The organism is Arthrobacter sp. P1_D4 (assembly GCF_056406115.1).
Map to the genome: position 1 here is coordinate 56,475 of NZ_JBFUAU010000005.1, position 57,671 is coordinate 114,145.

Consider the following 57,671-nt stretch of genomic DNA (forward strand, 5'->3'; position numbering starts at 1 on the left):
GCAGGCTGTCCTGGACGATCCCGACTTCGTCGCCGGGGATGTGGCCACCTCGTTCATTGACGAACGGCCCCAGCTGCTGAAGGCACGGGTCTCGGCCGACCGCGGCACTAAGTTGCTGACCTGGCTTGCCGACGTCACGGTCAACAAGCCCAACGGCGAACTCAAGGTCCACACGGACCCGGCGGACAAGCTTCCGGCCCTGGATGACGCCGCGGCCCGGCCAGGGTCCCGCCAGCGTCTCCAGGAACTCGGCCCGGAAGGGTTTGCCCGTGCCCTGCGGGCGCAGGACGCCGTGGCCGTCACAGACACCACGTTCCGCGACGCGCACCAGTCCCTGCTCGCCACCCGGGTGCGCACCCGGGACCTCGTGGCGGCCGGTCCCGCAGAATCCAAGCTGCTCCCCGAGTTGCTCTCGGTCGAGGCCTGGGGCGGGGCGACCTACGACGTCGCCCTGCGCTTCCTCGGCGAAGACCCCTGGGACCGGCTTGCCGCCCTGCGCAAGGCCATGCCGAACCTGTGCCTGCAGATGCTGCTCCGCGGCCGCAACACCGTCGGCTACACGCCCTACCCGGAAGAGGTCACGGTGGCGTTCGTCAACGAGGCCGCCGCCACGGGCATCGACATTTTCCGGATCTTCGACGCCCTCAACGACGTCAACCAGATGGCTCCGGCCATCCGGGCCGTCCGCGAGACCGGTACCGCCGTCGCCGAGGTTGCCCTCTGCTACACCGCGGACATGCTGGACCCGGAGGAAACGCTCTACACCCTGGATTACTACCTGGAGCTGGCGCAGAAAATCGTCGACGCCGGGGCGCACATCCTCGCGATCAAGGACATGGCCGGACTGCTGCGTCCGGCTGCCGCGGCGCGCCTGGTCTCGGCGCTGCGGGAGCGGTTCGACCTCCCCGTCCACCTGCACACCCACGACACCGCCGGCGGCCAGCTGGCCACGCTCCTCGCGGCCGTGGATGCCGGCGTGGACGCCGTCGACGTGGCCTCGGCCTCACTGGCGGGAACCACCAGCCAGCCCTCGGCCTCGGCCCTCGTCGCCGCGCTGGCCCACACGGCGCGCGATACCGGCCTCAGCCTGGCGAACGTCTGCGCCCTCGAGCCTTACTGGGAAGCCGTCCGCCGGGTCTACGCGCCGTTCGAGTCCGGACTGCCGGGCCCCACAGGCCGGGTCTACCAGCACGAAATTCCGGGCGGCCAGCTCTCCAACCTGCGCCAGCAGGCAATGGCGCTGGGCCTGGGCGAGCGTTTCGAGGCGATCGAGGACATGTACACCGCGGCGGACCGGATCCTCGGCCGCCTGGTCAAGGTGACCCCGTCGTCCAAGGTGGTGGGCGACCTCGCCCTGCATCTGGTGGGCCTCAACGCCGATCCGGAAGACTTCAACGAGAACCCGCAAAAGTACGACGTCCCGGATTCCGTGATCGGCTTCCTCTCTGGCGAGCTTGGTGACCCGCCCGGTGGCTGGCCCGAGCCCTTCCGGACCAAGGCGCTGCAGGGGCGCACCGTCAAGGTCCGCGACGTCGAGATCAGCGCCGAGGACAGCGCCGCGCTCAACGGCGATTCCAAGACCCGGCGGGGCACGCTCAACCGCCTGCTCTTCGCCGGTCCCACCAAGGACTACCAGAAGAGCGTGGAGTCCTACGGCAACCTTTCCGTGCTGGACACGCGGGACTACCTCTTCGGGCTGCAGCGCGGCGCGGAGCACGAGATCGAGCTCGAGAAGGGCGTCCGGCTGATCGCCTCGCTCGAGGCCGTCTCCGAGCCGGACGAGAAGGGCATGCGCACGGTCATGTGCACGCTCAACGGCCAGTCCCGGCCGGTGGTGGTCCGCGACCGTTCAGTGGTGAGCAACGTCAAGGCCGCCGAACGCGCCGACACGTCCCAGCCGGGCCAGGTCGCCTCGCCGTTCGCCGGTGCCGTCACGCTCACCGTCAAGGCCGGGGACACCGTCAAGGCCGGCGACACGGTGGCCACGATCGAGGCCATGAAGATGGAAGCGTCCATCACGACGCCGGTGGCCGGCACCGTCGCGCGGCTCGCCGTCGCCGGGATCGAACAGGTCCAGGGCGGGGATCTGCTGCTCGTCGTCGAATAGCGGCAGCGCGGCAACACAGCACCCCATCAAAACAGAAGGGTCTTTCCGGCTTCCGCCGGAAGGACCCTTCTGTTTCTGCCAGACATTGCCTCCCGAACAAAAGCAACGCGGGGCCAGATACGGCCCATCAGGGGCGCCGGATGGGCCGTATCTGACCCCGCGTTGCTCTGGTGCGGGGGTTGCTCTGGTGCGGGGCGGTCGCGGTTGCAGCCTAGGCGAGGGTGGGTCGCTTGGCGCTGTACATTTCCTCGATCACGTTCTCGAAGTCCTTGAGCACCTGGGCCCGCTTGACCTTCATGGAGGGGGTCAGATGTCCGGAGGCCTCGGTGAAGTCGGCCGGCACGATCCGGAAGGACTTGATCGCCTCGGCCTGGGATACGGACTGGTTGGCGTGGTTGATGAGCTCCTGGACCGCGGCCTTGACGGCGGGGTTGACGGCAGCCTCGGCGAGAGGGGTCGAGGCCGGGAGCCCGTGGCGGCCCAGCCAGCCGGGGAGGGCTTCCTCGTCCAGGGTCACCAGGGCGCCGATGAACGGGCGGTTGTCGCCCACCACGAGCACCTGCGAGACGAGCGCGTCGGCCCGGATCTGGTCTTCCAGCAGGGCAGGGACCACGTTCTTGCCGCCGGCCGTGACGATGATTTCCTTCTTGCGCCCGGTGATGGTCAGGAATCCAGCCTCGTCCAGCTGGCCGATGTCGCCGGTGCGGAACCAGCCGTCGTCGTCGAAGGTCGCGGCGGACAGGTCATCGCGCTTGTAGTAGCCGCGCATGACGCACACGCCCTTGGCGAGGATCTCGCCGTCGTCCGCGATCCTGACGGAGTTGCCCGGAATCGGGGCGCCGACGGTGCCGATCTTGATCAGGTCGGGGGTGTTGACCGTGACCGGGGCCGTGGTTTCAGTCAGCCCGTACCCTTCCAGGATCTGCATGCCGATGCCCTGGAAGAAGTGGCCCAGCCGTTCGCCGAGCGGGCCGCCGCCGGAAACGGCATGGGAGACGTTCCCGCCCATTGCGGCCCGGAGCTTGCTGTACACGAGCTTGTCGAACACGGCGTGCTTGAGCTTCAGTACGAGCCCGACCTTGCCGGCCTGCCGGGCCCGGGAGAATTCGATGGCGGTGTCCGCGGCGCGGTGGAAGATGGCGCCCTTGCCGCCGTCCTCGGCCTTGGTCAGGGCCGAGTTGTAGACCTTCTCGAAAACGCGCGGGACGGCGAGGATAAAGGTCGGTTTGTAGCTCTGCAGATCCGGCAGCAGGTTCTTGATATCCGGGGTGTGCGCCACCGTGACGCCGGCCGCGACTGCCAGCACAGAGATGAAGCGTGCGAAGACGTGGGCCATGGGCAGGAACATGATGGTCCGTGCCTGCTCGTGGACGATCGTGCCCAGCGACGTGACCAGCGCGTTCTCGGACAGTTCCACGAAGTTGCCGTGCGTCAGCTCGCAGCCCTTGGGCCGGCCGGTGGTGCCCGAGGTGTAGATGATCGTGGCGACATCGTTCAGGGACGCCTGGCTGCGGCGTGCTTCAAGCTCGGCGTCGCTGACGCCGGCTCCGGCCGCACGGACCTCGTCCAGGCTGTCGCCCTCGAGCTGCCAGACATGCCCCAGGGCGGTGAGGCCCTCGGAGGTGGCCGCCTGCCGGATGATGTCCTCGTGGTGCGCCGATTCGCCGAACGCGGCCACGGCGCCGGAGTCGCCAAGGTTCCAGGCCACCTGGGAGGGGGAGGAGGTTTCATAGATCGGGACCGAGACGGCGCCGGCGAACCAGATGGCGAAGTCGATCAGGGCCCATTCATACCGGGTGCGGGACATGATGCCCACCCGGTCGCCGGCGGCCACACCGCTGGCCATGAGGCCCTTGGCGAGGGCCGAGACGTCGGCCAGGAATTCGGTGGCGCGGACGTCCTGCCACTGGCCGGCTGCGTCGAGCCGCGAGAACAGCGCAGGGTTGGAAGCCTTGGCCGCCTGGCGCACCACGAGATCGGTGACATTGGTGTCCGGATCGACATTCACCAGGGGCGGGACAATGATTTCTCGCACGACAGCTCCTTTGGTATCCATAGGCCCGCAAGGGGTACCGCTAAGCCTAGTATGCGGCCCCCCGAAGGTGTGTTCTGCGACACCTACTGGCCAGTAACTTTACGGTCGGGACCGCCGTTCCGCCAGTCGGGGATGCTGCGGGCACGTGCGCGGCGCTCTGCTGCCGCGTCATGCGGCCGGGCCTTCGCTGCCGTTGCGGCCCCGGCGAATAGAATGGGGCACCATGCAGACACCAACACCCGGCCGGCAGCCCGGCCTGCGCCGCCGCACCGCCGCCTGGCGAAGCAGGACCCTGGCCGGCGCCGCGGCCGCCACGGCCGGGCATGACCTCCGCTCACACCTGCGGCTGGGCCGCAAGGGCCTGGCGATCGGCGTCGACATCGGGGGAACCAAGGTTGCTGCCGGCGTGGTGGACGCCGAGGGCAGGATCCTCAGCCAGGCCAAACGCTCCACCCCGGGCAACGACCCGCGCGCCGTGGAACAGGTCATTGTCGAACTCGTCGGAGAGCTGGGCGCCGGACACCGGATCTGGTCGGTCGGAATCGGCGCCGCCGGCTGGATGGACCTCGACGGCGGCACTGTCCTCTTCAGCCCGCACCTGGCCTGGCGCAATGAACCGCTGCGCGAGAACCTGCAGCGGCTGCTGCGCCGCCCCGTCCTGCTGACCAACGACGCCGACGCCGCCGCCTGGGCGGAATGGCGCTTCGGCGCCGGACAGGGACAGGACCGTCTGGTCTGCATCACCCTGGGAACCGGAATCGGCGGGGCCATGGTCATGGACGGACGGCTCGAACGCGGCCGCTTCGGTGTGGCGGGGGAGTTCGGCCACCAAATCATCATGCCGGGCGGGCACCGCTGCGAGTGCGGCAACCGCGGCTGCTGGGAACAATACGCCTCGGGCAATGCGCTCGGCCGCGAGGCCAGGGAACTGGCCGCCGCGAATTCCCCGGTTGCCCAGGAACTGCTCAAGGCCGTGGACGGCGACGTGGAACGCATTACGGGCGTGATCGTGACGGAGCTGGCCAAGGCCGGGGACCAGACCTCCCGCGAACTCCTCGAGGACGTCGGGGAATGGCTGGGCCTTGGCCTGGCGAACCTCGCAGCGGCACTGGACCCAGGCAAGTTCGTGATCGGCGGCGGACTCTGCGACGCCGGCGAGCTGCTCGTCGCGCCCGCCCGGAAGGCCTTCGCGCGGAACCTCACCGGCCGCGGCTTCCGCCCCGCGGCGGAGATCGAACTGGCCGCCCTGGGACCCAACGCCGGACTGATCGGCGCCGCCGACCTCTCCCGGGTCAGCAGCCGCATGCACACCCAGTAGCGTGCCTTCCTGGGCCCTGAACCAACCAGCGCGGTGGCTGGCGCCCTGACCGGTGGACTAGATGCGAGCCCCGTCGTCGTGCTCGTCCTTCTCGCCCGGCAGCTTCATGATCAGGAACACCACGGAGGCCGCGAACGCGGCCACCATGCCCACGATCGCCAGCGTCGGGGCCGACCGCCAGAACATCGCCGAGAACACGAGCGCAATCGGGCCGCCCACCGCGCCAATCCAGGCAAGGACGGTCATCGGATCTGCACCGGCCAGGCTGGGCGGCTCCTCCGGGACGAACACGCCATCATCGTCGTCGGCCTCGTAGTCCCGGGGGCCGGATGCGGTGTCCGGTGCCTCATTGCTGCCCGCGGCCGGGTTGCCCGGGGCGGAGGCGAGCCGCTCCCTGGCGGAAAGTTCGATCGGCGCGACGCCGGCGAGGCCCAGCGGGTCGAAATCGCTGAACGACCTGTTCGCACCGGTGCCGGCGCCGGAGCGAGCGCCGGTGCCGGCGGCGCTGTCCGTTCCGCCGGCCGGGCCGTCAGTTCCCCCAACTGCCTCGTCCCCGCCTTGCCCGACCCCTTCCAGCCTGGCGACGAGATCCAGCCACACGGCGTCGTCATCGGCAAGCGGTGCGGCCGCGGCGGCCGGGTCCTGCGCCTCAGGGGGCGGGGTGGTGCCCGGGCGCTGGAGGCCGGATGCGTCAGCGCCAGGCGACCTGTCGTTTTCTGGGTCAGGGATCTCGGGGTCAGGGGTCTCGGGGTCAGGGACGCCGGGGTCCGGTTTAGTCATTGGCCGTGTCCTTCCGGCTGGCGCGGGCGGCGCCCGGACCGGCTGCGGCTGCAACATACCGGACAAATTCGGCCGTGCCACGGAAGATCTCGGGCGCGTCGTTGTCCATGGTAGCGACGTGGTAGCTGTTTTCCAGCCGGACCACCTCGAGCGGGGCGTTGGTCAACCCGCGGCGCAGGGCCTCCATGCTGGATTCGGACACCACATGGTCCACCGTGGAACGGTAGACCCGGACCGGAGCCGTGACGCGGGGCAGCAGCCGCACGGTGTCCTTGAACATCTTGTTGAGCTCGTGCGCGGCGGCCACCGGAGTGCGCGGGTAGGCGCACTCGTCCATGCCCGGTTTGAGGATGTCATTGGCGATCGCAGGGGTGCTCTTGAGGACAAACTTCAAGACGCCCGCCAGCGGGGCGCGGGGATCATCGATAACCAGGCCGGGGTTGACCACCACCACCCCCGCCACGGGGCGGGTGGCCGCGATCCGCAACGCGAGGGCGCCGCCCATGGACAGCCCCGCCACGACCACGATGTCGCATTCTTCCGCAAGCTCCAGGTAGGCCGCGTCCAAGGCAGCATGCCAGTCCTGCCACCGGGTCTTGGCCAGCTCCTGCCAGCTCGTTCCGTGCCCCGGCAGCAGGGGCAGCCGGACGGCGAACCCGGCACCGGCCAGGGACAACGCCCAGTCCCGCACACCGTGCGGGCTGCCGGTGAAGCCGTGCGAGACCACGACGCCGGTCCGGGGGATGGTTCCCGTGAACGGGCTGCTGAACGGCGAGTGGTCCGGGAGGATGCTCATGGGGTCTCCGAGGGGGCGCGGGGCGGCGAAATGGCGTGGGCGTGCTGCAGGAAGAAACGCACTGATTCTTCAAAGAGTAGCGGCGCATCGGCGTCCAGGGTGGCAACGTGCCCGCTGTGCGGGAGGGGAACCACCGTGAGTTCCCGGGACCCGAGCCGCCTGCGCAGCAGCGCCAGGGATGACGGCGGGACCACGGCGTCGGTGTCCGACTTGAACACCAGGGCAGGGGCGGAGACGGACGGCAGGTCCCGGAGGGTCGCGGCGAACAGCCGGCGCAACTGGTGGACGGCGGCCAGCGGGGTCACGGAGTAGTCACCGTCGTCGGTGGTGGCCGCCGTGGAATTCTCCTCCTGGATGGGCGTGGTGGTGCGCTGGAAGTACTTGAGCAGTCCCACGATCCGGACCCTGCGGTCATAGAAGCTCAGGCCGGGGTTGACGGCGGCCACGCCGGCCACGCCGTGGCGGGCCGCGGTACGCAGGGCGATCGTGCCGCCCATGGACAGTCCCGCGACGTAGCAGTCATCAGTCCGGCCGGCCAGGTCCAGGTACGCCGTTTCAAAGCTCCTGTACCAGTCCTGCCAGCCCTGCCGGGCGAGGTCCCGCCAGTGGGTGCCGTGCCCGGGCAGAAGCGGTACCGATACGGCGAAGCCCTGGGCGGCGAGGTGGCGGGCCCACGGCAGGACGCTGAGCGGGCTGCCTGTGAAGCCGTGGCAGATGGCCACACCGGTCCGGGCGTTGGGGCCGTGGCCGGGGTAGCTGAAAGCGGCGGGCGCAGGGGGAGTGCTGCTTTCAGTCATGAGCCCATCGTGTCACCCTTAGCGCCAAAACTCACTAGAGTAAGGTGTCCATTGAAGCCTGGCCGGACCCGGTTCGGGCCGCAGGCCAGACGCCTTCCGGAGAGGTTACCGAGTGTTTTATTGGTTCATGAAGACGTTTGTCCTGGGGCCGGTGCTCAGGCTGCTGTTCCGGCCCTGGGTCAAGGGCCTTGACAACGTCCCTGCTGAGGGCGCCGCGATCCTTGCCTCGAACCACCTCTCCTTCTCGGATTCCATCTTCATGCCGGTCATGGTGCCGCGGCCGGTGGCGTTCCTGGCGAAATCCGAATACTTCACCGGCACCGGGATCAAGGGCAGGCTGACCGCAGCCTTCTTCCGGCTCACCAACCAGCTCCCCATGGACCGGTCCGGGGGCGCTGCGTCCGCGCAGTCGCTGAACGCCGGCATGGACGTGCTCAAGAAGGGTTCCCTCCTGGGCATCTACCCCGAGGGGACCCGGAGCCCCGACGGGCGCCTCTACCGCGGCAAGGTGGGGGTTGCGCGCCTTGCGCTGCAGGCCCGTGTTCCGGTCGTCCCGGTGGCAATGATCGGAACGGACAAAGTCCAGCCGATCGGCAAGCGCGTGCCCAACATCCGCCGCATCGGCATGATCTTTGGCGAACCGCTCGACTTCAGCCGCTACTACGGCATGGAGGATGACCGGCTGATCCAGCGTTCAGTGACCGACGAGATCATGTACGAACTCATGCGCCTCTCCGGCCAGGAATACGTGGATGAGTACGCCGCCGTCGTAAAGCTCCGCCTGGCGGGCAAAGCGCAGGACGCGGCCCCGGACAGAACCCTTGCGGGCCCTGACGCGGTGCAGGATGCGGCCGCCGGCAATACCCCGAACGAAGCCCCAAACACGGCCCCACCGGAAACCCCGAATGAAACCGCTGCCGGGGACGCGGGGCCGGAGGTTCCCGGCCCCGCATGAGCGGGCCACGGGCGCCATATGACGGCAGCCGGGCTGTCAATGACAGGCAGGGCCCCCGAACCTTGATGGGACTACTATCCTTAGATAGTGACCGAGCTATCTGAGAAACCAGTTTCCCCGCTGACCAGCACCGCCCAGAGCGGAGCCGCCAACTATCCCGGACTGGACAACTGGCGGGAGCTCCCGGCCTCGCAGCAGCCCACCTGGTCGGACCCGGCTGTGTTCGAGGCGTCCGTCAAGGAACTTTCCGTCCTCCCGCCCCTCGTGTTCGCCGGCGAAGTGGACATCCTTCGCGAACGGCTCGCCGCCGCCGCGCAGGGCAAGGCGTTCCTGCTCCAGGGCGGCGACTGCGCCGAGACCTTCGAAGCCGCGACGGCGGACAAGATCAGCGCCCGCGTCCGGACCATCCTGCAGATGGCCGTTGTCCTGACCTACGGCGCGGCCATGCCCGTCATCAAGATGGGCCGCATGGCTGGCCAGTTCGCCAAGCCCCGCTCCTCCAACGATGAAACGCGCGAGGGCGTCACCCTCCCGGCCTACCGGGGCGACATCGTCAACGGCTACGATTTCACGCCCGAGTCCCGCGCCCACGACGCCGGCCGGATGCTCAAGGCCTACCACACCTCCGCTTCGACGCTGAACCTGATCCGCGCCTTCACCCAGGGCGGTTTCGCGGACCTGCGCCTGGTGCACCAGTGGAACAAGGGCTTCACCGAGAACCCGGCCCACGCCCGCTACGAGTCCCTGGCCCGGGACATCGACCGCGCCATCAAGTTCATGGCCTCCTGCGGTGCCGATTTCGAGGCCCTGAAGCGGGTGGAATTCTACGCGAGCCACGAGGCCCTGCTGCTGGACTACGAGCGCGCCCTGACCCGCATCGACTCGCGCACGGGGCTGCCCTACGACACCTCCGCGCACTTCCTCTGGATCGGGGAGCGGACCCGCGAGCTGGACCACGCACACGTCGACTTCCTCTCCCGGGTCCGCAACCCGATCGGCGTCAAGCTCGGCCCGTCGACCAGCGGCGACGACGCCCTGCGCCTGATCGACAAGCTGGATCCGAACCGGGAGCCCGGCCGGCTCACCTTCATCACCCGCATGGGTGCGGGCAACATCCGCGAGAAGCTGCCGGCGATCGTCGAACGCGTCACCGCCTCCGGGGCCCAGGTCCTTTGGGTCACCGACCCCATGCACGGGAACACGGTCACCTCGCCCAACGGCTACAAGACCCGCAATTTCGACGACGTCATTGATGAAGTGCGCGGATTCTTCGAAGTCCACCACGCGCTCGGCACCGTTCCCGGCGGCCTGCACGTGGAGATGACGGGTGACGACGTCGCCGAGTGCCTCGGCGGAGCAGACCCGATCGACCAGGAAGCCTTCCTGGACCGCTACGAGTCCGTCTGCGATCCGCGCCTGAACCACATGCAGTCGCTCGAGATGGCGTTCCTGGTGGCCGGAGCGCTCTCCAAGCGCTGACGCACTGATGGACAGAACGCGTCTGGCGGAACGCATTCCGACAGAACGTTTCCCACAGAACGCGTTCTGACAAAGAGCTCCGCCCGGCTACAGCAGCCGGGCGGAGCTTTCTTGTGCGACGGCAGGGGCCGGAGCGGGGTGCCGGTCAGACGACGGTGAGCGTGACGGTCGAGCCTTCCGGGGCCTTCGTGTCCACGGGATTCTGGTCCCGGACCGTGCCGAAGAAACCGCCGAGGATGTTATCGACCTGGACCTTGAAGCCGAGTTTCTCAAGGGCTTCCTGGGCCTCCGAGGCCTGCTTGCCGATGAAGCTGGGCACCTCGACGAGCTTCGGGCCCTTCGAGATGGTCAAGGTGACGGTGCCGCCCTTGGTCAGGTTGCCGGAGGCCGGGTCCTGCGCCAGCACCGCGCCCTCGGGGACATTCCTGTCATTGACTGCTTCCGGGGCCACCACGGCCTTCAGGCCTGCATCTTCAAGGGCCTTTACAGCGGTGTCCTGCGCCTGCCCGCGGACATCCGGGACCGGGATGGGCTGGGGGCCCTTCGAGACGGTCAGGCCCACGGGCGTCCCGTGCCTGACCGGGTTGCCGCTGCGCGGAGCCTGGGCAAGGACGGTTCCGGCCGGCGCCTTCTCGTCGAAGGTCTCGGTGATCGGGCCCAGAGCCATCTGGGCGCCGTTGAGCGTGGTCTTGGCCTCGCCCAGGCTCTTGCCGGCCAGTTCCGGCAGCGGGAACAGCTCCGGGCCCTTGGAGACGGCCAGCGACACCGGCTGGAACTTGCGGATGACCTCTCCGGCGGTCGGCTCCGAGCCGACCACGAGCCCGGGCGAGACGTCGTCGTCGAAGACATCCTTCACGGTGGATTGGAAGCCGGCGGTGCGGAGCAGGTCCTGGGCCTCGGCAACGGTCTTGTTCGCCACCGGGGGAATCGTTCCCGGCGACCCGGGACCCATGCCGAAGAACCAGCCGGCGACGGCGGCGAGCAGCGCCGCGACGACGAGGAGGACGATCCACAGCAAGCCGCGGCGCCGGGGGTTGCCCTCGTGCAGCGTCCTGGTGGGCGTGGCGGCGGCGCGCTGGCGTGCCTTCTCCTCGTCCCGGTCCAGCTTGCGCTGGGCGCGTTTGCTGGGGGCAACCGCGCTCTCCGGCGGGCCGTCATACCCGGCGCCGTCGTAGGCCGCCTCGTCCGGGGTGGACAACGGTCCGTAGGCCGGACGCCGCGGGGCACCGGACATCACGGTGGTCGGGTTGCCGCCGGTGCGGGAAATCATCTCGGTGGGCCGGGCTAGGCTGCCGTATACCTCAGTCTGCAACTCCGTGGGCATTCCGGTGGGCGGCAGCACGTGGGCCGTTGCCTGCGCGTCCGACGCCGGACCGGTACCGCCTGGCGGCCGGGTTGGCGGTGCTGCTACGGCCGGCAGGGTGCTGCGAGCCGCCGGCGGCTGGAGGTCGAGTTCGGCGTCGCTGAGGTTGGTCCTGATGTGCCGGAGCTCGGACAACAGGGCGCTGCCGTCGACGGGGCGCTTGTCCGGGTCCCGGTCCGTGCACCACTGGACGAGTTCGTCGATCTCCTCAGCCAGCCCGGGCACCTCCAGCGAAGGCGCTGCGACGGTGGAATTGACGTGCTGGTAGGCGACCTGGATGGGCACGTCGCCTTCGAACGGCTGCCGGCCCGTGACCATTTCGTAAAGCATGATCCCGACCGAATAGATGTCGCTGCGGGCATCTGCCTGTTTGCCCAGGACAAGTTCGGGGGAGATGTAGGCGACGGTCCCGATCAGGGCGCCCGTGCTGGTGGACGTCGAGATAGCGCGGGCCAGGCCGAAGTCGCCGAGCTTGATCCGCCCGTCGTCGGCGATCAGGACGTTTTCGGGCTTGATGTCCCGGTGGATCATTCCGGCGGCGTGCGCGGCGCCGAGGCCTTCGACGACCGGATCGATCAGCGCCAGGGCCAGCCGCGGCGACAGGGCGCCCTTGTCATTGAGGACATCCCGCAGCGTGTGGCCCTTGATGAACTCCATGACCAGATAGGCGAGCCGGCCGTCTTCGCCCTGATCCAGGACGCCCACGACGTGCGGGTGGGAGAGCCGGGCTGCAGCCTTGGCTTCGCGGCCCAGCCGATCGAGGAACTGCGGGTCGTCGGCCAGATGGGGATGGAGCACCTTCAGCGCGACATCACGCTCAAGGCGCTGGTCCGTGGCGAGGTACACGGTGGACATCCCGCCGCGAGCAAGCCTGGATCGAACCTGGTAGCGGTTGTCCACCAGGTTCCCTACGAGAGCATCCGACACGTATTCCTGCACCCTACAATCGTAGTCGCTGGACAGAAACGGGCCCGAATCAACATGCGATCCGGGCCCGTAGCGTCACGCTCCGCCGAAAGGGAGCCTGTGCTGGAGTCTGTAGTTGGCCGAACGGCCGGGTTTAGCCGAACAGCTGCCGGTTGGCCTTGATGGCGGCGACGTAGCCCTTGGTGTCCTCGAACATGCCGTTCTGGCTCACCGAGTACTGGCCCTGGTAGTAGCCGGCGATTGCGGTGTCCACATCCGGGCTCGTGCGGACCAACTGGCGGATGATCGCGATGCCTGCCGTGGCGTTGTCGTACGGATCGAGCAGGTTCAGCTTGCGGCCCACCAGATCGGAGGCCCATTCGCCGGAGGACGGGATGACCTGCATGGTGCCGATCGCGTTGGCCGGTGACACGGCACGCTGGTCGAAGCCGGATTCCTGGAAGGCAAAGGCCAGTGCAAGGCTGGCGTCCACGCCCATGCGCCGGGCCGTGTCCGCCACGATCGACTTCATCTGCTGGCGGGTGGGTACCGGGGAGGCGTTGAGCAGCGCCTTGTTCTGGTTGGCCGAGCTGACCACCGCGGCCGGGTAGCTGAACCCGAGGAACGTGCTGGGCACGAGGGGCGTGGTGGGGGCAGGCGTGCTTGATGCCGGTGCGATGGTCGACGCGCCGGGGATGACGAGCTTCTGGCCGGGGTAGATGATGCTCGACATTGTCAGCCGGTTGGCCGACAGGACGTCCGAGAGCCTGACACCGTTGCGGGCCGCGATGCCGGAGAGGGTGTCGCCGGCCCTGATGGTGTAGGAGCCGGAACTGGCGGGCGCGGGCGCCGACGGCTTGGGTGCGGAGGTGGCCACGGGTGCGGAGGTGGCCGGCGTGCTGGAACCGCCGCCGACCTTGACCGTCTGGCCGGGATAGATCACGGAGCTCATCCCGAGCCCGTTCCACTTGAAGATCTCGGAAAGACCAACGCCGTGGCGGCTGGCGATGGCGCTCAGGGTGTCGCCGGACTTGACGACGTACACGCTGCCGCCGCCCGAGGCGGGCGTTGCCGGCGTCGATTTCGCCGGTGCGGACGGTTTGGGCGCTGCCGGCGCCGGCGTCGAGCCCGTGAGCTTGATCTTCTGCCCCGGGTAGATGATCGTGTTCGGCTGCAGGTTGTTCAGCTTGAGCACGGCAAACGTGTCCAGGCCGTAGCGGCCGGCAATGGCACTGATGGTGTCGCCGCGGGCGATCGTGTAGGCGGCCGGAGCGGAGGCCTGCGCGGGCCGCAAGGCGCTCGGCAGCGTCACCGGGACGGAGGCGGCCGGGATCACTGCCGCCTTCAGGGATGTCGCCGCGTCAGCCTTCGCCTGGGCACGCATGGCGGCCGCGAGCGTTGCCGGGACCGAGCGCACCCGCGATTCGGCTGCGGCAGGCTGGGCGATCGCCAGGGAGGAAAGCACGACGGCGGGAAGCGCCGCCGTCGTCGCCGCGATGAGCGGCAGGCTGCGCCCCGGACGGAGCTGTGGCGAACGTGAGGTTGTCATTGGAAAGATCCTCTTCTCAGCGGCAACGCTGCGGTCAGGCCGGTAGAACTGGTGTTACCAGTGTGACAAAAGTTATTTCTGTTACAAATGTGATCTATGTGAATCTCTCATGAATTGGCAATTAGCACAAGAACCGTTTGACATTCCGCAAACCCGTTTCCGGTGGAGTGTCGCCCGAAAGTCGTTCCACGGGAGTCCCTGGTGAAGCCTGGCGGCATTCCGGCGCGGCGGGACCGACCATGGCCGCAGCGTGAATTCTGCGGATGCCGACTAGGCGGCGGGGCACCGCCCGTGGCAATCTTTATGCGTGAGTAATGTAGAAAGCCTCGTGGGCGAATGGCTGCCCCTGCCCGATGTCGCACAGCTTCTGAACGTATCTATCACCAAGGTCCATGCATTGCTGGACGAGCGTGCGCTGGCGGCCGTGAGAATCGGCGACCGGCGCATTCGGTCCGTGCCTGCGGCTTTCATCCAGGACGGGCATGCGGTGGAGAGCCTGAAAGGCACCATTGTTGTTCTCTCAGACGCCGGATACTCGGATGAGGAACTGATCAACTGGCTCTTTACGCCGGACGATTCCCTCCGCGGCCGGCCCATTGACGCCCTGCGGGAAGGTCGCAAGACCGAAATTCGCCGCAGGGCACAATCACTGGCCTGGTAAAAGCACACCGGCAGCAACTGCGCCGGCAGCATCCCCCGGACGTGCCATCACGGGCCGTGCACAGCGCAAGCGCAGTGCACGGCCCGCCGCGTTTCAAGGCACCTCTTAAAAGGCGTTACCGGTTAAAAGGCGTTACCGGCGTGAGGGCAGGGTTAAGCCGCGCGGCTGACCGTGGCTTCTGCCAGCCTGCGGAGCGCGGTTTTGGGCAGCTCCTGAAGCGGCAACAGGTCCAGGGCAGCGAAGGCGGCCTTGCCGAACTCCTCGATGAGCACTTCCGTGGCCTGGAGCGCGCCGCAGTCCACGATGATCCGCCGGATCTCCTCGATGTCCGCATCCCCGAGATCGGGGCTGCCCAGCTTGGCGTCGATGAACTCTGATTCGGCCGCCGAGGCCTGGTCCAGGGCGAAGGCCACCAGGACCGTGCGCTTGCCCTCACGGAGATCGTCCCCGGCAGGTTTGCCGGTGGTGACGGGGTCACCGAAGACGCCAAGGACATCGTCCCGCAGTTGGAACGCCTCGCCGAGCGGCAGGGCGAAGGCGGAATAGCCGCGCAGCAGCTCGTCGCCGGCGCCAGCCAGGGCGCCGCCGAGGGCGAGCGGGTGTTCAGTGGAGTATTTGGCCGACTTGAACCGGATGATGGACTGGGCCCGGCTGACGGCCCCCGCACGGTCCCGCCGGGGCCCGGCGACCTCTTCCAGGATGTCGAGGTACTGCCCGGCCATGACTTCTGCGCGCATGAGGTTGAAGATCAGCCGTGCCGGGCTGCCGGAGGCGGCACGGTGTCCGATCTCCGTGAACGATTCCTCGCTGAAGGACAGGCAGAGATCCCCGGTCAGGATCGCTGCCGCATGGCCGAACCGCTCGCTGTCCAGCGCCCAGCCCTGGGCCTCGTGCAATTCAATGAACCTGCGGTGGACGCTGGGTCCGCCCCGGCGGGTGTCCGAGCGGTCAATGATGTCATCGTGGATCAGGGCCGCGGCCTGGAACAGCTCCAGGGCCGAGCCGGCCGTGACCACCTCGGCCGCGCCGGCTTCTCCGCCGGCGCCGCGCCATCCCCAGTAGCACATGAGCGCCCGCAGGCGCTTTCCGCCCGTGACCAGGTTTGAGATCGAGCCCATGAGCGGATCGATGTCCTGGGAGATCGAGGCCATGATGGCCTGGCGGCTGGTCAGGAACTCGGTGAGCTTGCCGGCGACGGCGGCCACGTAATCCGCCTGCTCGAGCCGCAGCTGTTCGGCGAGACTCACTTGACGGACTCGGCAGCGACGTTCGCACCGATCGTGAACGTGGACACCCCTGTTGTCTGCATGACGGAGATGTTCACGGTTTCGTTGTCCCCGCGCAGGAAGTCCTTGGACGGCAGGGCGCCGACGGTTTCCCCGGGTACGGGCTTGAAGCCCTGCGCCTGCAGCCCCTTGGCGTAGAAAGCCAGGACATCGGCGGCCGGGGCGGTGATGCTGCCGACCAGTGCCGCGGTTGCCGGCACCGTGGTTTTGTCGAAGCTGCTGGAGACCACCTGGGCTCCGGGCATCAGCGGCAGGAGTTTCTGCGGGAAGCCGGGCACGAGGGCGCCGACCGTGGCTGACGTGCCGGGCTCCGCGGAAGGGCTGGGGGGAGCCGTGGTGGAGGACTGCGCAGAGGCGTCCGGGGTCGACGCCGGCGACGCCGCCGGGCTCCCGGTGCCGGCAGGCGTGCATGCGGCCAAGGCCAATAGCGCGCCAGCCGCCGCGATGGCGGCTGCGGCACGTTTGCGCTGTCCAAATACCTTCACAGGGACTTTCCTCCTGGGGTTGAAGCGGAATCAGCCTCCAGTTTAGTCAGTCCCCGGGCATAGGATTGAAGACGTGGGGCCGGACGCAGAGAATCAGCAGGGAGCGCAGAGGAATATGCACCCCAACGGGCCCTCGAATGCGCAGCCCCAGATCCAGCCCGCCGGCAGCCTGGGCGGGGAGTCCCTGCTGGAACTGCGGCGCAGCAGCATCATGCACGTGGACATGGACGCCTTCTTTGTCTCCGTGGAGTTGCGCAGCCGGCCTGAGCTGAAGGGAAAGCCCGTGATCGTGGGCTACCCCGCGGACCGCTCCGTGGTGCTCTCCGCGTCCTATGAGGCCCGCGCCTTCGGCGTCAGATCGGCGATGCCCATGGTGGTGGCGGCGCGGATGTGCCCCTCGGCTGTCATCATCGAGCCCCGCCACAAGCTGTACTACGAAGTGTCCGGCCAGATCATGGCAATCTTTGGTTCCATCACCGACCTCGTCGAGCCGCTCAGCGTGGATGAGGCGTTCCTGGACGTCGGGGGAGCCATCCGGAGGCTCGGGCCGCCACGGGAGATTGGCGAACTCATCCGGGCCTGCGTGTTCCGGGAGCTGGGCATCACGGCATCAGTGGGCATCGCCGCCAGCAAGTTTGTGGCCAAGATCGCGTCCACCCGCTGCAAACCGGACGGACTGCTGCTGATCCGGCCGGAGGAAACCGTCCCCTACCTGCACAGCCTTCCTGTCAGTGCGCTCTGGGGAGTCGGCGGCAAGACCGTGGAGGTGCTGGCCCGCCGGGGCATCAGGACGGTGGCGGACGTCGCCGCGTCGCCGCTGCCCTCGCTGCGCAAGCTGCTGGGCGCATCGGGGGAGCATGTCTACCGGCTCTCCTGGGGCATCGATCCACGGCCCGTGACGCCGGTCCGCCTGGAAAAGAGCATTGGTGCCGAGGAGACGTTCACCACTGACACCGCGGATGACGCGCTGCTTCACAGGGAGCTGCTGCGCCTTTCGCACCGGACGGCGGAGCGCCTCCGCAGTGCCGGCATGCACGCCCGTACCGTGGCGCTCAAGCTGCGCTACGCCGACTTTTCCACTATTACCCGCAGCCGCACCGTGAGCACACCGATCGACAGCGCCCAACTCCTGTACGCGGTGGCAGTGCAGCTCCTGGAATCGGTGGGTGAGCGGCCCATGACGGTCCGGCTGGTCGGCATCCGCGCCGAGCAGCTGGAAGAGGCCGCCGATGCCCCGCTTCAGCTCAGTCTTGACCGCCGGGACGACAACTGGCGGGCCGCCGAACAAGCCCTCGATGCTGTCACCCGGAAGTTCGGTAACAAGTCAGTCCTTCCGGCCCGGCTCCTGGATTCCGGGGGCGCCACCGAGTAAGCCCGGCAGGAACCCCGGCGGGCCGCCCGTTCCCAAGGGTTCCGGCGGCGAAAGGGCCTTAAGACTGTCTTTCAGAACAGGCCGCAACAATCTATCCTTATTAATACCTAGGTTTAGGACTACTGGATCGACCGTTCGGGCGACCTGGCCAGCTGAGACCGGCGCGGGAGAGCTGAATTGACCCCTTTTCACCAATGGCGGTGACGGGGGAACCACTTCGGAATCCCGGGCGTTAGGGAATTAGGGCAATGGCCACGTCATGCCCGGACGTTGGCAGACTTGAGGAGGTCGTGATGCCGCTCTCGGAACACGAACAGAAGTTGCTGGAGCAACTTGAGAAGCAGCTGCATGAGGACGACCCAAAGTTTGCAAGCTCAATGGGATCGGTCCCCGGACGCTCATGGTCCACCCGCCACCTTGTCATCGGCGTGCTCGCGACTCTCGCGGGCGTGCTGCTGTTATTGGTCGGGGTGTCGATGCAAAACATCTTTATCGGGGTCCTCGGCTTTGTTGTGATGGGCGCCGGCGTCTATTTCGCCACGATGCGCAGTTCTGCGGTCGGCAAGGCCAGGGCAGCCGGCGGACGCAAGCAGGGCAAGCCCAGGAGTTCGTTCATGAGCAACCTCGAGCAGCGCTGGGACGAACGGCACGGGGGCGAGTCCTAAACCGCTCAGTGACGGCCCCGTAAAGTCCTCCACTTCCCGCCACCGGTCCGCCGGGGAGCGGCGCGAGACCCGCTTCGGCGGGTCTTTCGCCATTTAACGCGGTTATTTCCGGCGCCTTTGCTGCAGCCTTGCTGGAATTTGGCTTCGACGGCGCCGCAAAAGGGACAACCGCACCGAATTATTCGCTCCCGCGCCGGTGCGCCCCGTCAATCGGTGCGGGGCGGGAGGCAAGCAGGCAAAAATCGCTCCACTTTCCCCCACCAGTCCCGATTCCCTGCAAATGCTGGGAAGAAGGGGGATAAACATCCGCAGAATTGTCTAAACATCCCGGGCGTGTCGTTGACTGTGGAGCGATGTGGAGTAATGTGGAGGACGTAAGAGGGTAGTGGCAGCACAGGGGACGTTGGACTTCCTAAGACAGACAGGCGGTGGGCCGTGTTTCTCGGCACACATTCGCCGCGTCTGGATGAAAAAGGTCGAATTATCCTCCCCGCGAAGTTCCGAGAGGAACTTGCCAGCGGGCTGGTTCTCACAAGGGGCCAGGAGCGTTGCATCTACGTCTTCAGTGAGGCGGAATTCGGACGGGTTCACGAGCAGATGCGGGAGGCTCCAATTTCCTCCAAGCAGGCACGTGACTACATCCGTGTTTTCCTCTCTGGAGCCTCGGACGAGGTACCTGACAAGCAGGGGCGCGTGACGATTCCGCCGGCGCTCCGGGAGTATGCAGGTCTTGGCCGGGAACTCGCCGTCATTGGCGCAGGATCCCGGGCAGAGATCTGGGACGCCCAGGCCTGGAATGAGTACCTGGCCGAAAAGGAAACCGCCTTCTCGGAAACAGACGACGCCATCCCGGGGATTCTCTGAACCCCCACTGATCCACCAGCAAACAACGTTCCTTGATCGAGATCTCCAGCCGCCCATCCGGTTGTTGTCCTGGCTCACTTCCCCGGAGCCAGGCCGGCGCAGGATAGGCGCGGATGGGGATCTGGACCAAGGAACGTTGCGTAAGAGCAGTACCAAGCAATCCGCAACCAGCAAAGCGCAACCAGCAAAGCTCAAAGCAAACAAGGCCAACGAAAGGACGAAGGCATGACGGATCCCGACCAGGCGAAGCCGACGTCCGAACGCCATGTACCGGTCCTCAAGGACCGGTGCATCAATTTGTTGGCCCCCGGCATCGAGGCCGCACGGAGCCGCGGTGAGACCCCCGTGGTGATCGACGCGACGCTCGGCATGGGCGGACACTCCGAGGCCCTCCTGCAGCGCTTCCCGGACCTTCACCTGATCGGCATCGACCGCGACGAGGAGGCCCTGGCACTGGCGGGGGCCCGGCTGGCGCCCTTCGAGAACCGGACCGACCTCGTTCACGCCGTCTACGACGAAATCCCGGACGTCCTCGAAGACCTGGGCTTCACCGAAGTCCACGGTGTGCTCATGGACCTCGGCGTATCGTCGCTCCAGCTGGACGAGCGGGAACGCGGCTTCGCCTACTCCTTCGACGCGCCCCTGGACATGCGGATGGACACCAGCCGGGGCCAGACGGCCGCCGACGTCGTCAATAACTACAGCGAAGAAGAACTCGTCCGGATCATCCGGAAGTGGGGCGAAGAGAAGTTCGCCGGCCGCATCGCGAACAGGATCGTGGCCGCGCGCGCCGAAAAGCCCTTCACCACCACCGGCGAACTGGTCGAGCAGATCCGGGCCGTGGTGCCCGCCGGTGCCGCCAAATCCGGCGGCCACCCCGCGAAGCGCACTTTCCAGGCGCTCCGGATCGAGGTCAACGAGGAACTGGACGTCCTCGAGCGCGCCATCCCGGCAGCGATCGAGGCCATCGCCCTCGGCGGCCGCGTGGTGGTCATGTCCTACCACTCCCTGGAAGACAAGATCGTCAAGGGCTTCTTCCAGGCCGGATCGAAGTCCTCGGCGCCGCTCGGCTTCCCGGTCGAGCTCGAAGAGCACAAAGCCGAACTCAAAACCCTGACAAAGGGCACCGAGGTACCCACCGCCGCTGAAATCGCCGAAAACCCCCGCGCAGCTTCCGCCCGGCTGCGCGCCGTCGAACGCATCAAAGCCAGGAGAGCCGCATGAGCACCGCCGCCGTCAACAGCTACCCCGTTGCCCAGGGCGCCACTGCCCGTGCCCTGCCCGGCCTCGACCAGCCCCGCAAGGCACGCACCCCGCTGTCGGTGGTCCGCTCCGTGCCGCGCAAGCGCCGCGCACCGTTCGTGGTGCTCTGCTTCGGACTCCTGGCGATTGCCCTTATGGCCGTGCTGGTCCTGAACATCTCCGTCTCCTCCGCCCAGTACCAGCTGGTCCAGCTCCGCAGTGAACAGACCACACTGACCAAGCAGAACCAGGACCTCACCCAGCAGGTGCAGAACTTCGACGCCCCGCAGAACCTGGCGGCCAAGGCCACGGAGCTGGGCATGGTGGCTTCGGTCGCCAAGGGCCAGATCGACCTCTCCACCCTCAATGTCACCGGTAAGGCCAAGCCGGCCGTCAAGGGTGATGCCCCGGGCGCCGTCATCGCTGCACCGGCCGTCGCCGGGCAGCTCACGGTGGTCCCGCCGGCCACGGAGAACGAACCTCTCGCCCAGCGCAAGGGGCCGGCCACGGAGAACGAGCCTCTCGCCCAGCGCAAGGCGGCAGACACCAAACCGGCGGACACAGACAAGGCGCCGGCAGCTGTGAAGCCCGCACCCGCACCGAAAACCGCCGCCCCCGCCGTGGAACTCCACGGCGGCTCGGTTCCCGCCCCCGCACAGAAGACGCCGGGGCAGTAACGTTCACTGACCACCAGCAAGGCAAGCAGCAAGGACTCACCGTGGCGAAGAACTCCGGCAGGGCAAGCAAGGCGAAAGCCCCAAACCCCACCCGGCGGCTCCGCGTGGGGCTGGGCATCATGCTGGCGCTCCTGCTGGTGGTCGGCGGCAAGCTGTTCATGGTCCAGGGCCTGGACATCGGGGGACTGGCTGAGGCCGCCCTCAACAACCGGCTCACGCCCACCGTGCTGCCCGCGGAGCGCGGCAGCATCCTTGATTCCTCCGGCGCGGTCCTGGCCAGCAGCGTCATCCGCTACAACGTCGTGGTGGACCAGACAGTCAACACCAAGACCGAATCCTTCCGCCGGTTCGAGACCATCAACGGCAAGGACGAACTCGTCAAGGTCACCCGGGACCAGGGCATCTCCGAACTCGCCGCCGTGCTCGGCATGGACCGAGGCACCCTCCGCGATGCCCTGACAGGAACCCAGCGCTACTACATCGTGGCCAAGGACCTGAAGCCGGACATGGAGGACAAGGTGTCCAAGCTGCAGATTCCCGGCATCGTCACCGAAGGCACCAGCAAGCGGGTGTACCCCAACGGCTCCGTGGCCGGCGGAATTGTGGGTTTCCTCAAGGACGGCAGCACCGGACAGGCGGGCCTCGAGCAGACCCAGGACGAGGTACTCAAAGGCACACCGGGCAAGCGGCTGTTTGAAATCGGCGCCGACGGACTGCGCATCCCGGTGGGCGTGGACCAATTGACGCCGGCGGTGAACGGCAAGGACATCAAACTCACGCTGAATTCGGACCTGCAGTACTTTTCCCAGCAGGCCATCCAAAGCCAGAAGGACAAGCTCAGCGCCGAGTGGGGTGTGATTGTGGTCCAGGACGCCAAGACCGGCAACATCGTGGCCATGGCCGATACCGACTCCCCGGATCCGAACGACCCCGGCAAGGTTGCCGCCGAGGACCGCGGGGTCCGGGCCGTCACCGCCGCCTACGAGCCCGGCTCGGTGGAGAAGATGATCACGGCCGCAGCTGCGATCCAGGAAGGAAAGTCCAGCCCGCTGGACAGGTTCACCATTCCACCGACCTACACCGTGGACGGCCAGACCTTCAGCGACGCGTTCGAACACGGCACTGAGCAGCGGACGCTGGCGGGCATTGTCGGCTACTCCATGAACACCGGCACAGTCATGGTGGGCCAGCGACTGAGCAAGGAACAGCGCTATGACTGGCTGCGGAAGTTCGGCATCGGCGATGCCCCCGACGTCGGTCTGCCGGCCGAATCCAAGGGCATCCTGACCCCGGCCGACCAGTGGGACGGGCGCCAGCAATACACCGTGCTCTTCGGCCAGGGCGTCGCCCAAACCACCCTCCAGACCGTCCGGGCCTACCAAAGCATCGCCAACGACGGCGTGATGCTCCAGCCCCGGCTGATCGACAGCTACATCAACCCGGACGGTGCCGAGGAAAAAGTCCCGGCCAAGGCCCCGCAGCAGGTCGTCTCCAAAGAAACCGCCAAACAGGTCCGCGACATCCTTGAGAGCGCCGTAACCGAGGGTGAGATCAAAGAGGCTGCTATCGACGGGTACCGGGTGGGCGCCAAGACCGGCACATCCGAATCACCCTGCGACGACGGCAAATCAGGGTTCTGCGGCTATACAGCCTCCATCATCGGAATGGCGCCCATGGACGATCCGCGGTTTATTGTTGAGGTGGTCCTGCAACGGCCCAAGGGAAGCATCTTCGGAATCACCAACGGACCGGTGTTCCGTTCGGTGATGAGCCAGACGCTGCGCACATTCAACGTCCAGCCCTCCACCGGCGAACCCGCGCGGCTGCCGCAGTACGCCAAGTAGCGCCTGTTCCACCTGGCACCCGGAAATCACCAGCCGACGCCACACCCATTGCCTGCGCGCCGGAGCATTTCCGCGTGCGCAGGTCCCGATCTACCAGTGCCCGATTCATTCAGTGCCAGATTTTTCAGTGCCCGATTCATTCAGTGCCCGATTCATTCAGTGCCCGATCCACTAGCACCACAACGGAGATCCACTTTGTCAGAGCTCACCGACCCCGATGCTTCCGCGCCGTCCGGCCATGACTCCAACCAGGGCTTCCGGCCCACTGCGGTTGCCGCAGTGCCGCTGGCAGCCATTGGCGCGGCGATCGGCGTGGCCGTTCCCGGTGCGTCCGGCTCCGTCCAGGTCACCGGGATATCCCTGAACTCCCGGTCGGTCCGCCCGGGAGACCTGTACGTGGCCCTGCCGGGCGCCACACGGCACGGGGCCGACTTCGTGTCGCAGGCCGTCGACGCCGGCGCCGTGGCGGTCCTGACAGACGACGCCGGGGCGCGCCTGGTGGCCCTGGGCCATGACATCGCCGTCCCGGTGTTGCTGGCCCACGAGCCGCGCAGCGTGGTCGGCCGGCTGTCCGCGCTCATCTACCAGAGCAGGCCCGACGGCGCCGGGGCACCGGCCCTCTTCGGGGTGACAGGCACCAACGGCAAGACCACCACCACCTATTTCATCAATGCCCTGCTGCGGGCGCTGGGCAAGCGGACCGGGCTGATCGGGACGATTGAGATCCTGGCCGGCGGGGAGCCGATCCCGAGCCTGCTGACCACGCCCGAATCCACGGATGTGCACGCGCTGCTGGCGCTCATGCGCGAACGCGGGCTCGATGCCGCCTCCATGGAGGTTTCCTCGCACGCCGTGTCCTTCCACCGCGTCGACGGCGTGGTGTTCGACGTCGCCGGCTTCACGAACCTCACCCAGGACCACCTGGACCTGCACGGGACCATGGAGGAATACTTCCAGACCAAAGCCCGGCTGTTCACGCCGGAACGCGCCCGCGCCGCCGTGGTCACCATCGATGATGACTGGGGCCGCAAGCTCGCGGCCACCGCCGAAATCCCGGTCACGACCCTGGCCACGGCCGGGACCGACGGCGCCGGGCCGGCTGACGCCGACGGGACCGCGGACTGGACCGTTGCCCGGACTGCTCCGCGGGGCCTCGGCTCAGACTTCGTCCTCCGGCACCGCGACGGCGCCGAGCTGCGCGTCCACACGGGCCTGCCGGGCGGCTTCAACGTCGCCAATGCAGCGCTGGCCACAGTGATGGTCCTCGCCGGCGGCCACGAGCCGGCCGCGGTGCAGGCCGCCCTCGACGCCGCGGATCCCTTCACCGTCGCCGTGCCCGGCCGGATGCAGCTCGTATCCACGGCACCGGCCGCCGTGGTGGACTTCGCGCACAACCCCGACGCCCTGGCCCGTGCACTCGAAGCCGTCCGGTCCCCGGAACCCGGATCCAAAGTGATCATCGTTTTCGGCGCCACCGGCCAGCGGGACCAAGGCAAACGCCCCGCGATGGGGGCCATCGCGGCGCGGCTGGCGGACACCGTGATTGTCAGCGACGACGATCCCCACGACGAGGACGCGGCAGCCATCCGCGCGGACGTCCTTGCCGGGGCCCTGGCGGCCAAGGACGACGAAGGCCTGAACTGCACAGTCCTGGAAGTCTTCCCGCGCGACGCCGCCATCCTGAAGGCCGTGGAGCTCGCCGGGGCCGGGGACACCATCCTGGTAGCCGGGCGCGGGCACGAGGTCTGGCAGGAAGTCAAGGGAGTCAACCTGGCACTGGATGACCGGGTGGAGCTTCGGAACGCCTTGACAGCACGGGGATTCACCGTTCTCGAAGACCACCGGATAGAGTCCTAAACCGAGATGATTGCATTTACAGCGGCGGAAATCGCCGACATAACCAACGGCCGGCTCGCCGCGGAACCGGGAATTACCCCCGCCTCCGTGGTGACCGACTCCCGCGAGGCCACGGCGGGTTCCCTCTATGTGGCCAAACCGGGGGAGAACGCCGACGGACACGACTTCGTCGGCGCAGCCTTTGACCGGGGCGCCGTATTGGCGCTCGTGGAGCGCGAAGTGGCCGACGCCGCCGGAACGGACTATCCCGCCGTCGTCGTTGAGGACGCTGTCCTCGCCATGGGCGCGCTGGCCGCCGAAGCCGTCCGCCGGATCCGCGCCAGCCGCGCCGCGGCCGGCGCCGCTTTCACCGTGGTTGGCATCACCGGCTCCGCCGGCAAGACCACCACGAAGGACCTGCTCGCCGGAATCTTCACGGCCGCCGGCGCCGAAGGTGCCACAGTTGCACCGCAAGGGTCCTACAACGGCGAGATCGGCGTGCCGCTCACAGTCTTCAAAGCCGACTTCGACACCCGCTACCTCGTCATCGAGATGGGCGCCACGGGCATCGGCCACATCCAATACCTCGCGGACATGGTCCGGCCGGAGATCGGCGTCGTCCTCGGCGTCGGCTCCGCCCACGCCGGCGAGTTCGGCGGCGTCGAGAACATCGCGGTCGCCAAGGGCGAACTCGTGGAGGCGCTCCCGGCCGCGGGCACCGCCGTGCTGAACCTGGACGACTCCCGCGTCGCCGCGATGGCCACCCGGACCCGGGCCCGCGTGCTCGGCTACACCTCACGCGCGGCCACCACCGGCCAGGACAACACCATCCAGACCGACGTGGCCCAAGCCGATGTGGTGAGGGCCGCGGATGTGGAACTGAATGCCGACGGCCACCCGGAGTTTGAGCTCTACCTGCCCGCCGACGTGACGGACGGGAAAGCAGAGCAAGGACCAACCCGGCACCACGTCGCCGCCAAGCTGATCGGCGCCCATCACATGGCCAACCTCCTCGCGGCCGCGGCCGCGGCGCACGCGGCCGGCATCCCCGGCGCGCAGATCGCGGCCTCGCTCAGCGCGCAGACCGCCGCCAGCCGCTGGCGGATGGAGCGCACGGAGCGTCCCGACGGCGTGACCGTCATCAACGATGCCTACAACGCCAACCCGGAGTCCATGCGGGCAGCACTGCGGACGCTGGCCGAACTGGGCCACGGCCGCCGCACCTGGGCGGTCCTGGGCGCCATGCTGGAACTGGGCCCGGATTCCATCCGCGAGCACATGGCAGTCGGCACCCAGGTGGTGCGGCTGAACATCTCCCGGCTCGTCGTGGTGGGCCGGGAGGCGCGGTCGCTGTATGTCTCCGCCGTCAACGAAGGCTCCTGGGGCGACGAATGCGTTTTCGCCGAGACGGCGGACGAGGCCTACGAGCTTCTCCAAGCCGAGCTCCAGCCGGGCGACCTGGTCCTGTTCAAGTCTTCGAACGGCATCGGGCTGCGCCACTTGGGGGATCGGATAGCATTACCCCCACATGCCACCCAAGACTCTCCCGAGCGACCTGCTGAGGGAACTGCCGCAACCGCCACAGAAGGGAGTGCACAGCTGTGATTGCACTGCTGATGGGCGCCGGAATGGCGCTGCTCCTCGCGTTTGTGGGCACCCCGCTGTTCATCCGGTTCCTGGTCCGCAAGGGCTACGGACAATTCATCCGGGACGACGGACCCACCTCCCACCACACCAAGCGGGGCACGCCCACAATGGGCGGCACCGTTGTGGTCGTCGCGGTCCTGGTCAGCTACGGGCTCACGCACCTGATCATGTGGATGATGAACCCGCACTCACCGGGGCCAAGCGCCTCCGGGCTTCTCCTGCTCTTCCTCATGGTGGGCATGGGGCTGGTCGGATTCCTGGATGACTTCATCAAGATCTCCAAGCAGCGCAGCCTGGGCCTGGACGCCAAGGCCAAGCTGATCCTCCAGGGCGCTGTTGGCATCATCTTTGCCGTGCTGGCGCTGAACTTCCCGAATGCCGCGGGCCTGACCCCGGCGTCCACCCAGATCTCGCTGGTGCGCGATATTCCGTGGCTTAACCTCGCGTTCGCCGGAACCGTGCTCGGCGCCATCTTGTTTGTGCTGTGGTCCAACCTGATCGTCACGGCCGCGACCAACGGCGTGAACCTCACCGACGGCCTCGACGGCCTGGCCGCCGGCGCTTCCGTCATGGTGTTCGGGGCCTACACGCTCATGGGCATCTGGCAAAGCAACCAGGCCTGCGGATCCCCGAGGCAGGCCGGCAGCGGCTGCTACTCGGTCCGCGACCCTCTGGACCTGGCCCTGCTGGCCGCCATCCTGAGTGCGGCGATGGTCGGCTTCCTGTGGTGGAACACCTCGCCAGCAAAGATCTTCATGGGCGACACCGGCTCCCTAGCCATCGGCGGCGCCGTCGCAGCCTTCGCGATCCTGTCCCGCACTGAACTGCTGCTGGCCTTCATCGGCGGGCTCTTCGTCCTCATCACGCTCTCGGTCATCATCCAGGTGGGCTACTTCAAAATCACCAAGGGCAAACGGTTCTTCAAGATGGCACCGCTCCAGCACCACTTCGAACTCAAGGGCTGGGCCGAAGTCACGGTGGTGGTCCGGTTCTGGATCCTGTCCGGGTTGTTTGTCGCCGCCGGCCTGGGCATCTTCTACGCCGAATGGGTGGTGCTGCTGTGACCGGTCCCATCCCCGCCCCGCTCACCACCTCGCCCCGGCTGCAGGGACTCACCACCTGGGATTCCGACTGGGCCGGCCTGCGCGTCGTGGTCACCGGCATCGGCGTCTCCGGATTCGCCGCCGCCGACACCCTCATTGAACTCGGCGCCCGGGTGGTGGTGGTGGACGCCGCCACCAGCGCCAAGGCGCTGGCCCAGGCCGACACGCTCCGGATCGTCGGCGCCGTGGACGTCCTGCTGGGCGAGGATGCGGTGGAGTCTGTTCCGAAGATCGACGGGCAGAAGCCGGACCTGGTGGTCACGTCCCCGGGCTGGCGCCCGGACCAGGCCCTGCTCGCCGCAGCGGCGCGGGCGCACATTCCGGTGTGGGGCGACGTCGAGCTCGCCTGGCGGCTCCGCGAACGCGAGGGCCGCAAGACCGCCGACTGGCTGGCCATCACCGGCACCAACGGCAAGACCACCACGGTCGGCCTGACCGAGTCCATGCTCCAGGCCGCCGGCCTGAAGGCGATCGCCGTAGGCAACGTCGGAACCCCGATCCTGGACGCCCTGCGCGATCCCGTGGACTACGACGCCTTCGCGGTGGAACTGTCCAGCTTCCAGCTGCACTGGAGCCACTCGGTGTCGCCGGTGGCCAGCGTGTGCCTCAACGTCGCTGAAGACCACGTGGACTGGCATGGCTCCTACGCCTCCTACCTCGCCGACAAGGCCAAGGTCTACGCGAACACGCAGAAGGCCTGCATCTACAACGCCGAGCAGATCGAGACCGAACGCATGGTCGAGGACGCGGACGTGGTGGAAGGCTGCCGGGCCGTGGGATTCACCACACTGACCCCGGCCATCAGCATGCTCGGCGTCGTGGAAGGGCTGCTGGTTGACCGGGCGTTCATCGCCGAACGCAAGGACAGCGCGGCCGAACTCGCCTCGATCGCCGACCTGGGACCGGTGGCGCCGCGCCACATGGTGGCCAACGCGCTGGCAGCCGCTGCCCTGGTCAGGGCCTACGGGGTGGAGCCATCGGCTGTGCGCCAGGGCCTGCTGAACTACCTTCCGGGAGACCACCGGATCCAGCTGGTGGCCCGGCACGACGGTGTGCTGTGGATCAACGATTCCAAAGCCACCAACCCCCACGCCGCCGCCGCCTCGTTGTCCGCATTCCAGAATGTGGTGTGGATCGCGGGAGGCTTGTCCAAGGGCGTGAATTACGACTCCCTGATCCAGGAACAGGGCAGCCGGCTCAAGGCCGTGGTCCTGATCGGCGCGGACTCCAGCGATCTGCAGGCCGCCCTGAAGCGACACGCGCCGGATGTCCCCGTGATCGGGCAGGGCAAGGGCGAGACTGAAGACGTGCAGACTGCCGGTATGGCCAAAGCCGACGCAGGCCCTTCGCCGATTTTCGGCGAGACTGTGATGGCCCAGGCCGTTGCCTCGGCGGCTCAGCTGGCCGCCTCCGGGGACACTGTGCTGCTGGCCCCGGCGGCTGCTTCCATGGACCAGTTCTCTTCCTATGCTCACCGTGGCGATGCCTTCATCGAAGCTGTCCGCGAGCTCGTGGAAGGGCAGGCTCAGACCAGCGAGGAGTAACAATGGTCAGCACGCCCACACGTACGACGGCGGCACGATCCGCCGCAGGCGGGGCCAGCACTGGCACGCCCGCCGGCCGTCCGTCCCCTTCGGCTGCACGGCCAACGGCCGGCGGCCCCGCCGTCACCCCCGCGGCCCGGGTGCGTGCCTGGAGCCGCGGATTCTGGTCCGCGCTGGAAGGCACCGGCAAGTCCCGCAACGGATCCACGTACTACCTGATCCTTGGCTCCACCCTGGCGCTGACTGCGATCGGGATCATGATGGTCCTCTCGGCCTCCAGCGTGGAAGCCATCGCCGCGGGGGAGTCGCCGTACTCGGCCGCCCTCAAACAGGGCGGATTCGCCGCGATTGGCGTCTTCGCGATGCTTGTCCTCTCCCGCGTGAACGTGGTCTGGCTACGGCGCTTCGCCTGGCCGCTCATCTTCCTGGCCATTGCGCTGCTGGGCCTGGTCCTCCTCGTGGGACGCAGCGCGCTGGGCAACCAGAACTGGATCGACGTCGGTCCGTTCACGTTCCAGCCCTCCGAAGCCGCCAAGCTTGCCCTCGCGCTCTGGATGGCCACCGTGCTTGACCGCAAGGCCAAGCTCCTCCACGAATGGCGCCACGCGCTCATTCCGGTCGTGCTCCCGGGCGCCATTGCGGTCCTGGGCCTCATCCTGGCCGGAAACGACCTCGGGACGGCCATGATCGTGATGATCATCGTGGCCGCCGCGCTGTTCTTCGCCGGCGTGCGGCTGTACCTTTTCGGCTTCGCCGGGGCGGTCCTGGCCCTTGGCGCGACGATCCTCGCCGTCACGAGCCCGAACCGGATGTGCCGCATCCTGTCATGGACGGGCCAGACCTGCGCCGACGGCTCCGACCTGAACTACCAGTCCACCAACGGCCTGTACGGGCTCGCATCCGGCGGCTGGTTCGGTGTCGGACTGGGCCAGAGCCGGCAGAAGTACAGCTGGATCCCGGAAGCGCACAACGACTTCATTTTCGCGATCATCGGCGAGGAACTCGGACTGGTCGGCACGATCGTCGTCCTGGTCCTGTTCGCCATCCTCGGCACCGCCATCTACCGCGTGGTCGTCGCCCAGCACGATGTCTTCCACCGCGTCCTGGCCGGCACGATCATGGTCTGGCTGCTGGGCCAAGCCAGCGTCAACATGGCCGTGGTCACCGGGCTGGCACCGGTGATCGGTGTCCCATTGCCGTTCATTTCCTATGGCGGCTCGGCCTTGCTGATGTCGCTGTGCGCAATCGGCGTCGTCCTGTCCCTGGCCCGGGCCCAGATGGACCCGGGCATGCAGCCGAAGAAGATGCTCAGGTTCGGCCCGGCCGCCTTTGCCAATTCCGTGCGGAGGGCCCGCGCTGCCCGGGCTGCAAGGACTGCCGCCAGCCGGTCCGCCGCCAGCACGGCCTCCAGCCGGTCCGCCGCCCGTACGGCAGCCCGACCCAAAGCCCCCGCAAGTAAGAGCCCCACCAAGGCCCCCGCAAGCAAGAGCCCCGCCAAGAGCCCCGCCACCAAGAACCGTACGAAAGCGTAAACAGCCCTTCATGAACACCGAGTCGCCCTTGTCCGTGGTCCTTGCCGGCGGCGGAACCGCCGGCCATATCAGCCCGCTGCTGGCAATTGCCGGCGCCCTCCGGCAGTCCCACCCCGGAGTGCAGCTTCTGGCTGTCGGGACCCCCGGCGGAATGGAAGCGCGGCTCGTCCCGGCGGCCGGCCTGGACCTTGCCACCATCAGCCGTGTCCCGCTCCCGCGCAAGCCTTCCGCGGATCTGCTCCGGCTGCCGGGCCGGATGGCCGGTGCGGTGAAGCAGGCGGGTTCCATCCTGGACGAGGCCGGCGCCGACGTCCTGGTGGGGGTCGGCGGGTACGTGTGCACACCGATGTACCTCGCTGCCCGGCGCCGGAAGATCCCAATCGTGGTCCACGAGGCCAACACCCGTCCCGGCCTGGCCAACCGTGTCGGCGCAGGCCTCGGCGCCCACGTGGCAGTGGCCTTCGCCGAGACCAAACTGGGCCGCGCCGCCCGGCACGTAGGCATGCCCATGCGCCCCGAAATTTCCGGCCTCGACCGCGCGGCCGCCCGGGCCGGTGCACGGCAGGCGCTCGGCCTGGACGCGGACCGGCCGACGCTCATCGTCACGGGCGGGTCCTCGGGCGCCCAGAGCATCAACCGGTCCCTCGCTGCGGCCGTAGGGGCCCTCGCCGACGCCGGCGTGCAGACCCTGCACATCACCGGCCGCGGCAAGTCCGTCCACGACGCCGACGGCAAACCGCTCGCCGCGCCAGGCTACCGGCAGGTGGAGTACGTCGACGGCATGGAAACCGTCTATGCCGCGGCGGACCTGCTGCTGGCCCGTGCCGGAGCCGCCACGGTCTGCGAGGTGGCCGCCGTGGGCGTGCCTGCCGTTTTCGTGCCCCTGCCCATCGGCAACGGCGAGCAGGCGCTGAACGCCGCGGGCCTGGTCGCCGCGGGAGGCGCATTGATCGTCGATGACAAGGCCTTCTCCGCCGACTGGATCAGCGGGAACATCATTCCCCTGCTGCTGGACACGGACAGGCTGGCCCGGATGGCAGCCAGCGCCGAACAGCTCGGCATCCGCGACGCCGACCGGCGCATGGCCGATCTCATCCTCGACGTCGCGTCTTCGAACGAGCACAGCGGGAATCCGCAGCGTCCGAAACAGCAGCGTCCGAAACAGCAGGGCCCGAACCAGCACGGCAGGAAGCAGTAGAGCAATGACCCAGCCCCAACACGGCACGCATGCCCTGGAATCCCTCGGCCGCGTCCACTTCATCGGCATCGGCGGCGTCGGCATGTCCGCCGTTGCCCGCATCATGGTGGCCCGCGGCATCCCGGTGAGCGGCTCCGACGCCAAGTCGCTGCCCGTCATGGCGGACCTCGCGGCCGCCGGGGCGCGGATCGCCGTCGGCTATGCTCCCGGCAACCTGGGAGACGCCCAGACGGTGGTCGCCGGCTCCGCGATCCGGGCCGACAACCCCGAGCTCGCAGCGGCCCGTGCCGCCGGACTCCCGGTGCTGCACCGCTCCGAGGCGCTGGCCGCCACGATGGCGGATGACACTGTGGTGGCAGTCGCCGGAACGCACGGCAAGTCCACCACGACATCCATGATCACGGTGCTGCTGCAGGGCGCCGGGCTGGACCCGTCTTTCGCGATCGGCGCCAACGTCCCGGCGCTCGGAGTCAACGCGGCACACGGCACGGCGGGCATCTTCGTCGCCGAGGCCGACGAGTCGGACGGCTCCTTCCTGAATTACCGCCCCACGATCGCCGTGGTGACCAACGTCGAGCCGGACCACCTGGACTTCTACGGCACCGCCGAGGCCGTCTATGCTTCCTTCGACAGCTTCACGGCACTGCTCCCGGCGGACGGCGTCCTGGTGGCGTGCGCTGACGACCCCGGGGCCAGGGCACTGGCCGAGCGCACCCTGGCCCGCGGCAACACCCGCGTGGTGCTTTACGGAACCGCCGCCGACGCCGCCATCCGGCTGCACGACGCGGGACCTGGCCGGATGGGGATCTCGACGACGGCGGGCACGTTCGGCGTCGAACTGCAGGTTCCGGGCCGGCACAACGCACTCAACGCTGCCGCCGCCTTTGCCGTGGCGGTCGAACTCGGCGTCGCGCCCGACACCGCTGCGGCGGCACTGGCCCACTTCTCCGGCGCCTCGCGCCGTTTTGAGTTCAAGGGGGAGGGCCGCGGCGTCCGCGTCTACGACGACTATGCCCACCACCCCACGGAAGTCCGCGCCGCCCTGTCCGCGGCACGTGCCGTCGCCGGGGAGCACAAGGTGCACGTGCTCTTCCAGCCGCACCTGTTTTCCCGGACCCGCGAATTTGCCCCCGAGTTCGCCGAAGCGCTCAACACGGCGGACACGGCCCTGGTCCTGGACATCTATCCTGCCCGCGAGGATCCCATTCCAGGGGTCACCAGCGGGCTGATCGCCGAGCACCTGGGCTCAGGCGGCCGCCTTGTCGGACCCGACGGGGAGGCTGTGCGGGCGCTGCTGGCGGCCGCCGGCCCCGGGGACATCGTGCTGACCGCCGGCGCCGGGGACGTCACGGCCTACGGGCCGCTGATTGTCGAGGCCCTGACGGCCGAGGCCGCCGGTGCCTAGCACCAGGCGCCCCACCTACCGTGGCGGGTCCGGCACTAGCGGGTCCGGCACCGGCGGATCCGGCTCCCGGCCGCCGTCCGCCGGTACTGGCACGGATGTCATTTCTGCGTCCAAGACCGCCACGGACACCGCCGTCGGCCGGTCCCGCAATCCGCAGAACCCGCAGGGCACCCCGGACAACGGTCCCGGCAAGGTGCTGTCCTTCCCCGAGCCCAAGGGCAAGCGCCGCCGGCGGATCCTGCTGAGCACCATCGGGATCGTGGCTGTGCTGATGGCGGGGATCGTCGCGGCCGCCGTCTACTCGCCGGTGCTGGCCCTGCGCTCGGTCACGGTGGAGGGTACAAAGATGTTGCACCCGGATCAGGTCCAGGCCGCACTCGCGCCCCTTCAGGGCAAGCCGCTGCCGCAGATCAGCGAGGAGGAGGTCACAGCCCTGCTCAAGCCGCTAGTCCAGGTCAAGGACGTCACCGCGAAGGCGCTGCCGCCCGCCACCTTGCAGGTGCACGTCACCGAGCGCATTCCCGTGGCCCTGGTCAAGCAGGGCAAGACCTTCCAGCTGGTGGACGTCGACGGTGTCCAGCTCAGCACCACCGCCGATGCCGCCTCGGTATCGCTGCCGGTGGTCGACGGCGGCAGCGGGACGCTGCCGAAGGACCTGTTCCAGGCCATCACGGCGGTGCTGGGCGCCCTGCCGGCGGATGTGCTGGCGCGGCTCTCCAACGCCTCTGCGGCGTCGGCCGACGCCGTCGAACTCAAACTCGTCGACGGGCAGACAATCGTCTGGGGCAACGCAGGGGAGAAGGAGCTGAAGGCACGGGTCCTTTCTGCCCTCCTGAAGGTCCCGGCCGACCCCAAAAACCCGGTGAAGGTCTACGATGTCAGCGTGCCCCGGCACCCTGTCACGCGGTAGCCGGCAATCGGATCCGCCGCGGCCGGGATGTCCAGTGGACGTCCAGCTGCCCGTGGGACTACTTACAGGGGCTATTTGCCCGGTATTCGCGCGACACGCCCCGGGCGGTTATTGAATGTCCCCTGCATAGGAAATACCGTCACAGACATGAGTTACTTGACATAACTATAACCTTCAAGTCGAAGGTTAAGGTTCAAAGCTTCAAGCAGGACTCGATCAGTTTTCGCATTAGTACACGAACAAGGGACACGTAACGTGGCAGCTCCGCAGAATTACTTGGCCGTCATCAAGGTCGTCGGCATCGGCGGCGGTGGCGTGAACGCAGTCAACCGCATGATCGAGGTCGGTCTTCGCGGCGTCGAATTCATTGCCATCAACACCGATGCCCAGGCATTGTTGATGAGCGATGCCGACGTCAAGCTCGACGTCGGGCGTGAGCTGACCCGTGGACTCGGTGCTGGCGCGAACCCTGAAGTTGGCCGGCAGGCCGCGGAGGACCACGCCGATGAAATCGAAGAGGTCATCCGGGGCGCAGACATGGTCTTCGTCACCGCCGGCGAAGGCGGCGGAACCGGCACCGGCGGCGCCCCCGTCGTCGCCCGGATCGCCCGGTCCCTTGGTGCCCTGACCATCGGCGTCGTGACGCGCCCCTTCACGTTCGAAGGCCGCCGCCGTGCCGGCTCCGCCGAGGCCGGCATCGACGCCCTGCGCGATGAAGTCGACACCCTGATCGTGATCCCGAACGACCGCCTGCTCTCCATCAGCGACCGCAACGTCTCGGTCCTGGACGCGTTCCGTTCCGCCGACCAGGTCCTGCTCTCCGGTGTCCAGGGCATCACTGACCTCATCACCACCCCCGGCCTGATCAACCTCGACTTCGCCGACGTCAAGTCCGTCATGCAGGGTGCCGGTTCCGCGCTGATGGGCATCGGTTCTGCCCGCGGCGAAGACCGCGCCGTGAAGGCCGCGGAGCTGGCCATCGCCTCCCCGCTGCTGGAAGCATCGATCGACGGCGCGCACGGCGTGCTGCTGTCCATCCAGGGCGGTTCGGACCTTGGCCTCTTCGAAATCAACGAGGCAGCCCGCCTGGTGCAGGAAGTCGCCCACCCGGAGGCCAACATCATCTTCGGTGCCGTGATCGACGACGCCCTCGGCGACGAGGCACGCGTCACCGTCATCGCCGCCGGCTTCGACGACGTCAAGGCGACCTCGCCGTCCATGGACCAGTCCCTGCCGGCCGCGCCGCAGCGGCCCGCGACCGCCGCCCCGGCGCCGGCGCAGGCACCCGCCTCCGCCCCGGTCCAGCCGCTGCACGCCACCGTCGGCGCCTCCGGCTACGGCGGCTGGGGCCAGCAGCGCCCCTCTGCCGTACCGGCCGATTCGGGCTTCGACGTCGACCTTCCGGCCGTCGTGGAGCCGGACCTGTCCGGCCGGCACTCCGATGACCTTGATGTCCCGGACTTCCTCAAGTAAACAGTTCCGCTCCAGCATGGCACCGCCGTCCGGCGGTGCCATGCTGCTTTGCGGCGGGTTACGGTGGATTCTATGAACGCAGGTATTCCGGACATGTTGATGGCGGTGTTGTGATTGTTTTGCTGGCGGGCTGAAGTCCGGCCGGGCGTATGGGTGGCTTTCACCGACGCCGGAGCCGGGAACCTGGCACTGCATGTCGGTGATGACCCCGCGGCGGTCCGCCGCCGGCGCGCGGAGCTCGAAGCGGCCGCCGGGCTCGGCGGGCGCTCTTTCCGGTACATGAACCAGGTCCACGGCAGTGACGTCGCCACCATCGTTGGGTCCACGGCCGCGGACTCCGCGGGCGAAGGTCCGGCCGCGCCCACGGCCGATGCCATGGTCTCCCTGACCGAGCCGCTGGCCGTCCTGGTGGCCGACTGCGTGCCGGTGGTGCTGGTCGGCGAGGATCCGGCCGGGGCGCCGGTACTGGGCGTCGTCCACGCCGGGCGGCCAGGCGTCGCCGCCGGGGTGGTGCCAGCGGCCGTGGCCCGCCTCCGGGAGCTCGGTGCGGACCACATCAGCGCCTGGGTGGGCCCCTCGGTCTGCGGGCGCTGCTATGAGGTCCCCGGCAGCCTTCGCGCGGACGTTGCCGCGGCCGTACCTGCCACCTGGTGCACCACCTCTACCGGCACCCCTGGCCTGGACCTGCCGGCCGGAGTGCGGAGCCAGCTGGAAGCTGCGGGCGTCGCGATCGAATACTCCGGGGGATGCACCCTCGAGGACGACACCCTCTTCTCCTACCGCCGCAACAGCCACACCGGCCGCTTCGCCGGGCTGGCTTGGTCGGACGGCACCCACGGGACTGACGGGGCTGACGGGAAAAGGGAGCATGGCCATGACTGAACCGGCGCAGCGCCCGGAAGTACACGCCGTCCAGCCCGTCACGGCGCCGGGGGAGAGCCATGAGGGCCGAACGGACGCGCTGGAAGGCCCCCGCCTGGCCCAGCTGGAGGCGAACCTCGCGGCCGTCCGCCGCCGGATCGACGCTGCCGTGGCCGCCGCGGGCCGGCAGGCGGCGCCGCCGCGCCTGATCGTCGTCACCAAGTTCCATCCTGCGCTGGACGTCCGGCGGCTGGCGTCGCTGGGGGTCACCGATGTCGGGGAGAACCGGGACCAGGAGGCCGCGGACAAGGCGGCGCAGCTTCAGGACCTTGGCCTGAGCTGGCACTTCATTGGCCAGCTCCAAAGCAAGAAGGCCAAATCCGTGGTGAAGTACGCCGCAGCCGTGCACTCCGTGGACCGGGAAGCCGTGGCCTCGGCCCTGGCCAAGGCGATGGCCGTCGAAGCCGACCGCGCCGGCCGCCCGCCCCTGGACTGTTTCATCCAGGTCAGCCTGGCTGAGGACGAAGGGGCGCACCGCGGCGGCGCGGCGCCCGGCGAAGTCCCCGCGCTGGCCGAACAGGTCGCCGGTGCCGGTGGGCTGAGGCTCGCCGGCGTCATGGCCGTTGCCCCGCTCGGGGCGGACCCGGCGGCTGCCTTCGAAAAGCTGGCGGACATTTCCGGGCGGCTGGCCGAACAATTTCCGTACGCCACGGGGATATCCGCCGGCATGAGCCAGGACCTCGAAGAGGCCGTCCGCTTCGGGGCGACACACCTGCGCATTGGCTCCGATATTCTCGGTCCGCGTCCGGCCCTGCGGTAAGTTCGACATATTGGAAGGTAATGGCGGGGATTCCAAGGCTGTCTAGTCACTAAGCGGCCCGCTTACGGACAAGATTAGGAGTCGACCATGGCTGGCGCTCTGCGCAAGACAATGATCTATCTTGGGCTCGCCGACGGCGACGAACACTACGAGTCTGAGCACCCCACACCGCACAAGGATGAGGACGAATCCATGGAGCAGGACCGCGAGGAACGACGTGCTCCGGCGCCCGTCCGCGAGGTCCCCCGGGAAGAGCCTCACGCCGCTGAAGAGGAATATCGCGCACCTGTGACACCCATCAAGCGAGCGGCATCGAGCCGCGAAGAGACCACCGGACTCCGGCAAATCACGACCATCCATCCGCGGTCGTACAACGACGCCAAGCTCATCGGCGAAAGCTTCCGCGACGGCATTCCCGTCATCATGAACGTCACCGACATGGGCGAGGCTGACGCCAAGCGCCTCGTGGACTTCTCCGCCGGTCTTGTTTTCGGCCTCCGCGGCAGCATCGAACGGGTGACGAACAAGGTCTTCCTGCTCTCGCCGTCGTACGTCGAAGTCATCGGCGATGACAAGAAGGTCAGCGAGACGCAGGCAAGTTTCTTCAACCAGAGCTAGGCCCGAATATTCGGTACTGATGCCAGGCGGGACACCTGCCTGGCATCCGTGCGGAATTATCCGTGTTGAAATAGAAGTGACACTTTCCTTAGGACACTTCGGTATCCGGAATGAACATGGAGATATGAGTTAGCTCATGGGAATTGTTTTGGGGCTCGTCTATATCGTTCTGTTGCTTTTTTTCGTGGCATTGATCATCCGCCTGGTCTACGACTGGGTGCAGATGTTTGCCCGAAGCTGGCGGCCGCGCGGTTTGGCACTCGTGACAGCCCATGCTGTGTATTCGGTCACGGACAAGCCCCTCAAGCTGCTCCGCCGGCTCATCCCGCCGCTGCGGCTGGGCGGAATGTCGCTGGACATCGGCTTCCTGCTGCTGTTCGTGGCCGTGAGCGTGGCGATGTGGGTCGTCAAGGGCCTGGTGTACGCCCAGCCGATCGCAGCATAGGCCGCAGCCGCAGCCGGGCAGCGACCTGCCCGGGCCCAGGCCCAAACCGAAAGAAATCTCCGGTTTGACACTGCGGTGTTGAATTAGAGGAACCAGACCATATTTAGGTACCGTAGTTTTGACGGCCGGAAGGCCTACTGACTAACTAGACCAACGAGGTGACCAGATGGCTTTGACGCCAGAAGACGTTGTCAACAAGCGCTTTCAGCCGACCAAGTTCCGCGAAGGCTACGACCAGGACGAGGTTGACGACTTCCTGGACGAGATCGTCGTCGAACTTCGGCGCCTGAACCAGGAGAACGACGAGCTGCGCAAGAAGCTCGCCGAATCCGGCGCCGGCACGCCTGCCAGCTCCGCAGCCGCCGCACCCGTGGTGGAAAAGGTCCCGGCACCCGTCAAGGCCGAGAAGGAAGACACCGCCAAGGCCGAGGCCGAGGCCAAGGCAAAGGCGGCCGCAGAAGCCGCCAAGAAGAAGGAAGCCGAGCAGGCTGCCAAGGCCGCCCAGGTTGTCGAGCCGGCACGCAGCGCCGCCACCCCGGCGTCGGAGTCCGCCGCCGGCCTGCTCGCCATGGCGCAGCAGATGCACGACAAGCACGTCGCCGACGGCGAGCAGCAGCGGGACAAGATCATCGCTGAAGCCCAGATCGAGGCCAGCAGCCTCGTCAACGATGCGCAGGAAAAGTCCCGCAAGATCCTCGGTGCCCTCGAGCAGCAGCGCTCCGTCCTGGAACGCAAGGTCGAGCAGCTTCGCGGCTTCGAGCGCGACTACCGCTCACGCCTGAAGGCCTACATCGAAGGCCAGCTCCGCGACCTGGACGCCCGCGGCTCCGTCGCGGCCCCCGAGGTTGGCGAAGCCAGCTAGGGCAAAAAGCAAGTATTCTGAAAGCCGGTGGCTGAGGATTCCTCGGCCGCCGGCTTTTCCCTTTTCCCGCAACGTGCCGGCACCGGCCCAGGTGCCCGGCGCTTGCCGGTACCTGAACCCGGTCCCCGCACTGGCTCCCGATCGAAAGCCCTATGACTGACGCACCATCACCAGACGCCATGCAGCCCGTCGAGGCGGCACAGCCCGTGCGCGCCCGTCCGCGGCGGGCAAAGCTGTTTGTCCTGTTCGCTGCCTTCGCGGTCTTCGCTTACGTGTTCGACCAGCTCACCAAGCTCTGGGTCACGACCACCATGACCGAGGGTGAGCGGATCCCCGTGCTTCCCCCGCTGCTGCACTGGTTCTACATCCGCAACTCGGGGGCGGCGTTCTCGATCGGCGAGAACGTCACTTGGGTGTTCACGATCATCATGGCGGCCGTGTCTGTCGCGATCCTGCTGCAGCTGCGCAAGCTCGGCTCGCTCTGGTGGGCCCTGGCGCTGGGGCTGCTGCTCGGCGGCGCACTCGGCAACCTGACGGACCGGCTGTTTCGCGAGCCGTCCTTCGCGATGGGCCATGTGGTGGACTTCATCCAGCTGCCAAACTTCGCGATCTTCAACATCGCCGACTCCGCCGTCGTCTCCGCCGTCGTGATCATCTGCCTGCTCACGCTCCGCGGAATCTCCCTGGACGGCTCACGCCACACGAAGGATACGGTGGCTAACGATGTCTGAGACTGCCTCAGGAAACGCCGCTGACATGGCGGCCGACATGGCCAGCGAAGCCGGCACCGCACCCGCCGGGCACCACCGCTTCACCGTCACGGAGGACCTCGCCGGTTCCCGCGTGGACGCCGGATTGGCCAGGCTGATGGACATCTCCCGCTCCCAGGCTGCCGTCCTGATCGCCGAAGGCAACGTCACCAGCAACGCAGGGAAGGTCGGGAAGTCCCTCAAACTCACCCTGGGCACCGTGCTCGAGGTCGTGGTGCCGGACCGCAGGGACCCCCTGGAAATCGTGGAGGAAGTAGTGGACGACCTGTTGATCCTGCTGGACGATGACGAATTTGTGGTCATCGACAAACCGGTCGGTGTGGCCGCGCACCCCTCGCCCGGCTGGGTGGGGCCCACGGTGGTGGGTGGCCTCGCCGGGCTCGGCTACCGGATTTCGACGTCGGGCGCCCCGGAGCGCGCCGGCATCGTCCACCGGCTCGACGTCGGCACTTCCGGTGTCATGGTGGTGGCCAAGACCGAAAATGCCTACACCGTGCTCAAGCGCGCCTTCAAGGAGCGCACCGTGGACAAGGTCTACCACGCCGTCGTCCAGGGCCTTCCCGATCCGCTGGCGGGCACCATCGACGCGCCCATCGGCCGGCACCCGGGCCATGACTGGCGGTTCGCCGTGACCGCGGACGGCCGTGATTCGGTGACGCACTATGAGGTCCTGGAAGCTTTCGGGAAAGCCTCACTTGTGGAGGTACACCTCGAGACGGGCCGCACCCACCAGATCCGCGTGCATTTCTCGGCCCTGCGCCACCCCTGCGCCGGTGACCTCACCTACGGTGCGGACCCGCGGCTGGCTGCCACCCTCGGGCTGACCCGGCAGTGGCTGCACGCCCGGGAACTGTCCTTCGACCACCCGCGGACCGGGGAGCGGGTGACCGTCGCCAGCGAGTACCCGCAGGACCTGCAGTACGCGCTGACGGTCCTGGAGTCCGGAAACGCCTGAGCCGCACGGCACGGGCCGCCTGAATCCACGGGGTTCTGGCGGGCCGCCCGTTGCCGCCGTTCCGTCCCGACCGCCGTGGCTGCACGCCGCCGTCGTGGCACGGCACTAGAATGGTGCGGTGACTTCCAGCAACGACTCGTTTGTCCATCTCCACAACCACACCGAGTACTCGATGCTGGACGGTGCCGCCCGGCTCGGTGAGCTGTTCGACGAAACCGAACGGCTCGGCATGCCGGCCCTCGCCACGACCGACCACGGCTACCTGTTCGGCGCCTTCGACTTCTGGAAGCGCGCAACAGACCAGGGCATCAGGCCCATCATCGGCGTCGAAGCCTATGTGACTCCCGGGACCGCCCGCACGGACAAGACCCGTGTGCGCTGGGGCGAGGAGCACCAGCGCAAGGACGACATTTCCGGCGGCGGCTCGTACACGCACATGACCCTCCTCAGCTACAACAACGTGGGCATGCGGAACCTTTTCCGGGCCTCCTCGATCGCCTCGCTGGACTCGGTCTTCGGCAAATGGCCCCGGCTGGACCGCGAGCTGCTGAACACCTACTCGGAAGGGCTCATCGCCACCACCGGGTGCCCGTCCGGCGAGGTCCAGACCCGGCTGCGGCTCGGCCAGTACCGCGAAGCCGTGGAGGCCGCGGCGGAGTTCCGCGACATCTTCGGGGCCGAGAACTACTTCTGTGAGCTCATGGACCACGGCCTGGACATCGAGCGGCGCGTCACCGGTGACCTGCTGCGCCTGGCCAAAGACCTGAATCTGCCGCTGGTGGCCACCAACGACCTGCACTACACGCACGAGCACGACGCTAAGGCGCATGAGGCCCTCCTGGCCATCCAGTCCGGTTCCACCCTCCTGGAGCCGACCTACGACAACGGCGGCTCGCGCTTCGCCTTCTCCGGCAGCGGCTACTACCTGAAGTCACCGCAGGAAATGCGCGAACTGTTCCGCGACCACCCCGAGGCGTGCGACAACACGCTCCTGATCGCCGAACGCTGCGAAGTTTCCTTCAACACCGGCGCCAACTACATGCCCCGGTTCCCCTGCCCGGAGGGGGAGGACGAAACGTCCTGGCTTGTCAAGGAGGTCGACAAGGGACTCCGCTACCGCTATCCCCAGGGCATCCCGGACAAGGTCCGCAAGCAGGCGGACTATGAACTCGAAGTCATCACCTCGATGGGCTTCCCGGGCTACTTCCTCGTCGTCGCCGACTTCATCAACTGGGCCAAGAACAACGGCATCCGGGTCGGTCCCGGGCGTGGCTCCGGTGCCGGCTCCATGGTGGCCTACGCCATGCGCATCACCGACCTGGACCCGCTGCACCACGGCCTGATCTTCGAGCGCTTCCTCAACCCGGACCGCGTCTCCATGCCTGACTTCGACGTCGACTTCGATGACCGGCGCCGCTCCGAAGTGATCGACTACGTCACGCGCAAATATGGCGACGAGCGCGTGGCGATGATCGTCACCTACGGCACCATCAAGACCAAGCAGGCCCTCAAGGACTCTTCCCGTGTGCTGGGCTACCCGTTCAGCATGGGCGAGCAGCTGACCAAGGCGCTGCCGCCGGCGGTCATGGCCAAGGACATCCCGCTGGCCGACATTCAGAACCCCCAGTCCAAGCGCTACAGCGAGGCCGGCGACTTCCGCCAGCTCATCAGCACTGACCCGGAGGCCGCCAAGGTCTTCGAGACGGCGCTGGGCATCGAGGGCCTGAAGCGGCAATGGGGCGTGCACGCCGCCGGCGTCATCATGTCCTCGGACCCCATCATCGACGTGATCCCGATCATGCGCCGCTTCCAGGACGGCCAGGTCATCACCCAGTTCGACTACCCGACGTCCGAGGGCCTCGGCCTGATCAAGATGGACTTCCTCGGGCTGCGAAACCTGACGATCATTTCCGATGCCCTGGAAAACATCAAAATGAACCGCGGCATCGACCTCGACCTTGAAACCCTTGAGCTCGATGACGTGGCGTCCTACGAGCTGCTGGCCCGCGGAGACACGCTGGGCGTCTTCCAGCTCGACGGCGGCCCCATGCGGTCCCTGCTCAAGCTGATGAAGCCTGACAACTTCGAAGACATCTCCGCCGTACTGGCCCTCTACCGGCCCGGACCCATGGGTGCCAACGCGCACACCGACTACGCGCTGCGCAAGAACAAGATCCAGGAAGTCATCCCGATCCACCCGGAGCTCGAGGAACCGCTGTCCGAAATCCTCGGCGGGACCTACGGGCTGATCGTGTACCAGGAGCAGGTCATGGCCGTGGCGCAGAAGCTCGCCGGCTACACCCTGGGCCAGGCCGATATCCTGCGCCGCGCCATGGGCAAGAAGAAGAAATCCGAGCTGGACAAGCAGTTCGCCGGCTTCTCCCAGGGCATGCAGGACAACGGCTATTCCATGGCCGCGGTCAAGACCCTCTGGGACATCCTGCTGCCGTTCTCCGACTACGCCTTCAACAAGGCGCACTCGGCCGCCTACGGCGTGATCTCCTACTGGACCGCGTACCTGAAGGCGCACTACGCGCCGGAGTACATGGCTGCCCTGCTGACCTCGGTGGGCGATGACAAGGACAAGTCGGCGATCTACCTCAACGAATGCCGGCGTATGGGCATCACGGTGCTGCCGCCCGACGTCAACGAGTCAGCCCTGAACTTCACCCCGGTGGGCACCGACATCCGCTTCGGCATGGGCGCCATCCGCAACGTCGGCGTGAACGCCGTCGAAGCCATGGTGGCGGCGCGCGAAAAAGAAGGCGCCTACACCTCCTTCAAGGACTACCTCCTGAAGGTCCCGGCAGTGGTCTGCAACAAGCGCACCATCGAATCCCTGATCAAGGCCGGTGCCTTCGACTCGCTCGGCCACCCCCGGCGGGCCCTGGCCATGATCCATGAAGAAGCGATCGACTCCGTCATCACCCTCAAGCGCAACGAGGCGATCGGCCAGTTCGACCTCTTCGCCGGCTTTGAGGACCAGGAGCCCGAGGCCTCGCTCAGCACCGAGATCCCGGACCTGCCGGAATGGGAGAAGAAGGACAAACTGGCGTTCGAGCGCGACATGCTCGGCCTTTACGTCTCCGACCACCCGCTGCAGGGACTGGAAGGGCTCCTGAGCCAGCACGCCGACAGGTCGATCACCTCGATCATCGCCGAAGACGGCCCGCCGGACGGCTCGATCGTGACCATCGCCGGCATGATCACCTCGCTCAGCCGACGGATCGCCAAGGCAAGCGGCAACGCCTATGCCCGGGCCGAAATCGAGGACCTCGCCGGTTCCATGGAGGTCATGTTCTTCGGCCAGGTTTACGGCCCCATCGCCTCGGTGCTCGCGGAGGACCTGATCGTGGTGGTCAAGGGCCGGCTGCAGCGGCGCGACGACGGCGCCGTCACCTTGAACTGCATGGAACTCTCCGTGCCGGACCTCAGCGACAGCCAGAACGGGCCAGTGGTGATCACCATGGCCACGCACAAGGCCACCGAGGCCGTGGTCACTGAGCTGGGCGACGTGCTGCGCACGCACCGCGGAAATTCGGAGGTCCGCCTGCACCTGCAGGGCGACACCCGGGTGGAGGTCATGGGCCTGCCGGTGCACCTGCGCGTCAACCCGAGCCCGTCACTGTTCGGCGACTTGAAGGTGCTGCTTGGCCCGACGTGCCTGGATAACTAGGACGGACCACCAGCCCCGGGCACTGGAACGGCCGGCCGGCCGGAGGCTAGATCTCGTAGTCGAGCGGAACGGGCTGGCTGTAGGCACCGGAGTGGTAGAGCAGGGGAACACCGTCGTCGCCGACCTGGCCCTCCACCACCTCGACCACCACGACCGCGTTGTTCTCGAAGGAGAGCCGCATCTGGACCTTGCCGATCAGCCAGCCGCTGACTCCCTTGAGCACGGGCACCTCGTGGGGTCCGAGCTCCCAGTGGTCGCCGTCGAACCGGTTGCCGGCCCGGGCGAAACGGTCGGCGAGCTCCTGGTTTTCCAGCCCGAGCATGTGCACGCCAATGTAGGTCGTGTTCGCCACGGCCGGCCACGAGCTGGAGGTCCTGGCCATGTTGAACGTAAAGCGCGGCGGCTTGGCGGACAGAGAAGCCACTGAGGTCGCCGTGAATCCGAACGGGACGCCGTTGTGGTTGGCCGTGATGATGGCCACGCCCGCCGCGTGCCGGCGGAACATTTCCCTGAATGTTCCCTCGAAACTACCTTCATCTGTGGCCACTGCGATCCAACTCCCTGCTGCACGTGCGTGTCGTACTTCTACTCTGCCAGCGTATTGCGCAGGGGAATCGAGTGCGGCATTTTCTTTACGTCTCCCGTCATGTGCTGCCGGCCGGCGTCATGCGCCGGGGGAATCCTTGTTACGGTTTGTTGCATGACACAGTCCGCAGTAGACGGCCCCGTCCACCACGCCGGGGAACCCGCACAGCCCGGGCGGCGTCCCGAGGGGCAGCCCGGGTCCGGGGGGACATGGCGGAAGGCCGCGGTCATCGCGGCCGCCGGCATCCCGGTGGGGCTGCTTTGGTGGCTTCTGGCGCCGTCGGGCCTGAATCTCCTGACCGGAAACCCGGATCTCGCCGCCGGCACCAACACCGCCACCTGGCTGCCCCGGGACCTTGTGCTGGCGGGGCTGTGCCTGCTCACAGGGTGCATTGCCGGGTCGTTCGTCGCCGGCAACAAGCACCAGCAGCCCGGCCCCGGCACCGTTGTCCTCGTGGTCCTCGCCGGCGCTGCCGGTGCGCTCATCGCGTGGGGAACCGGTGTGCTCAGCGCCCAATGGTGGGGAGCGCCGGCGGATACTTCGGCCAGCGCCAGCGTCGCCTTCTCCCTGCGCTCCTATGTGGTCCTCGCCATCTGGCCGGCAGCGATCGCCCTGGCCATCTTCCTGAACAGCCTCTTCCCGGGCAACGGCGGCAAACCCCGCCGCCGCGGGGCACGTAAAATGATCGGGTGAGCCTAACTCCTGACAGCCCCGTGACCCCGATGACCGCCGCCCTTAACTTCCGCACGGTGGACGTGCGCGGTGCGCACCTGTCTCTCGCCGGACTCCGCGCCGCCGTGCCCCGGGCACAGTCCGGGACGATGGCCGACGCCGAGGGCAAGGTGCTGGATATCATCTCCGCCGTCCGCGCGCGGGGCTTCGGCGCACTGCGGGAGCTGGCACTGGCTTTCGACGGCGTCGAGCAGACGCATCCCCGCGTCCCGGCCGAGGCGCTGCGTGCAGCCCTCGAGAACCTGGATCCCGCCGTCCGCGCGGCCCTGGAGGAGTCCATCAAGCGGGCCCGCGCCTTCGCCGACGCCCAGCGCCCGGCGAACATCGACGTCGAACTCGGAGAGGGCGCCGTCGTCAGCCAGAACTGGGTGCCGGTGGCGCGCGTGGGGCTCTATGTCCCCGGCGGCCTGGCCGTCTACCCGTCCTCGGTGATCATGAACGTGGTCCCGGCCCTGGCCGCCGGCGTCGAATCGATCGCCCTGGCTTCGCCGCCGCAAAAGAACTTCGGCGGCCTCCCGCACCCCACGATCCTGGCTGCGGCCTGCCTGCTGGGCATCGAGGAGGTCTACGCGATCGGCGGGGCGCAGGCCATTGCGGCCTTCGCCTACGGCATCCCGGCCGACGCGTCCGACGGCGGCCACCTCCCCGGGATCGACCCCGTGGATGTCGTCACCGGTCCGGGCAATATCTTCGTGGCCACCGCCAAGCGCCTGGTCAAAGGCGTTGTCGGGATCGATTCCGAGGCCGGCACCACGGAGATCGCTATCCTCGCGGACGCCACCGCCAGTCCGGCGCTCGTGGCCGCGGACCTTATCAGCCAGGCCGAGCACGACCCCAAGGCTGCATCGGTGCTGTTCACCGACTCCGAGGCCCTCGCCGCCGAGGTCCGCGTGGAGCTTGAGCGGCAGGCCGCTGCCACCAAGCACTCCAGCCGCGTCCGCGAGGCACTCTCGGGCCCGCAGTCCGGGGTGGTGCTGGTCGAGGACCTGGAGCAGGGCATCGCCGCCTGCGACGCTTACGCCGCGGAACACCTTGAAATCATGACCGCCGACGCCGCCCGGGTGGCCGGCCGGATCCGCAGCGCCGGTGCGATCTTCGTGGGGGACTACAGCCCCGTGAGCCTGGGGGACTATTGCGCCGGCTCCAACCACGTGCTGCCCACCAGCGGCACCGCGGCCTTCTCCTCCGGACTGAACGTGACCACGTTCCTGCGCGCCATCCAGGTCATCAACTACACCCGCTCCGCGTTGGAGCAGGTCAGCGGCCACATCGTCAGCCTCTCCGGCGCGGAGGACCTGCCGGCGCACGGCGAGGCCGTCACGGTGCGGTTCGCCGCCCGGTAGTTCAGGACCCAGACCACTACATGTAGTAATTACAGGCTTGTTATTCAGCTACATCTAGTCGTAAACTGAGGTCACAGCGGATTGCGACAGGGGAGGAACCGACATGTATTGCCCGTTCTGCCGGAACCCTGATTCGCGCGTCGTGGACAGCCGGATCGCCGACGACGGCTCCGCCATCCGGCGCCGCCGGCAGTGCCCCGAATGCGGCCGCCGGTTCACCACCGTGGAAACCACAAGCCTGACCGTCATCAAGCGCTCCGGGGTCGGCGAGCCGTTCAGCCGCAGCAAGGTCATCAACGGCGTGCGCAAGGCCTGCCAGGGCCGCCCGGTCACCGAAGACGACCTCGCCCTGCTGGCGCAGGAAGTCGAGGAGGCGATCCGGGGCTCCGGCGCCGCCGAAATCGAGGCACACGAAGTCGGGCTGGCGATCCTGGAGCCGCTGCAGCGTCTCGACGAGGTCGCCTACCTGCGGTTCGCCAGCGTCTACCAGGCCTTCGAATCCCTCGAGGACTTCGAATCGGCGATTTCCCTGCTTCGCCATGAGGCAGAGACCAAGGGCCGGGACGGCACGAGCCCGGACAAGCGGCCGCTGCAGGCGCCGTCGTAAATGTCCTGATTGTCCTGGCGACTGTGTCCCAGGATCCACCACAGACTCCGGTGGTGGCAGCGGAGGGGAAGCCGCAGCCACCACCGGCTCCACCTCACCGCTCCACAAAGAAATTGAGCTATCACTCCGGGTCGTTCCCAGCGTTCAGAACGGCCTGGAGTGATAGCTCAATTGGCTTTAATCCCGCGATGGGCCTTTATTTGGCCAGCTTGTGCTTGAGGGCAATCTCGATGGCGGCGCCCACGATCCCGGCGTCGTTCTTCAGCTCGGCCGGGACGATCGGCGTCCGCAGCTTCATGTGCGGCAGGTACTCGTCCGCACGCTTGGAGATGCCGCCGCCCACAATGAAGAGCTCAGGGGAGAACAGGAATTCCACGTGGGAGAAGTAGCGCTGCAGCAGGACGCTGTACTGTTCCCAGCTGAGGCCCTCGCGCTCACGGGCCACGGCTGAGGCCTTGGTCTCGGCGTCGAATCCGTCGATCTCCAGGTGGCCGAGTTCGGCGTTGGGAACCAGCTTCCCATCGAAGATGAACGCCGAGCCGATGCCGGTGCCAAGGGTGATCACCAGCACCGTGCCGGCGACTCCCTCGCCGGCACCGAAGCGGGCCTCGGCGAGTCCGGCGGCGTCGGCGTCGTTGATGACCTCCACCGGGCGGCCGAGACGCGCCGTGAGCATGGCATCGATGTCGGCTTCCAGCCACGACTTGTCCACATTCGCGGCCGAATGGACCACACCGTGCTGGATGATGCCGGGGAAGGTCACTCCCACGGGGCTGCTGGCGTCGGGGGCATCGGAGCGGGCAGAGAGCTCGGCGACAACCTGCGCGACGACTTCGGCCACGGACTCAGGGGTGGAGGGCTGCGGCGTCGGGAAGCGCACCCGGTCGCCGATTAGCTTCCCCTTCTTCAGGTCCACGATCCCGCCCTTGATTCCGGTCCCACCGATGTCAATGCCGATCAGGGGGGCGTTCTTCTTCGACTTTTCGTCCTTCTTGGCCAATGTCGTTCCGTTCGTGGCAGGGGCGGGCTGTAGTGACCGGGCAGGGCCGGTGCTGAAAGAGCGGGGTGGTTCCGGGAACTAGCGTGTGGAGCGGGCGGTCAGGGCAGCGTGAGGACCTCGGCACCGGACTCCGTCACGAGCAGGGTGTGCTCGAACTGGGCGGTGCGCTTGCGGTCGCGGGTCACGACGGTCCAGTCATCGGCCCACATGTCCCAGTCAACGGTGCCCAGGGTCAGCATTGGCTCGATCGTGAACACCATACCGGTTTCCATGGTGGTGTTGTATGCCGGGGCCGCGTCATAGTGCGGAATGATCAGCCCGGTGTGGAAGGCTTCGCCAACTCCGTGCCCGGTAAAGTCGCGGACCACGCCGTAGCCGAAGCGCTTTGCGTAGGACTCGATGGTCCGGCCGATCACGTTGATTTCGCGTCCGGGAGCCACGGCCCGGATGGCGCGGTTCAGCGATTCCCGGGTGCGCTCGACGAGGAGGCGGGATTCCTCGTCGACGTCGCCGACCAGGAAGGTGTAGTTGGTGTCCCCATGGACGCCGCCGATGAAGGCCGTGATGTCGATGTTGAGGATGTCGCCGTCCCGGACCACCGTGCTGTCCGGGATGCCGTGGCAGATGACCTCGTTGAGGGACGAACACAGGGACTTCGGAAAGCCCCGGTATCCGAGGGTGGAGGGGTAAGCGTTGTGGTCCAGCAGGAACTCATGGCCCACCCGGTCCAGCTGGTCGGTGGTGACGCCGGGTTCGACGTGCCTGCCGACCTCCACGATGGCCTGGGCGGCGATTTTGGAGGCGATCCGGATCTTCTCGATGGTCTCCGCCGACTTGACCTCGGACCCCGTGAACTTCGCAGGAGCCGGCTTGCCCACATATTCCGGACGCGGGATGGACGGCGGCACGGGAAGGTGCGGGCTCACTGTCCCCGGGACCAGCGTGCCGATGGGTGCAGTTGAGGCTAGAGAAGGCATAGATTGATCATATAAGTAGCCGGGCTCGCCCCGGAAAATGCAGCCCGGAAAACACACCCCGGAAAACACGCCCGGACACGCTCCGGGCCATGAAGGAGCCCCGATGCCCGAATACTGGTACAACGTCAACACCCACGAGATCGAGGAAGACGCGATGTCCGACTGGAGCCAGCTGATCGGACCGTACAAGACCCGTGAGGAAGCCGAACACGCGTTGGAAAAGGTCAAGGCGCGCAATGAGGCTTGGGACAAGGACGAGGACGACTAGCCCGTACGGGCCTGCTGCGCCCGCGGGAACGTCCCCCGGCGATCGCGGGCACGACACCGCACAGGCTGACTGATTTTTCCCAGCCCCTGATTCTCACCCTGTGAGGGTGGGTGCGAGCCGGTTGCCGACAGCCATACTGGGAAAATGCCGACGCGCGTTGCCCGCACCCGCGGCGCCCGAATCTCAGACCTCGCCAGGCTGGCCCTCGCCTGGGCTGCCTCGACTGTTGCCCTCATCATCACCGGCGCCCTGCTGCCAGGGTTCTCTGCGGCCAGCTGGTGGTCATACGCCGCCGTGGCGGCGGCAGCCGGCCTCGTCGGCCTGGTCCTGCGCCCCGTGCTGGTGGAGATCTCGGCCAGGGTGGGCTGGGTAGCAGTGCTTCTCACCGCCCTGGTGGGGCAGGCCCTGATCATGTACGTCGCCATCCGTCTGGTGCCCGGCATCGAGTCGACGCCGTTGACAGCCCTCGCCGCTACCTGGGTCAGTGCCGTCGTGGGCACGCTCATTTCGTGGGCCACCACAGCCGGAACCGATGACGGCCTCATCACCTCGCTGGCCGGACGGGCACGCCGGCAGGAAACGGTGACCGATCCGGAGGTTGACGGTGTCCTGTTCGTCCAACTCGACGGGGTGCCTTTCCCGGTGCTGCAGTGGGCAATCCAGTCCGGGGGAGTGCCCCATCTCCGCCGCTGGCTGGCCTCGGGAGATTACCAGTTCCGTGAATGGACTCCCCAGCTGCCTTGCACGACGCCGGCGAGCCAGATGGGCATTCTGCACGGCACGGTCGACGGGATCCCGGCCTTCCGGTGGTATGACCGTGAGCTCCAACGCGTCCTGGTGGCCAACCGTCCGGCAGACGCCCGGGTGATTGAGGACAGGCACAGCACCGGCCAGGGACTGCTCTGCGACGACGGCGTCTCCATCTCGAACCTGTTCACCGGTGACGCGCCCCGCTCGTTTTTGACGATGAGCCGGGTAGAGGTCCGGCGCGGCTCGACCCAAACCCGCCGGGCGTTCGCCTGGTTTTTTGCCACCCCGAACGGCTTCATGCGCAGCTTCACGCGGACCGTCGGCGAGATCTTCAAGGAGCGTTGGCAGGCCCGGAGACAGGTCAAACGTGACCTCAACCCGCGGGTGCGGCGGGACTGGACCTTCGCCCTGCTGCGGGCAGTCACCAACGGTCTGCTGCGGGACCTGAACACGGCGCTGGTGGCTGAGGAGCTGCGTCGCGGCACGAAGAGCATCTATGTCGACTACGTTGACTACGACGAGATTGCCCACCACGCAGGCATGTTCCGCCCCGAGTCGCTTGCAGCCCTGGATGGCTTGGACCGCACGCTCGGCGCCTTGGCCGAACTCGCCGGGTCCGCTCCCCGCCGCTACCGGCTGGTGGTGCTCTCGGACCACGGCCAGTCCCAGGGCACGCCGTTCGCGGACAGGTATGACCAGGCGCTTGGTGATCTGTGCGCGGAACTGATGCAGGAACACGTTCAGAACGTGGACGCGTCCGTCGAGGGACTCGGGCGCGCGGACTCCATCGCCGGCGACGTTGCCACTGGCGGATTGTCCGGGAAGCTCGCCGGCCGCGCCGACAAGGTGCTGACCAAGGCACAAGAGACGCCGGCACAGCAGACTTCCGGCCCAGGCAGCGCGGAGGATCCGGTGGTCGTGTTGGGCTCGGGCAACCTGGGCCTGGTGTACCTGCGGGGTGACCGGCGCCTGAGTCTCCAAGCCCTCGAGCATCGGTGGCCTGCCCTGGTCCCTGGCCTGGCGGCCCATCCCGGCGTCGGGTTCGTGGCCGGCATCGATGAAGAGGGCGGGGCGTGGGCGATCGGAAGCGCCGGGCGCGTCAATATCACCAGCGGGGCGGTGGAGGGCACCGACCCGCTGGCCGGTTTCGGGCCGCATGCGGCGCGGGTGCTGAATCTCGCGCTGATGCACCCCGAGGCTCCGGACCTCTATGTCAACAGCGCGGTGGATCCCGTGACCGGCGACGTTGCAGCGTTCGAAGGCCTCGTGGGATCCCACGGGGGTCTGGGGGGTTGGCAGGACCGCGCCGTGCTGATGGGCCCGGCCGATCTCATGGCGGGGCTGCCCGAGCGGATCGAGGGTGCCGGGGAACTCCACCAGGTGCTGGTGGCGATGCTTGAGTCCTGTGGCCAGCGCGCCACGACGGCGTCCCGCAGCTGAGCGACCACCTGGGGGATTTCCCCCGGGCGGGTCCAATCCGGGGCCAGGGGCTTACGAGGGCGCGACCCAGGACTGGCCGGGAGCGAGGACGACTGCCGTGCAGCCGGGAGCCTGTTCCGCCACGGCAGTGGCGAACCGGTGGCCGGGCCGCTCGAGCCAGCTCCGGGCAAAGTAGGTGACGAACGGAGGGTGCAGCGTCCCCCAGTGCACCGGCAGGGCGAACCGCGCGCCGCTCATCGCGACAGCCCGGGCGGCGGTTTCCGGAGTCAGGTGTCCCGCCGAGAGCCTCGGCCCCCACCCCCAGACCGGCACCAGGGCGACATCGATCGGCCCTCCAGCCATGGCGGGGAGCGCGGCCATCTCCGGGAACAAGCCCGTGTCACCCGCGATCCACACGATGCCCGATTGGCCGCGGACGAGTTGGCCATTGGCGTCGTTGGGTCGGTGCGGCATTGGCCGGCTGTGATGCTCGGCCGGCACCTGGCGAATCTGGACGCCGCTGCCGACTGGGGTCCAGCCGTCGCCCAAGGAAACTGTGTGCGCCAGCTTTCGGCGACGCAACCAGGCCACGTTCGCCGGCGCGCTCATCAGCGGTGCCCCGCGCAGCATGCGCAGGGAGCGCAACTCGGCGTGGTCGTGGTGCAGGTGGGAGAGGAGCACCGCGTCCGGTCGGTCCCACGAGACCGGGTCCGGACGCGGTGCCAGGCGTCGGAGCAACCCGGCATGGGAACGGAGCAGCGGATCGGTCAGGATCCGAACCCCGTCGAGATCCAGAACCACCGTGGAGTGACCAAGCCAGGTGATTCTCATGTCGGGCGTGCCCGTTTTCGTGTCAGGCCAAGGCCTTTGCCTTGAGGGAATCAAACTCGGTCTGGTTGATGGCTCCGGAATCAAGCAGCGCCCTGGCATCGGCGATCTGGCCGGCCGGGCTGGCCGTCGAGCCTGCGGCCTGCTTGATGTACTCCTGCTGGGCAGCCTGCTGCTGGGCCAGCATCTTCATCTGACGATCGGTCATGCTCCGGCCCCGGGCGATCAGGTAGATGAGGGCGCCGAGCCAGGGAACGAAGATCAGCAGGATAACCCAGCCGGCCTTGGCCCAGCCGCTGAGCTCGTGGTCGCTGAACAAGTCCATCAGGCAGCGGAACCACACCATCAGCGCAGCGATCCAGATGAAGAACCAGAAACTCCAGAGCAGAACGTCCCAGAAGCTATTCGTGTCCATCGATACTCCTCGAATCGTGTCCGCCGCAGCCTGACCCTGCGCTTAGCGCATGAAACCGTCCGGGCCGGCGGAACATCTTGAGGTCCTAATGCAGACCTTATTGGTCAGCCTGCCCGCACCTGAGGCGCAACGCATCGCCCGTGAAGGATGAGGTCTTGCAAAAGAGTCCCCGGATCCGGAAGGTCAGGGGCTCGCTGGAGCGGAACTAGAAGGAGTGTTCCGGGCCGGGGAACTGGCCTGAGCGCACGTCGTCGCCGTAGGCTTTTGCGGCGTCACTGAGCGACGTGCGGAGGTCGGCGTACTGTTTGACGAATTTCGCCATCTTTCCGCCGCGCAAACCGGCCATGTCCTGCCACACCAGAACCTGTCCGGTGGTGGCGCTCCCGGCCCCGATGCCGACCGTGGGGACGTCGACGGCGGCATCCACGGCGGCTGCCGTGGCGGCCGGGACCATTTCCATGAGCACGCTGAACGCGCCGGCGTCGGCCAGCGCGACGGCGTCGTCGATCAACCGCTGGGCGTCATCTCCGCGGCCCTGGACGCGGTAGCCGCCGAGGGAGTGTTCGCTCTGCGGGGTGAAACCGATGTGCGCCATGACGGGGATGCCGGCCTGGACCATGGCGCGGACGGTCTCGGCGTAGAACTTTCCGCCTTCGATCTTGACGGCGTGGGCCAGGCCCTCTTTCAGGAACCGGACTCCGGTGGCAACAGCCTGCTGGGTGGAGACCTCGTAGCTGCCGAACGGCAGGTCAGCGATCACCAGGGCCCGCCGTGCGGAGCGGGCGACGGCCCGGCACAGCGGAAGGAGCTCGTCCACCGTCACGGGAAGGCTGGTTTCGTTGCCGAAGACGTTGTTGGAGGCCGAATCGCCGACCAGGAGCACCTCGATGCCTGCCTGGTCAAAGATTTCTGCGGTGTACTGGTCATACGCAGTGAGCATGGCGAAGCGTTCACCGTTCACCTTGGCCGCCTGGAGATGATGCGTACGGATCCTGGCCGCCGGTTTCCGGGCCGCCTCCGCAGTCCCGCCGGTGCCGCCGTGGGCGGTCCCGCCTGTGCCACTGGCCGACGTGCCCGAAGAGGCGGCCGCTGAAGCCGCTGCCGGGCCGCTGCCGTAGGGGGCCGCAAGTTCTGCGGGCGTGCTGGAATCGGAGCTGTTACTTGAGGCCATGCCACGAGCGTAGTGCGAGACGAAGTGCCGCAGCTACCGCGGGTTGCCCCCGCCCGGCGTGAATCACGTCACACGGGCGGCCTGCGTGGCGGCACAATGGCCCCTCCCGCCGCGAATTCGTCCGGCTTTGTGTTAACGGTGTGTTACGCGGGGGTCCGGCTTCAGCAATCGGTGGCAATGCTTAGTAAAGTGAACCGTGAGCAGCCGCGGGGCCCATGAATGCCGGGCCTGGGGCGGATGGAAGAACCGGAAAGAGGCCAGTATGGACCGCCAGCAAGAGTTTGTCCTGCGGACGATCGAAGAGCGCGACGTGCGGTTTGTGCGCCTGTGGTTCACCGACGTCGTGGGATCACTCAAGTCCGTAGCCCTGGCCCCGGCCGAGGTGGAAGGCGCCTTCGAGGAAGGACTCGGATTCGACGGTTCCTCGATCGAGGGCCTGGCCCGCGTCTTCGAATCCGACATGCTGGCCCAGCCGGATCCGGCCACGTTCCAGATCCTGCCCTGGCGCGGCGAGACCGAGGCCACATCGCGGATGTTCTGCGACATCCTGACCCCCGACGGCGAACCTTCCGCCGCGGACCCGCGCAACGTCCTCAAGCGCACCCTGGCCAAGGCCGCGGACATGGGCTTCACCTGCTACACCCACCCCGAGATCGAGTTCTATCTGCTCAAGTCCCAGGAGCCGGGCCCGGACGGATCACCGATCCCCGTGGACGAGGGCGGCTACTTCGACCACGTCCCGGGCGGCGTTGCCCAGGACTTCCGCCGGACCGCCGTGACCATGCTCGAATCGGTGGGCATCTCGGTGGAATTCAGCCACCACGAGGCGGGCCCGGGCCAGAACGAAATCGACCTGCGCTACGCCGACGCCCTGCAGACCGCGGATAACATCATGACGTTCCGCACGGTCATCAAGGAAGTCGCGCTGCAGCAGGGCACCTATGCCACCTTCATGCCCAAGCCCTTCACCGCCCACCCGGGTTCGGGCATGCACACCCACTTTTCCCTCTTCGAAGGGGACACCAACGCCTTCTACGAGGCCGGTTCCGAGTTCCAGCTTTCCGAGACGGCGCGCCAGTTCATCGCCGGCATCCTCAAGCACGCCCCCGAATTCACGGCCGTGACCAACCAGTTCGTCAACTCCTACAAGCGGCTCTGGGGCGGGGGAGAGGCGCCGAGCTACCTGAGCTGGGGCCACAACAACCGCTCCGCCCTGGTCCGCGTCCCGCTGTACAAGCCCGGCAAGGGCCAGTCCGCGCGGATCGAATACCGTGGCATCGACTCCGCCGCCAACCCCTACCTGGCCTACGCCGTGCTGCTCGGTGCCGGCCTCAAGGGCATCGAGGAGGGCTACCAGCTCCCCGCGGCGGCCGAGGACGACATCTGGTCGCTGAGCTCGGCGGAACGCCGCGCCATGGGACACGACCCGCTGCCGGCCAGCCTGCACGACGCCATCCGGACCATGGAGGATTCCGAGCTCATGCCGCAGATCCTCGGCGAGCAGGTGTTCGAGCACTTCCTGCGCAACAAGCGTGCAGAATGGCAGGACTACCGCCTCCAGGTGACGCCCTACGAACTGCAGCGCAATCTCGGCATTCTGTAGGTTGCCCCGATGAGCCTGGCACGACGCCTCATTGCCGCCGGCTTCAGCGATCTCGACAAGGGCGAGCGGTTCCTGGCGGCCCGGGAACTGGAGGGACTCGACCAGGATGCCCTCTTTGCGGGGCTGCAGCTGGCGGCCAACCCGGACACGGCCCTGCAGTCCCTGGTCCGGCTGATCGAGAAGCACCCGGAGCTGCGCAAGCTTGCCGTCGCGGACCCGGAAAGCAGCGAACCGCTGTACCGGGTCCTGGGGGCCTCCGAGGCGCTGGGCGAGTTCCTCATCCGCCACCCCGAACACCTCGATGCCTTCGACGTGCGGGTCAGTCCGGAACCGATGGCCGCGGACGCCGTGGCCCTGCGGACGCGGCTGCTGCAGTCGGTGCGGGCCGATCCCAAGTCTGCCCGGCCGGTGGCGGCCCTCAGCGGTCAGGAAGCCTACACGGCCCTGCGCACCGCCTACCGGCGCGGGCTCGTGGAGCTCGCCATCAAGGACCTGTGCGCGGCCGATCCGCTGGACTTCATGCCGGCCGCGGGTGCGGAACTGGCGGATCTCGCCGGCGCTGCGCTCGAGGCGGCCCTCGCCGTGTCCCGAGCCGAGGCGGCGGAGAAGTTCGACGCCGCGGAGGTGGCCGACGTCGGCCTCGCCGTGATCGGCATGGGCAAGTGCGGTGCCCGCGAACTGAACTACATTTCCGACGTCGACGTCATCTACGTGATCGAGTCCGGCACGCTGGAGGAGACCCGGGCCACGACCATCGGCACCGTCCTCGCCTCCGGGATCTCGCGCGCGATCATGTCCACGAGCCGCGAACCCGGGCTGTGGGAAGTCGATGCGAACCTCCGGCCCGAGGGCAAGTCGGGGCCGCTGGTCCGGACCCTCGCCTCGCACGAGAGCTATTACGCGCGCTGGGCCGAGAGCTGGGAATTCCAGGCCCTCCTGAAGGCCCGGACCATCGCGGGCGACACCGTCCTGGGGTCCCGCTACGAGGCAGCCCTGACGCCCCTGATCTGGTCTTCGGCCGGCCGGGAGGGCTTTGTCGAATCCGTCCGCGCCATGCGCCGCCGCGTCACCGAGCACATTCCAGCCGATGAGGAACAGCGGCAGATCAAGCTGGGCCGCGGCGGGCTGCGCGACGT

General features: G+C 67.6%; 49 protein-coding genes (2 of these 49 cut by a window edge). 35 read left to right on the forward strand and 14 right to left on the reverse strand.

Going from position 1 to position 57,671, the window contains the following annotated elements:
* Positions 1-2,107, forward strand: the 3' portion of a protein-coding gene (locus AC1D0A_RS06250) for a pyruvate carboxylase (RefSeq protein WP_243179543.1). It extends 1,289 nt beyond the left edge of the window; the window shows 2,107 of its 3,396 coding nt (coding positions 1,290-3,396); its start codon lies beyond the left edge, outside the window; its stop codon occupies positions 2,105-2,107.
* A 211-nt stretch (positions 2,108-2,318) separates the two neighbouring features.
* Here AC1D0A_RS06250 and AC1D0A_RS06255 read toward each other — a convergent pair whose 3' ends face one another.
* Complete coding sequence (locus tag AC1D0A_RS06255; RefSeq protein ID WP_243179542.1) at positions 2,319-4,142, reverse strand: AMP-dependent synthetase/ligase; 1,824 nt, start codon at positions 4,140-4,142, stop codon at positions 2,319-2,321.
* 223 nt (positions 4,143-4,365) lie between these two features.
* On the opposite strand from AC1D0A_RS06255, the gene AC1D0A_RS06260 reads away from it, so the two are divergent.
* Complete coding sequence (locus AC1D0A_RS06260; RefSeq protein WP_476943432.1) at positions 4,366-5,460, forward strand: ROK family glucokinase; 1,095 nt, start codon at positions 4,366-4,368, stop codon at positions 5,458-5,460.
* 57 nt (positions 5,461-5,517) lie between these two features.
* Here the strand turns inward: AC1D0A_RS06260 and AC1D0A_RS06265 are convergent, their stop codons facing one another.
* The 3 genes from AC1D0A_RS06265 to AC1D0A_RS06275 are packed head-to-tail and all read right to left on the reverse strand — an operon-like array spanning position 5,518 to position 7,833.
* The gene (locus tag AC1D0A_RS06265) at positions 5,518-6,240 is read right to left on the reverse strand and encodes a hypothetical protein (RefSeq protein ID WP_243179540.1); all 723 of its coding nucleotides are present in this window, start codon (positions 6,238-6,240) and stop codon (positions 5,518-5,520) included.
* On the reverse strand, positions 6,233-7,036 hold the full coding sequence (locus AC1D0A_RS06270; RefSeq protein ID WP_476945396.1) for an alpha/beta hydrolase: 804 nt from the start codon (positions 7,034-7,036) through the stop codon (positions 6,233-6,235). Before AC1D0A_RS06270 ends, AC1D0A_RS06265 begins: the two co-directional genes overlap by 8 nt.
* Entirely contained in the window at positions 7,033-7,833 is an 801-nt protein-coding gene (locus tag AC1D0A_RS06275) for an alpha/beta hydrolase (RefSeq protein ID WP_476943430.1), read from the reverse strand. The genes AC1D0A_RS06270 and AC1D0A_RS06275 overlap by 4 nt, the downstream gene beginning before the upstream one ends.
* Before the next feature lie 112 nt (positions 7,834-7,945).
* On the opposite strand from AC1D0A_RS06275, the gene AC1D0A_RS06280 reads away from it, so the two are divergent.
* Together AC1D0A_RS06280 and AC1D0A_RS06285 are read left to right on the forward strand one after the other, a co-directional pair.
* Positions 7,946-8,788: a lysophospholipid acyltransferase family protein gene (locus tag AC1D0A_RS06280; RefSeq protein WP_476943429.1), complete on the forward strand. Its 843-nt coding sequence runs from the start codon at positions 7,946-7,948 to the stop codon at positions 8,786-8,788.
* Positions 8,789-8,872: 84 nt separating this feature from the next.
* Positions 8,873-10,267 carry a class II 3-deoxy-7-phosphoheptulonate synthase gene (locus AC1D0A_RS06285; protein WP_243179595.1) on the forward strand — a complete coding sequence of 465 codons (1,395 nt, stop codon included), beginning with the start codon at positions 8,873-8,875 and terminating at the stop codon, positions 10,265-10,267.
* Positions 10,268-10,412: 145 nt separating this feature from the next.
* Here AC1D0A_RS06285 and AC1D0A_RS06290 read toward each other — a convergent pair whose 3' ends face one another.
* Both AC1D0A_RS06290 and AC1D0A_RS06295 read right to left on the reverse strand, forming a co-directional pair.
* Positions 10,413-12,569 (reverse strand): Stk1 family PASTA domain-containing Ser/Thr kinase, encoded by a 2,157-nt coding sequence (locus tag AC1D0A_RS06290; protein ID WP_476945397.1) that lies wholly within the window; start codon positions 12,567-12,569, stop codon positions 10,413-10,415.
* A gap of 121 nt (positions 12,570-12,690) precedes the next feature.
* Entirely contained in the window at positions 12,691-14,085 is a 1,395-nt protein-coding gene (locus tag AC1D0A_RS06295; RefSeq protein ID WP_476945398.1) for a lytic transglycosylase, read from the reverse strand.
* 307 nt (positions 14,086-14,392) lie between these two features.
* Here AC1D0A_RS06295 and AC1D0A_RS06300 point away from each other — a divergent pair, with 307 nt between their 5' ends.
* Complete coding sequence (locus AC1D0A_RS06300; protein WP_026266238.1) at positions 14,393-14,746, forward strand: Rv2175c family DNA-binding protein; 354 nt, start codon at positions 14,393-14,395, stop codon at positions 14,744-14,746.
* Positions 14,747-14,898: 152 nt separating this feature from the next.
* Here the strand turns inward: AC1D0A_RS06300 and AC1D0A_RS06305 are convergent, their stop codons facing one another.
* Positions 14,899-15,993 carry a polyprenyl synthetase family protein gene (locus AC1D0A_RS06305; RefSeq protein ID WP_028275891.1) on the reverse strand — a complete coding sequence of 365 codons (1,095 nt, stop codon included), beginning with the start codon at positions 15,991-15,993 and terminating at the stop codon, positions 14,899-14,901.
* Positions 15,990-16,517, reverse strand: coding sequence for a RodZ family helix-turn-helix domain-containing protein (locus tag AC1D0A_RS06310; protein ID WP_028275890.1), 528 nt, complete (start codon positions 16,515-16,517; stop codon positions 15,990-15,992). Before AC1D0A_RS06310 ends, AC1D0A_RS06305 begins: the two co-directional genes overlap by 4 nt.
* 115 nt (positions 16,518-16,632) lie before the next feature.
* On the opposite strand from AC1D0A_RS06310, the gene dinB reads away from it, so the two are divergent.
* The 23 genes from dinB to dnaE all read left to right on the forward strand — a co-directional run bounded on the left by dinB (position 16,633) and on the right by dnaE (position 44,836).
* Entirely contained in the window at positions 16,633-17,889 is a 1,257-nt protein-coding gene (gene dinB, locus AC1D0A_RS06315; protein ID WP_476945399.1) for a DNA polymerase IV, read from the forward strand.
* A 293-nt stretch (positions 17,890-18,182) separates the two neighbouring features.
* On the forward strand, positions 18,183-18,554 hold the full coding sequence (locus tag AC1D0A_RS06320; RefSeq protein ID WP_243179532.1) for a DUF3040 domain-containing protein: 372 nt from the start codon (positions 18,183-18,185) through the stop codon (positions 18,552-18,554).
* Positions 18,555-18,989: 435 nt separating this feature from the next.
* Entirely contained in the window at positions 18,990-19,418 is a 429-nt protein-coding gene (mraZ, locus tag AC1D0A_RS06325; RefSeq protein WP_028275887.1) for a division/cell wall cluster transcriptional repressor MraZ, read from the forward strand.
* Positions 19,419-19,643: 225 nt separating this feature from the next.
* Positions 19,644-20,642: a 16S rRNA (cytosine(1402)-N(4))-methyltransferase RsmH gene (rsmH, locus tag AC1D0A_RS06330; protein WP_476945400.1), complete on the forward strand. Its 999-nt coding sequence runs from the start codon at positions 19,644-19,646 to the stop codon at positions 20,640-20,642.
* The gene (gene ftsL, locus AC1D0A_RS06335; RefSeq protein ID WP_476945401.1) at positions 20,639-21,337 is read left to right on the forward strand and encodes a cell division protein FtsL; all 699 of its coding nucleotides are present in this window, start codon (positions 20,639-20,641) and stop codon (positions 21,335-21,337) included. The genes rsmH and ftsL overlap by 4 nt, the downstream gene beginning before the upstream one ends.
* Positions 21,338-21,378: 41 nt before the next feature.
* Positions 21,379-23,181 (forward strand): peptidoglycan D,D-transpeptidase FtsI family protein, encoded by a 1,803-nt coding sequence (locus tag AC1D0A_RS06340; RefSeq protein WP_476945402.1) that lies wholly within the window; start codon positions 21,379-21,381, stop codon positions 23,179-23,181.
* A gap of 195 nt (positions 23,182-23,376) precedes the next feature.
* Positions 23,377-25,038, forward strand: a complete 1,662-nt coding sequence (locus AC1D0A_RS06345; RefSeq protein ID WP_243179528.1) for a UDP-N-acetylmuramoyl-L-alanyl-D-glutamate--2,6-diaminopimelate ligase — start codon at positions 23,377-23,379, stop codon at positions 25,036-25,038.
* A 6-nt stretch (positions 25,039-25,044) separates the two neighbouring features.
* Positions 25,045-26,622 carry a UDP-N-acetylmuramoyl-tripeptide--D-alanyl-D-alanine ligase gene (locus AC1D0A_RS06350; protein WP_476945403.1) on the forward strand — a complete coding sequence of 526 codons (1,578 nt, stop codon included), beginning with the start codon at positions 25,045-25,047 and terminating at the stop codon, positions 26,620-26,622.
* Positions 26,619-27,728, forward strand: a complete 1,110-nt coding sequence (gene mraY, locus AC1D0A_RS06355; protein WP_028275881.1) for a phospho-N-acetylmuramoyl-pentapeptide-transferase — start codon at positions 26,619-26,621, stop codon at positions 27,726-27,728. Before AC1D0A_RS06350 ends, mraY begins: the two co-directional genes overlap by 4 nt.
* Positions 27,710-29,311, forward strand: coding sequence for a UDP-N-acetylmuramoyl-L-alanine--D-glutamate ligase (gene murD / locus AC1D0A_RS06360; RefSeq protein WP_476944230.1), 1,602 nt, complete (start codon positions 27,710-27,712; stop codon positions 29,309-29,311). Before mraY ends, murD begins: the two co-directional genes overlap by 19 nt.
* A gap of 2 nt (positions 29,312-29,313) precedes the next feature.
* Positions 29,314-30,843: a putative lipid II flippase FtsW gene (ftsW, locus tag AC1D0A_RS06365; protein ID WP_243179525.1), complete on the forward strand. Its 1,530-nt coding sequence runs from the start codon at positions 29,314-29,316 to the stop codon at positions 30,841-30,843.
* A gap of 10 nt (positions 30,844-30,853) precedes the next feature.
* A complete protein-coding gene (gene murG, locus AC1D0A_RS06370) occupies positions 30,854-32,041 on the forward strand; it encodes an undecaprenyldiphospho-muramoylpentapeptide beta-N-acetylglucosaminyltransferase (RefSeq protein ID WP_476945404.1) in 1,188 nt (395 codons plus the stop codon).
* Positions 32,042-32,045: 4 nt separating this feature from the next.
* The gene (murC, locus tag AC1D0A_RS06375) at positions 32,046-33,446 is read left to right on the forward strand and encodes a UDP-N-acetylmuramate--L-alanine ligase (protein ID WP_476945405.1); all 1,401 of its coding nucleotides are present in this window, start codon (positions 32,046-32,048) and stop codon (positions 33,444-33,446) included.
* Positions 33,439-34,356, forward strand: a complete 918-nt coding sequence (locus tag AC1D0A_RS06380; RefSeq protein WP_476945406.1) for a cell division protein FtsQ/DivIB — start codon at positions 33,439-33,441, stop codon at positions 34,354-34,356. The genes murC and AC1D0A_RS06380 overlap by 8 nt, the downstream gene beginning before the upstream one ends.
* Positions 34,357-34,611: 255 nt before the next feature.
* Positions 34,612-35,829 (forward strand): cell division protein FtsZ, encoded by a 1,218-nt coding sequence (ftsZ, locus tag AC1D0A_RS06385; protein ID WP_079553943.1) that lies wholly within the window; start codon positions 34,612-34,614, stop codon positions 35,827-35,829.
* Between the two features lie 114 nt (positions 35,830-35,943).
* On the forward strand, positions 35,944-36,711 hold the full coding sequence (locus AC1D0A_RS06390) for a purine nucleoside phosphorylase YfiH/LACC1 family protein (protein WP_476945407.1): 768 nt from the start codon (positions 35,944-35,946) through the stop codon (positions 36,709-36,711).
* On the forward strand, positions 36,704-37,510 hold the full coding sequence (locus AC1D0A_RS06395; RefSeq protein WP_476944351.1) for a YggS family pyridoxal phosphate-dependent enzyme: 807 nt from the start codon (positions 36,704-36,706) through the stop codon (positions 37,508-37,510). Before AC1D0A_RS06390 ends, AC1D0A_RS06395 begins: the two co-directional genes overlap by 8 nt.
* Before the next feature lie 87 nt (positions 37,511-37,597).
* Positions 37,598-38,128, forward strand: a complete 531-nt coding sequence (locus AC1D0A_RS06400) for a cell division protein SepF (RefSeq protein ID WP_230008814.1) — start codon at positions 37,598-37,600, stop codon at positions 38,126-38,128.
* Between the two features lie 136 nt (positions 38,129-38,264).
* Positions 38,265-38,573, forward strand: a complete 309-nt coding sequence (locus AC1D0A_RS06405; RefSeq protein ID WP_243179519.1) for a YggT family protein — start codon at positions 38,265-38,267, stop codon at positions 38,571-38,573.
* A 166-nt stretch (positions 38,574-38,739) separates the two neighbouring features.
* Entirely contained in the window at positions 38,740-39,435 is a 696-nt protein-coding gene (locus tag AC1D0A_RS06410) for a DivIVA domain-containing protein (protein WP_028275874.1), read from the forward strand.
* Positions 39,436-39,587: 152 nt separating this feature from the next.
* Positions 39,588-40,166, forward strand: coding sequence for a signal peptidase II (gene lspA / locus AC1D0A_RS06415; RefSeq protein WP_223916639.1), 579 nt, complete (start codon positions 39,588-39,590; stop codon positions 40,164-40,166).
* Between the two features lie 25 nt (positions 40,167-40,191).
* Entirely contained in the window at positions 40,192-41,160 is a 969-nt protein-coding gene (locus AC1D0A_RS06420) for an RluA family pseudouridine synthase (RefSeq protein WP_476945415.1), read from the forward strand.
* A 118-nt stretch (positions 41,161-41,278) separates the two neighbouring features.
* Positions 41,279-44,836, forward strand: a complete 3,558-nt coding sequence (gene dnaE, locus AC1D0A_RS06425) for a DNA polymerase III subunit alpha (RefSeq protein ID WP_459384390.1) — start codon at positions 41,279-41,281, stop codon at positions 44,834-44,836.
* Positions 44,837-44,882: 46 nt separating this feature from the next.
* On the opposite strand, the gene AC1D0A_RS06430 is transcribed toward dnaE, so the two are convergent.
* Positions 44,883-45,341 (reverse strand): flavin reductase family protein, encoded by a 459-nt coding sequence (locus tag AC1D0A_RS06430; protein WP_018772361.1) that lies wholly within the window; start codon positions 45,339-45,341, stop codon positions 44,883-44,885.
* Between the two features lie 195 nt (positions 45,342-45,536).
* Between AC1D0A_RS06430 and AC1D0A_RS06435 the strand changes: the two genes are divergently transcribed.
* The 3 genes from AC1D0A_RS06435 to nrdR all read left to right on the forward strand — a co-directional run bounded on the left by AC1D0A_RS06435 (position 45,537) and on the right by nrdR (position 48,104).
* On the forward strand, positions 45,537-46,115 hold the full coding sequence (locus tag AC1D0A_RS06435) for a hypothetical protein (protein ID WP_476944349.1): 579 nt from the start codon (positions 45,537-45,539) through the stop codon (positions 46,113-46,115).
* Positions 46,116-46,144: 29 nt separating this feature from the next.
* A complete protein-coding gene (gene hisD, locus AC1D0A_RS06440; RefSeq protein ID WP_279294130.1) occupies positions 46,145-47,497 on the forward strand; it encodes a histidinol dehydrogenase in 1,353 nt (450 codons plus the stop codon).
* A gap of 103 nt (positions 47,498-47,600) precedes the next feature.
* On the forward strand, positions 47,601-48,104 hold the full coding sequence (gene nrdR / locus AC1D0A_RS06445) for a transcriptional regulator NrdR (RefSeq protein WP_243179514.1): 504 nt from the start codon (positions 47,601-47,603) through the stop codon (positions 48,102-48,104).
* A 196-nt stretch (positions 48,105-48,300) separates the two neighbouring features.
* Here nrdR and ppgK read toward each other — a convergent pair whose 3' ends face one another.
* Together ppgK and map are read right to left on the reverse strand one after the other, a co-directional pair.
* A complete protein-coding gene (gene ppgK, locus AC1D0A_RS06450; RefSeq protein WP_223916650.1) occupies positions 48,301-49,104 on the reverse strand; it encodes a polyphosphate--glucose phosphotransferase in 804 nt (267 codons plus the stop codon).
* A gap of 98 nt (positions 49,105-49,202) precedes the next feature.
* Positions 49,203-50,081: a type I methionyl aminopeptidase gene (gene map / locus AC1D0A_RS06455; RefSeq protein WP_476945408.1), complete on the reverse strand. Its 879-nt coding sequence runs from the start codon at positions 50,079-50,081 to the stop codon at positions 49,203-49,205.
* A 103-nt stretch (positions 50,082-50,184) separates the two neighbouring features.
* Here map and AC1D0A_RS06460 point away from each other — a divergent pair, with 103 nt between their 5' ends.
* Both AC1D0A_RS06460 and AC1D0A_RS06465 read left to right on the forward strand, forming a co-directional pair.
* Positions 50,185-50,349 (forward strand): SPOR domain-containing protein, encoded by a 165-nt coding sequence (locus AC1D0A_RS06460; RefSeq protein WP_018772367.1) that lies wholly within the window; start codon positions 50,185-50,187, stop codon positions 50,347-50,349.
* A 144-nt stretch (positions 50,350-50,493) separates the two neighbouring features.
* Positions 50,494-52,539 (forward strand): phage holin family protein, encoded by a 2,046-nt coding sequence (locus AC1D0A_RS06465; RefSeq protein WP_476945409.1) that lies wholly within the window; start codon positions 50,494-50,496, stop codon positions 52,537-52,539.
* Between the two features lie 51 nt (positions 52,540-52,590).
* On the opposite strand, the gene AC1D0A_RS06470 is transcribed toward AC1D0A_RS06465, so the two are convergent.
* The 3 genes from AC1D0A_RS06470 to panB all read right to left on the reverse strand — a co-directional run bounded on the left by AC1D0A_RS06470 (position 52,591) and on the right by panB (position 54,932).
* Positions 52,591-53,349 carry an MBL fold metallo-hydrolase gene (locus AC1D0A_RS06470; protein WP_028275862.1) on the reverse strand — a complete coding sequence of 253 codons (759 nt, stop codon included), beginning with the start codon at positions 53,347-53,349 and terminating at the stop codon, positions 52,591-52,593.
* Between the two features lie 22 nt (positions 53,350-53,371).
* Positions 53,372-53,761: an SHOCT domain-containing protein gene (locus tag AC1D0A_RS06475; protein ID WP_028275861.1), complete on the reverse strand. Its 390-nt coding sequence runs from the start codon at positions 53,759-53,761 to the stop codon at positions 53,372-53,374.
* Positions 53,762-53,966: 205 nt separating this feature from the next.
* Positions 53,967-54,932, reverse strand: coding sequence for a 3-methyl-2-oxobutanoate hydroxymethyltransferase (panB, locus tag AC1D0A_RS06480; RefSeq protein WP_476945410.1), 966 nt, complete (start codon positions 54,930-54,932; stop codon positions 53,967-53,969).
* A 262-nt stretch (positions 54,933-55,194) separates the two neighbouring features.
* On the opposite strand from panB, the gene glnA reads away from it, so the two are divergent.
* Both glnA and AC1D0A_RS06490 read left to right on the forward strand, forming a co-directional pair.
* Positions 55,195-56,535, forward strand: coding sequence for a type I glutamate--ammonia ligase (gene glnA / locus AC1D0A_RS06485; RefSeq protein ID WP_028275859.1), 1,341 nt, complete (start codon positions 55,195-55,197; stop codon positions 56,533-56,535).
* A 9-nt stretch (positions 56,536-56,544) separates the two neighbouring features.
* Positions 56,545-57,671: the start of a bifunctional [glutamine synthetase] adenylyltransferase/[glutamine synthetase]-adenylyl-L-tyrosine phosphorylase gene (locus tag AC1D0A_RS06490; protein ID WP_476945411.1), read on the forward strand. 1,885 nt of this gene lie beyond the right edge of the window; 1,127 of the gene's 3,012 nt are visible here — the first part of the coding sequence; its start codon is at positions 56,545-56,547; its stop codon lies off the right edge, out of view.

What these genes read in the sequence shown, in the direction of transcription:
- glnA (WP_028275859.1), top strand. Translation starts at nt 55,195, where the DNA reads ATGGACCGCCAGCAAGAGTTTGTCCTGCGGACGATCGAAGAGCGCGAC.
- ftsW (WP_243179525.1), top strand. Translation starts at nt 29,314, where the DNA reads ATGGTCAGCACGCCCACACGTACGACGGCGGCACGATCCGCCGCAGGC.
- lspA (WP_223916639.1), top strand. Translation starts at nt 39,588, where the DNA reads ATGACTGACGCACCATCACCAGACGCCATGCAGCCCGTCGAGGCGGCA.
- nrdR (WP_243179514.1), top strand. Translation starts at nt 47,601, where the DNA reads ATGTATTGCCCGTTCTGCCGGAACCCTGATTCGCGCGTCGTGGACAGC.
- AC1D0A_RS06295 (WP_476945398.1), bottom strand. Translation starts at nt 14,085, where the DNA reads ATGACAACCTCACGTTCGCCACAGCTCCGTCCGGGGCGCAGCCTGCCG.
- AC1D0A_RS06395 (WP_476944351.1), top strand. Translation starts at nt 36,704, where the DNA reads ATGACTGAACCGGCGCAGCGCCCGGAAGTACACGCCGTCCAGCCCGTC.
- dinB (WP_476945399.1), top strand. Translation starts at nt 16,633, where the DNA reads ATGCACCCCAACGGGCCCTCGAATGCGCAGCCCCAGATCCAGCCCGCC.
- AC1D0A_RS06275 (WP_476943430.1), bottom strand. Translation starts at nt 7,833, where the DNA reads ATGACTGAAAGCAGCACTCCCCCTGCGCCCGCCGCTTTCAGCTACCCC.
- AC1D0A_RS06475 (WP_028275861.1), bottom strand. Translation starts at nt 53,761, where the DNA reads ATGGACACGAATAGCTTCTGGGACGTTCTGCTCTGGAGTTTCTGGTTC.
- AC1D0A_RS06270 (WP_476945396.1), bottom strand. Translation starts at nt 7,036, where the DNA reads ATGAGCATCCTCCCGGACCACTCGCCGTTCAGCAGCCCGTTCACGGGA.
- AC1D0A_RS06265 (WP_243179540.1), bottom strand. Translation starts at nt 6,240, where the DNA reads ATGACTAAACCGGACCCCGGCGTCCCTGACCCCGAGACCCCTGACCCC.
- AC1D0A_RS06410 (WP_028275874.1), top strand. Translation starts at nt 38,740, where the DNA reads ATGGCTTTGACGCCAGAAGACGTTGTCAACAAGCGCTTTCAGCCGACC.
- AC1D0A_RS06435 (WP_476944349.1), top strand. Translation starts at nt 45,537, where the DNA reads ATGACACAGTCCGCAGTAGACGGCCCCGTCCACCACGCCGGGGAACCC.
- murD (WP_476944230.1), top strand. Translation starts at nt 27,710, where the DNA reads ATGGGTGGTGCTGCTGTGACCGGTCCCATCCCCGCCCCGCTCACCACC.
- AC1D0A_RS06465 (WP_476945409.1), top strand. Translation starts at nt 50,494, where the DNA reads ATGCCGACGCGCGTTGCCCGCACCCGCGGCGCCCGAATCTCAGACCTC.
- AC1D0A_RS06470 (WP_028275862.1), bottom strand. Translation starts at nt 53,349, where the DNA reads ATGAGAATCACCTGGCTTGGTCACTCCACGGTGGTTCTGGATCTCGAC.
- murC (WP_476945405.1), top strand. Translation starts at nt 32,046, where the DNA reads ATGACCCAGCCCCAACACGGCACGCATGCCCTGGAATCCCTCGGCCGC.
- map (WP_476945408.1), bottom strand. Translation starts at nt 50,081, where the DNA reads ATGCCTTCTCTAGCCTCAACTGCACCCATCGGCACGCTGGTCCCGGGG.
- AC1D0A_RS06430 (WP_018772361.1), bottom strand. Translation starts at nt 45,341, where the DNA reads ATGTTCCGCCGGCACGCGGCGGGCGTGGCCATCATCACGGCCAACCAC.
- panB (WP_476945410.1), bottom strand. Translation starts at nt 54,932, where the DNA reads ATGGCCTCAAGTAACAGCTCCGATTCCAGCACGCCCGCAGAACTTGCG.
- AC1D0A_RS06460 (WP_018772367.1), top strand. Translation starts at nt 50,185, where the DNA reads ATGCCCGAATACTGGTACAACGTCAACACCCACGAGATCGAGGAAGAC.
- hisD (WP_279294130.1), top strand. Translation starts at nt 46,145, where the DNA reads ATGACCGCCGCCCTTAACTTCCGCACGGTGGACGTGCGCGGTGCGCAC.
- AC1D0A_RS06320 (WP_243179532.1), top strand. Translation starts at nt 18,183, where the DNA reads ATGCCGCTCTCGGAACACGAACAGAAGTTGCTGGAGCAACTTGAGAAG.
- AC1D0A_RS06400 (WP_230008814.1), top strand. Translation starts at nt 37,598, where the DNA reads ATGGCTGGCGCTCTGCGCAAGACAATGATCTATCTTGGGCTCGCCGAC.
- AC1D0A_RS06405 (WP_243179519.1), top strand. Translation starts at nt 38,265, where the DNA reads ATGGGAATTGTTTTGGGGCTCGTCTATATCGTTCTGTTGCTTTTTTTC.
- AC1D0A_RS06350 (WP_476945403.1), top strand. Translation starts at nt 25,045, where the DNA reads ATGATTGCATTTACAGCGGCGGAAATCGCCGACATAACCAACGGCCGG.
- AC1D0A_RS06420 (WP_476945415.1), top strand. Translation starts at nt 40,192, where the DNA reads ATGGCGGCCGACATGGCCAGCGAAGCCGGCACCGCACCCGCCGGGCAC.
- rsmH (WP_476945400.1), top strand. Translation starts at nt 19,644, where the DNA reads ATGACGGATCCCGACCAGGCGAAGCCGACGTCCGAACGCCATGTACCG.
- murG (WP_476945404.1), top strand. Translation starts at nt 30,854, where the DNA reads ATGAACACCGAGTCGCCCTTGTCCGTGGTCCTTGCCGGCGGCGGAACC.
- AC1D0A_RS06260 (WP_476943432.1), top strand. Translation starts at nt 4,366, where the DNA reads ATGCAGACACCAACACCCGGCCGGCAGCCCGGCCTGCGCCGCCGCACC.
- ftsL (WP_476945401.1), top strand. Translation starts at nt 20,639, where the DNA reads ATGAGCACCGCCGCCGTCAACAGCTACCCCGTTGCCCAGGGCGCCACT.